Here is a 55,704-nt window from a genome sequence, read left to right as displayed (position 1 = left end):
CCTGCGCCGGTGAGGTCGCGGAGTTCTTTAACCTGTGATGCGGAAATGCTCATAGTGTCGCCTTTCACGAAAGCGAAGGCACACCGAATGGGTGTGCCAACTTTAGCCGGCACAACATGCGCCGGAACGAAACTATCCATCCGCCTTAACGGATGGATGAATTCATAAGCGCTTATTATGCGCCTTCTGCGGGAGTTTCCAAGTTTGGCTCAGCCGGAGTTTCCAAAGCTGGCTCGACCGGAACTTCAGCCTGAGCGCCAATATCAATACCCAGCGCGCCCTGCTGACGAGCAATGCCGTCGATTGCTGCACGGGCCACGAGATCGCAATAAAGAGCGATTGCACGCGCTGCGTCGTCATTGCCTGGAATTGGATAGTCGATCTGGTCTGGATCACAGTTAGAATCAACCACTGCAACGACCGGAATACCAAGACGCTTGGCTTCCTGAATAGCAATCGACTCTTTATTGGTATCAATGATGAACATCAAATCAGGAATCGATCCCATATCCTTGATACCACCCAGAGCACGATCAAGTTTTTCACGCTCGCGCTCAAGATTAAGACGTTCCTTCTTGGTGAACCCTTGCGCTTCACCAGCAAGAAGATCATCAAGCTTACGCAGACGCTGAATGGAGTTTGAAATCGTCTTCCAGTTCGTCATCATACCGCCAAGCCAGCGTGCATTGACGTAATACTGGGCCGAACGGGTGGCTGCATCAGCGATAATGTCTGAAGCCTGTCGCTTTGTACCGACGAACAGAACACGACCACCACGAGCAACCGTATCAGAAACGACCTTCAACGCATTATGAAGAAGCGGAACCGACTGCGACAGATCCATAATGTGGATATTGTTGCGAGCGCCGTAAATGTAAGGCGCCATTTTTGGGTTCCAACGGTGGGTCTGGTGACCAAAGTGAACACCAGCTTCCAACAGCTGACGCATGCTGAATTCAGGCAATGCCATCTTAATTTTCCTTTTCCGGTTTAACCTCCACGGACTGAGGCGATCACTCGCCACCGGAGGCTGAAATCGGATTTCTCCCGACCAAAGCCCAATCCCGTGTGTGGAATAGTCGAGCTGATATTACATCCATTTTAAAAACTCAAGCGCAAATGTCGATATATGCGCGAAGTGGCGTGCCCTGAACGAACGGACAGTGTTCGAGAATTTTCAGCTATATATTCTAAATCTCCCGAACGAGCGGAGATCATTATGCCAACAATTTATTATAACGACATACCCATTGATAAGTGGAACATCGTAACTTGGCCAGCATCACCAGACCGAGAAAAAACCGGCCAAGGCGCACAAGCTTACCTCCCCCTCATTCAGCACATAAACAGTAGATATCGAAAATCGATAAACCTTTCTTTAATTCAAGATAAACTGAACCAATTCAATCCAACTAAAATCAACGGCGTCACTGTATACCAAACTGACCCTGCCCCTTTTATTGTCGGCTTCTTAGGTAAACAACAAGCTTACTTAATCGATGACACATTCCCACCGGATATCTGGAACACCCCTAAAATTACCGATGACGTAACCTCCCACAGAAGAGTTGGAGATTTTGTACCCAATGGCAATATGTATAATCAGTCTCCGAAAATTACGGACATGTATCAGGCTTCACTAGGAGACTACTCATTCGTATCCATGACGGGCGGCACTTGCGAAAGCATAGACACGCATAACATTCAATTCACAAGCATCTATCCGCCAGCGTACAATGGAACTGGTGTATACTCCGTAAGATTTTTTGCGAATGAAAAATATTATTATGTAGTAATAGACGATTTAATTGAAACAGCTTTTTATGTATCAATGGATGACGGAATTTTCTGGTATTATCTTTACGAAAAAGCAATCGCTAAAGTCTGCCAAGGTTACCACAAATTAAACGAAAACTACTGTACTTACACTGTTTTTGAAAACACTTTTCACTGGCTTCAGGATGACAATGATGCTGCGTTTTGTGTTGCTAGCTTAAAGGATATGGCGAATAAAAATAAAGTTGCGTTATTTGCTAATTTTAATTCAAGATATCTTGTAAATAAACACGCCTATGCCATTCTATATTATTGCGAATATAATGACACTAAGTTTATTCGATTACACAATCCTTGGAACATAATCACTTATAAAGGTCCTTATTGCCCAGGGAGCTCGGATTGGGACAATGTCCCTCCAATTATTCAAAAAGATTTATTTCAGCTCAAAAAATTTAAACAAAAATCTTTTTGGATGCCATATGAATTACTACCAAATAAAGATTGTTACATCCGTTTTTTAGATATCCCTGGCTCGACGAAAGAAGTCTTTAACGGGCTATATGGTGGGGTAAATATACAAAATTTGACCCGCGTAACCGAAGCGTACACGCAGGGATACTATCAATCTCGCCACGAGTATCCGACAGTGAAGGGATTGGGCAAAGCTTATGACACAGCAAAATTTCAGATCATCAAAGAAACTGGCGATCGTTGGGATTATTCTGCACCGGTAGATGAAAATGGAAATTGGACGTGGCAGGGACAGCCCGGACAGTTTGGAATAGGCAAATATACAGTCTCATCCAACCCAGAACTATTCTTTCCCACTGCCAGCTTTAGCATTAACCAGCATGTTTAACATCAAAGTTGCGAGCTTAAATTATAATAAAAACAAAACTATACAAATTAATTAGCAATGAAATATATAAAATGGCGGATTATCTTTCGGAAACCGCCATTTTATTTACATAATTTGCACTGACTATTATCGAATATTGATATTCATTACTTACTACAATTTAATCCATCGAACTTACGTTCAAAAACATCAAGACCTACAAGTTTTCCGCGCATAGAAAAATCACCATAATCCATCGTCAGATCACGCGTAATTCCATTCGGGTGTAGCTTGAAATTGATCCGATAGATCGGCAGGCTGTCCTGTTTCTCTTTATCGTCAAAATACGCAATCGTCACTGGCCAGACCTTGTCTTTACTAAACTCGCCTAACAATTGTTTTGCGTCTTTGGTGTCCTGTGCGTGCCCTATTACCACAGTCGTCGCCACGACCCGATCCGCATCCTCTGATCCGTCAAACAAAGTCGTCTGGTAGAATTTTTCGCCCGCCTTTGCCTTCTCGATCAGTTCTTCCATATGTGTTGTCGGAAATTGCGTCAGGCTTAGATCAGTCCGGTTGTTTTTCGGCTTAGATAATTCCACAACCGTTTTATCTCCGGTCAGCTTGGCATCGCCGCGAACTTCCTTGATGAGCTCTTTATCGACAAAAGTCTTATTAACGAACCGAAACTCTTTTCCATCGTCACTTTCGAAAGTCGTCGTCTGTTGATCGGTGATCCGTTGTGGCTGCTCATCCATATCGATCCGGGTCACAAAACGAAAATTCGTCGTGTATCCCTCGCAATCAGAGCCGTTAAACTCGTAAACCATTCGACCGGTCAGGCCAGCAATACCCGATTTTTCATCGGCACGATCGAGACTCAAGTCGTAAACAGCACGATGAGGAACAAGTGTCACCGATGCGGCTGCTGATTTGATCGCAGTGCCGCATATGCAAAATGCAACTCCGCTCGACACAAGCGCCATTCTTAGAAAAAGCATATATGAATCTCCCGATCTGAAGAGCTGCATGATAAAAAAACTCGTGGCGGAAGCGAGGCAAAAAACGCACCATCCACCTATGCTTTAGCGATTCTGTCTAAGGCCAAGCTAAAACCCATTTACAAACAAGGATTAACGATATGACAGATACGATCGAAAACCGCCTTGAAAGACTGGGTATATCTTTGCCGGAAGCGGCTGCACCGGCTGCAAATTACCTCCCTTATGCCCAAAGCGGCACGTTACTGCTAACATCGGGCCAGTTACCGCTTGTAGACGGTAAGTTACTTAGTTCCGGCCAGATTGGCGACAAACTCTCAGTTGCGGATGGTCAAGCCGCAGCACGCGCCTGCGCAATTAACGTGCTTGCACAAGCCAAAGCTGCGTTAGGCGACCTCAATAAAATCAAACGCATTATAAAAATCACAGTATTTGTATCCTCCACAGCCAATTTTATTGAACAACATCTTGTGGCCAATGGAGCTTCGGACATTTTAGTTGATATATTGGGAGAAAGTGGCAAACATGCCCGCTCGGCAGTGGGTGTTGCTAGCCTCCCGCTGAATGCTTCCGTGGAAGTCGAAGCGATTATTGAGGTTGCATAATATGCGGTCGATCGACTGGCTTACTGCACAGCCAATTGCCCATCGGGGCTTGCATGATCTTAACAACAAATGCTGGGAGAACACACTTCCAGCCTTTGAGGCCGCCGCACAAGCGGGCTTTACTATTGAATGTGATGTCCACCTGACACGCGATGGCGGCGTTGTCGTATTTCACGATGATGAGCTTGATCGACTTGCCAACCGAAAAGGCCAGATCAGTGAGCTAACGGTTACGGAAGCCACCGCCTTAACAATTGGCGAAACTCAGGATCGCATCCCGACCCTTCGTCAAATGCTAGATCTGGTTGCCGGAAGGGTCCCGGTCGTCATCGAGCTGAAAGGGGTTGCAGGGCGCGACGACGGATTGGTCGCTGCTGTCGCAGCTCAGCTCGAAACCTATAAAGGCCTCGCAGCCATCATGTCTTTTGACCATCGTCTTATTCGGCGTTTCAGAACTGACGCCGAGGGGATCCCCGCTGGTTTAACGGCCGAAGGTACACGGATGCAGGATCTTGAGGCGCATTTCGCTATGCTCGCCCACGGCATTTCCTTTGTTTCCTACAATGTCCATCATTTGCCAAACCCGTTTATTCGTTTTGTCCGAAATAAACTCCAAATGCCCACCATCAGTTGGACGGTCTTAGACCGGGAAATGAAGAAGCACAGTGATCAGAATGTAGACCAAATCACATTTGAAGGATTTGATCCTAGGACTTTCGCCGCTTGACGGCGACATGTCCAAGCCGCAAAATCATGCATTAAGCGGCAAAGGGATTGCAGTGGGTATCAACCATAGTCAGAGCGAACAGGACTTCGTGCTTCGCATCGTCGAGAGTATCGACGATTTTACCAATGAGGAATGGAACTCTCTTCATGGTACGTCTCGCGGCACTTCTTCTTTTAATCCATTCATCACTCAGGAATTTCTCTCCGCTCTAGAACGATCCGGCTCAGTATCACCCAAAACTGGCTGGCTCCCGCGACATCTGCGCCTTGAAAACGAAGATGGAAATTTAATAGGCGCAGTTCCAAATTATCTGAAAGGACACAGCCAAGGCGAATATGTTTTCGATCACGGCTGGGCTGACGCTTTTGAACGTGCAGGCGGGCAATATTATCCAAAGTTTCAGGCCGCAGTCCCCTTTACGCCAGCCACCGGCCCTCGTCTTTTATATCATCAGGATTACGATGCCGAGGCAGTGCAAATGGCGCTCGCGGCAGGCTTACGGCAACTCACAGACCAAACAGGCATATCATCAGCGCATGTAACTTTCCCCCTGGAGTCAGAAATTGATACGCTAAAAAAGGCTGGTTTTCTTCACAGGACAGACCAACAATTTCACTTTATAAACAAAGGCTTTTTGCAATATTCTGATTTTTTAAACGAACTTTCGTCGAGAAAACGAAAAGCCCTAAAAAAAGAAAGGAAAACAGCGCTTTCAGAAGGGATTGAAGTTGATTGGCTCTCTGGCCGCGATCTCACTGAAACCATCTGGGATCAGTTTTTTGAATTCTATATGGACACGGGAAGTCGCAAATGGGGAACTCCCTATCTCAACCGAAAGTTTTTCTCCCTGATCGGCGAGACAATGGCCGAGGATATCCTGCTCATCATGGCTCGCCGGAATGGACGCTATATCGCGGGTGCCATTAACTTTATTGGTGCGGATAGATTATTCGGTCGGCATTGGGGCTGTATCGAAGATCATCCCTATTTGCATTTTGAAATATGCTATCATCAGGCGATCGACTTTGCGATTGAGCATAAACTCCAAGTCGTCGAAGCAGGCGCGCAGGGCGAGCACAAATTGGCTCGTGGCTATTTGCCCGTAACCACCCACTCCGTGCATTACATTGCACATGAGGGGTTTCGCAAAGCGGTTAGTGATTACCTCCACTATGAACGCAATCAAACTCAAATGGTGCACGAGGCCCTTAAAGATCACTCTCCATATCGCAAAGCATAAGCCCCCACTTGAACCGCCGCGTACGATGCTTTCTCATTGAACTATCGAATACTGGAGAGAATCAGATGCCTGCTACTTATGATAATGACAATATCTTCGCCAAAATTCTCCGTGGCGAGGTACCCTCTACCCGCGTTTTAGAAAACGAACATGTCATCGCATTCATGGATCTTATGCCACAAGGCCCCGGCCATACATTGGTTGTCCCCAAAGCTGCCTCGCGTAATCTTTTGGATGCTGACCCGCAGGTTTTGGCCGAAACCATAAAAGCCGTGCAGCAAATCGCCATTGCCGTTAAAAAAGCATTTTCTGCTGATGGCGTTACCATTATGCAATTTAATGAGCCTGCAGCAGGCCAGACGGTTTACCACCTTCACTTCCATGTTATTCCCCGCTTTGATGGCATTGCATTAAAACCGCATACGGGACAGATGGAAGACGCTGAAACACTTGCAGCAAATGCTGAAAAAATCAAAGCATCTATCTGAAATATAAAGACTTTTATAAAAGCAGAAGCCCTAAAACCAGCAGGGCTTCCGCCACCAAAATACCGACCAATAACCGCTTGCCGGCAATTACGAATGCCGCAAACCCCACTAAAGCTGACCCCACCCGCAACCAGATCGGCGAATTGGCCAACTCGCCATTTGGGTAAAGAATAAGTTGGGCGATCACGCCAGCGACCAGCGCCGTGGCGACGCAACGCACCAGCACCAATAGCTGAGAATCTTCGCTTACACGCCCGCCGATCAAAACGCCCATAAGTCGAAAGAAATAAGTCGGCAGCGCGCCAGCAATCAGGATGAAAATGAATGGCCACCACCATTCTGAATAAGCTGTCCAAGTCACGCCGCTTTACTTCCTCGCCGGAGTTGAGCTCGGTGGAAACCAAAGGCGATCAATCCTCCGACGCAGCCAGTTAACAATAAATCGTATCCGGGAGCAAAATAATGAAAAACCGGAAGCAGGAGAATGCCGCAGATCATTGCTAGCTGCCCCGCCCGTTCTCTGGCCGAGCGCCATAATGAAGTAAGGAAATACATTGGCGTCAACATGAAAAGAGCGGCGAACATTATCGGCGGGAAGGTCGCCGAAATGAGATAGACTGCCACCACGACAAGAGAATTAAAACAGATTAAAATGGTTCCGATGCCAGCAAAATAGCTTGTTCGCATTCTTCGAGGGACATTGCGGAACTCTTCCATGGCCATGACCCAAGCTGTCACAGCCACAAAATGGCTCAATATCGCCAAAGTAAGTTTGCGAGTATTCGGCCCCTTCAATTCTGGCAGCAACGCTACAACCATTGGCGTCAGGCGAACCGACGACAAACCAACCGCAAGAATAATTGCGGGGAGCGCCGCATTGGCGCTGATCGCACCAATAAGCACCACTTTGGCTGGCAATGCCCAAATGGTGATTGTCATGAAGACCGCCTGAGCAAGCGTAATACCGCTTTGAATTGCTAACCCCGCAAAGCCGACAAATGAACTCATCAACAAGATGGACGGAACGCTAAAGATGCGACCCGTGCCACGGAAGAACCACCGAAGCTGGCTGTCTGCTTCCGACTGAAAAGGCAAAAGTGATGGGCGACTCATTGACATAGGGCGACGATAAGCATGTCCTCAAAAACAAGAAACCAGTTTGTAGACCGATCTCACTATTTTTGAGCTCAATTACGAAAAGGCCCCCATATTGGGGGCCAAGATCATGTTTATTTCGAACGCGGAACTTTCGGAACCGAAGATTTTGGCGAAGTGGCGTTGCGTGAGGACTTAGTTTCTTGCGCCGCCAGATCGTCTGTTCCAGCCAGAACCTTATCTTTCTCCGCCTTTTTCACAGCGGTTTTCTTTCGAGGCATCTTCTTTTCCGCAGGGATATCCTTTTTAGGTTTTACCGGCTTATCCGCTACAGCTTCAAGAGACAGACCCGACTTGCCATCGGAGTCTACCTTGACGTCAACACGAACAGTGCCGCCATGTTTCAGGTTTCCAAACAGAACTTCTTCCGCCAGAGGCTTCTTAATATATTCTTGGATGACACGGGCCAACGGACGTGCACCCATTCTTTCGTCATACCCCTTATCTGCCAGCCACGCGATAGCCGCCTCGGTCAATTCAAAAGTTACACCACGCTCCGCAAGCTGGGCTTCAAGTTGAAGCACAAATTTTTGCACCACCTGATGAATTACAGGCACCGGCAATGGACCAAAGGGCACAATTGCATCAAGACGGTTCCTGAATTCCGGCGTAAATAGACGATTGATGGCCTCCATATCGTCACCCTCACGCCGAGTCGAACCAAATCCAATCGCAGCCTTTGCCATGTCCGCTGCGCCAGCATTGGTCGTCATGATCAGAATCACATTGCGGAAGTCTATCTTCTTTCCGTTATGATCTGTCAGCGCACCGTGATCCATGACCTGCAACAAAATATTGAACAAATCTGGATGGGCTTTTTCGATCTCGTCCAGAAGCAACACGCAATGCGGATGCTGATCAACACCATCAGTCAAAAGACCACCCTGATCAAACCCGACATAGCCCGGAGGCGCACCGATCAGCCTCGATACGGTATGACGCTCCATATATTCGGACATATCAAAGCGAAGCAGTTCCACACCGAGTGACGCTGCAAGCTGTTTGGCAACTTCCGTTTTACCAACGCCTGTCGGCCCCGAAAACAGATAGGACCCGATCGGCTTATCTGGCTCACGCAAGCCAGCCCGGGCTAGCTTGATCGAAGCCGATAGTGCTTCAATCGCCAAATCTTGACCATAGACGACCCGTTTGAGCTCCGATTCAAGATGTGCAAGCACCTGCTCGTCATCTTTTGAGACGGATTTAGGCGGAATACGAGCCATCGTAGCAATGGTAGCCTCGATTTCCTTGACGCCAATCGTCTTTTTTCGTTTGCTTTCTGGCAAAAGCATCTGGCTGGCGCCGGTCTCATCAATGACGTCAATTGCTTTATCTGGCAGTTTCCGATCAGAAATATATCGAGCCGAAAGCTCTACCGCCGACTTGATGGCATCGCCCGTATATTTGACCTTATGGAACTCCTCGAAATAGGGTTTAAGCCCCTTCATGATTTCAATCGCATCGGGGATAGACGGCTCATTGACGTCAATTTTCTGGAACCTGCGAACCAGCGCACGATCCTTTTCGAAAAATTGGCGATATTCCTTGTAAGTCGTCGACCCAATGCAACGAATTGCGCCAGAAGACAAAGCAGGCTTAAGCAAGTTCGATGCATCCATCGCGCCACCGGAAGTGGCCCCTGCCCCAATCACCGTATGGATTTCATCAATAAAAAGGACAGCCCCAGGATAATCCTCAAGCTCTTTTACAACTTGTTTCAGCCTCTCTTCAAAATCCCCACGATAACGCGTTCCAGCAAGGAGCGTACCCATATCGAGCGAAAATATCGTCGCATCAGCCAGCGCCTTTGGCACCTGCCCTTCGACGATACGTTTTGCTAGCCCTTCGGCAATCGCGGTTTTACCGACACCAGGATCCCCCACATAGAGCGGGTTGTTTTTGGAGCGTCGGCACAAAACCTGGATAGTTCGGCTGATTTCACTTTCACGACCTATGAGCGGATCAATTCGACCGGCTTTAGCCTTCTCATTAAGATTGACGCAATAGGCAGTGAGCGCATCCTGCTTCTTCTTGGTGGTTTCATCTGCATCAACACTGCTTCGCTCTTCATTCACGTTTTCAGTGCCGCGCGGTGTACGAGGCTCACTGTTTTGCCCGCGTTTTGAAATACCATGTGATATATAATTCACCGCGTCATAACGGGTCATCTGCTGCTCTTGCAGGAAATAGGCAGCATGGCTTTCCCGCTCAGCAAAAATCGCGACCAATACATTAGCACCCGTCACTTCTTCACGATTTGACGACTGCACATGAATTACTGCGCGCTGAATCACTCGTTGGAATGCAGCGGTGGGTTTTGAATCTTCGTCATAGCCCGTGATCAGATTATCAAGTTCACGGTCAATATAATCCGTTACAATGCGCCGTAGATGCTCAAGGTCGACATTGCAGGCTCGCATCACTGCGCTGGCTTCTTGATCATCGATCAGCGCAAGCAATAAATGTTCGAGCGTGGCATATTCATGGTGCCGCTCGTTTGCAATTGTGAGGGCCTGATGCAATGCCCTTTCAAGGCTGGGGGAAAACGATGGCATGTTACCTCACTTTTTCTCCATCACGCATTGTAATGGATGCTGGTTCTGGCGGGCAAAATCCATGACTTGGCTTACTTTGGTCTCAGCGACCTCATAAGTAAAGACACCGCACTCACCGACACCATGATTGTGTACATGCAACATAATGCGGGTGGCGTCTTCAAGGTTCTTTTGAAAGAACCGCTGTAAGACATGTATGACAAATTCCATTGGCGTATAATCGTCATTGAGTAACAGCACCCGATAAAGACTTGGTTTCTTGGTTTTAGGTTGAGTTCGGGTAACAATAACGGTCCCGCTGTCCGCACCGGAACCATTAACGGTCTTACCCTGCATAATTAGATCGAATTGCTTCATCGAACCCTTCACCCGAAATGCCAATCTCTCTGGCCTGTCCATCATTATGTAGGACAGCTTTAGGCGATTTTAAGCCCTTCCACATTACATGCAACCTGACATCTGCATTTGTCGCCTTATTGTTTGCGGCCATGGAGCCACATCACAATATTCTGCGAGAATTTTTGCAGAAATTATGAATAAATTGGTATCCATAAACGGATTGGTAACGCTGATGACATTAAGGTCCCGGAATTAGATTGCTGTGTGCCTTTTGCGCCGCAGTTTAAAAAAACCGGGATACAGGCAGGTTATCATCGTGCTTAATGCATTTAGTAACACCACGAAAGTGTTGAAAAGAGCGGCGCAAGCCGTTCTGCTTCTTGCCGTTGTAACAGGTTGTTCAACGGCCTCCACCACAGTACCGGCGGCGGCGAATGAACGTTATGCAGCAATCGTCGTCGATGCAAACACGGGTAAAACCCTGTTCGCGTCCAAAGCAGATGCAAAACGCTATCCGGCTTCCCTTACCAAGATGATGACTGTCTACATGATGTTTGAAGCCATGAAGGCAGGCCGGATGACCAAAGACACAATGATTCCTGTCTCCGCCTATGCTGCGGCGCGGCCACCGACGAAAATCGGCTTTCGTCCTGGTCAAAAAATTCGTGCCGAAGATGCGATTCTGGCTCTGATCACCAAATCAGCCAATGACGTGGCTGCCGCTGTTGGTGAATATTTGGGTGGGTCTGAAACACGTTTTGCCCAGATGATGACCGACAAAGCCCGTCGTCTAGGGATGCGCAGCACGACTTTCCGCAACGCATCTGGCTTGCCTAATATGCAACAGCAAACGACTGCGCGCGATATGGCTATTCTCAGCCTAGCACTGCGCCAGCATTTTCCGCGTGAATATTCATATTTCTCGCGTAGTAGTTTCGTATTTCGCGGTCAAACAATCCGAGGGCATAACCGGTTGCTTGGCCGTGTCCAAGGTGTAGATGGCATTAAGACCGGTTACACCAATGCTTCTGGCTATAATCTTGCTTCTTCCGTCCAGCTCGATGGCCGCAGCATCGTCGCCGTCGTCATGGGTGGCAATACGGGCGCCAGCCGCGATGCACATATGCGTGAATTGATCCGCAAATATCTGCCAGCAGCCAGCCGCAATCGTAGCTCACAGGCTCTGATCGCCATGCGCAATGACGCTCCACAGCTTGTGGCCTCAGTTGGACTTCCCGCAGCCAAAGATGCGCCTATTCCGGTCGCTCGCCAGATCGTCGCTATTGAAGAGGTTATCAATAATGAAACTGGCGAGGGAGATGTGGAAGAACCAAAGCTTCTTGCCCTTGCAGCGCCTACCCCGCGCCCAGCAGCGCTGGCAGTTGAGGACGTAATCCGTCCAACGCCCAAGGCTCGCATCGCTTCGACGCCGCCTTCCGATGAGATCGATCCAGTAACCACGGCTTCTGCACCGGTTTCGGGCGGTTGGGCAATCCAGGTGGGTTCACTGCCAAGTGAAAAACAAGCCCGCGAAATGCTGGTAAAAGTTTCTGCTTCGGCTGGCAATTCTCTTAGAGCGGTATCGCCTTATACGGAAACCTTCCAGAAAGGTAACTCGACATTCTACCGCGCGCGTTTTGTCGGCTTCAACTCCAAGCAGGCAGCCTGGGACGCGTGTGCTGTGCTCAAGAAAAAGAGCATCGGTTGTTACGCCATCGCCAACTAATCGCTAAAGGAGCTTTCCTTTAGCGACCACTTAAAACCCAGATTTGTACAGCGTTGTGAGGGTTTCGAGATGTTGAATATGAACGAAAAATCGAGCATGCGCCCCTTAGCTTCCGGTTCTCCGTCGCCCGAATGCGACCGGCTAACGCCTGGATCGTTTTTATTCATTCAAACCCTCAAGCAAGCAGCGCTTCGTATATCAGAAATTCGTCGTGGGAAATCACTGCAAACGCGTGAGCTGGTTGGACTACTGGCCTGTCACGCGGCACGTAATCGACGCATGGTGCAACCCCGTGCAATGATGCGTATGTGCCTTCCGGTTAGGTCCGATAAGGTGACGGTAAAGGTCACGATCAAAAACTGAAAACAGCAATATTATTGCAGGATTATTTCAGGTCGATCAGCTCAGCTCATCTGCAATTTTAAATGTGCGGATTTGCGCTATCAAATTTGCAAAAACTCAGCTTCGAACTGCATTCATGCATCTTCAGTTGCATGAATGATCTCTTTCCAAAAATTCAAAAAACCAAAGCGCTTGATCATGGCGATCCTATGCCGATTAAGATCACTCGACTTTTCATACCTTAAAGCAAGCCCAATTCGGCCAGCTCTTGCCGCAACTCCGCTGGCAGCGCCTGCCCCGATTGACCCGATATTTCGTCGGCAGGCGCTTGATCTTCAGCTAAGTAACGCCAACCCTGAAAAGCCCGCCTTGGCTGCCATTGTGTTGGAATAATGCGGGGTTCCAAAACAAAATGGCACCGTCCAATCCCCTGCTCATCGGTAAATGGGCGAATATCCAGCAATTTTTGGCGACACTGCACTTTCCCCTTAATGACCCAATAAAGTGAGCCTCCATCAAGAAGCTCATCTACCCTTTTCGGTACCATACGGGTTGTGTGAAACTGTTCTGGAATAAGGCCAGCTGCTCGCTGTTCGGCGAACCGAAAATCAATCCAAGCTGCGAGATCTTCTATGCTGTCACAGCCGACGCAAAGTTTTACGAGGTGTAGTGCCATGGAACGCATTTAGCCAAGGCTGCGCATTTCATCAAGCCCGCACCTTAATTAAACTAATTGACGGATGGATCAGCACGCGACCACATTGACTGCAAGCCCGCCTTGACTGGTTTCCTTGTAGCGCTCATTCATATCATGGCCAGTCTGGCGCATGGTTTCAATGCACGCATCAAGCGGCACGAAATGTTTCCCATCGCCTTTCATTGCCAGCGACGCGGCAGTGACTGCTTTAACTGCACCAAAAGCATTGCGTTCAATACAAGGAACCTGCACCAGCCCGCCCACTGGATCGCAAGTCATTCCCAAATGATGTTCCAACGCTATCTCGGCAGCATTTTCAATCTGCTCTGCATTGCCACCCAGAACCGCAGCCAGCCCCGCTGCCGCCATAGCAGAGGCTGAACCTACTTCACCCTGACATCCCACTTCTGCTCCGGAGATTGAAGCATTATGCTTGATAATTCCACCAATCGCAGCAGAGGTCAGCAGAAAATCGCGGACGCTTCTTTCATCAGCTTCTTCGTGAAAATGAAGATAATAACGCAAAACCGCGGGCACCACTCCGGCAGCGCCATTGGTTGGCGCTGTGACCACCCGGCCGCCGGAAGCGTTTTCCTCGTTCACAGCCATGGCGTAAACCGATAGCCAATCATTGGCCAATAAAGGATTGGTGCGATTGTTGCGCCAATCTTCTTGCAATTTATTATATAAATCACGTGCGCGACGACGAATATTCAGCCCACCCGGCATGATGCCGTCACAACTAAGCCCGCGCTCAATGCATGAATGCATAGCCCCCCAGATCTGATCAAGCTTTTCATCAAGCTCTGCTTCGCCCATATGACACAGTTCATTCGCCCGCTTCATCTCAGCGATGGAAAGCCCCGAAGCCTGCGCCATCTCTAACATTTCGACAGCGGTGCTAAAGGGATATGGAACGGCCTGAAGCTTATCGTCCTGCTTTTTACCGCTAGAGTGAATGCGGTTTAATTCTTCTTCAGTAACAACAAATCCGCCGCCAATTGAAAAATAGGCCCGGCGCAACAATAATTGGTCGTCCCGATCATAGGCTTCAAACGCCATACCATTTGCGTGACCCGGTAATGGGGTTTTGCGATCTAAAATAAGATCGACCTTGGGATCAAAATGATAGATCGGGTGGCCCGGCGGTTGAAGCTGCTGCGAGTGCGCAACTTTTGCAACTTCATCGTCCATTATGTCTGGATCAATCGAATCTGGTTTAAAGCCACAAAGACCCAGAATGACAGCGCGATCTGTGGCATGGCCGACGCCAGTAAACGCCAGTGAGCCATGTAAGCGAACCCTAAGGCGATGAACTTTGGCATTGGCTGGTTTAGGCCAATCCCCGCGGATCAGTTCCTCAAGAAACATATTGGCAGCCGTCATTGGCCCCATTGTGTGAGAGCTGGAAGGTCCGATACCAATCTTATAAAGATCGAAAACTGACAGAAACATTCAACACCTTCTCCAGCCTATAAAATGAGCACGGTCAAGGTTGCTGAGCTTCGCATGCGCGCTTTAAAGCTGCCATTATGCGCCTTGCTTGCGTAGCTGCACCTATAAAATAGTTTATGCGCACTATAATACAAGCAGAGCGCCCAAACGCGGCATAAATGTTCCGCTTTGCGCAATCGCTATCGCGATTATCTCATGAAAAGATAGGCAAGAACAATAAGGGTAAATAAAGCAATGACTGCGCGGAGTGTGACACCCCAACAAGACTTTTGTACACTATAGTCCATGAAAAATTGATCAACCTAACTGCTATTCTGAAATCGCCACATAGCCAAACCCGACCAGCATATCAATCATTGAAATTTATTTCTAAACATCAAATCAATTTCAAAAATCCTTATAGAGATAAAAACTTGTCTAAAACCAATCACTTATATAGATATCTTCAAAGTTTAATATATGTAGATATAGCAAAATGAGATATCAGGGCTGCGGAAAAAACATATCTGTTTTACCTGTCAACCAATAGGCGAGCAATCCAACCCACTCTCGCATAGCAACGGTTAACCGGGATAGCGCATCATTGGGCGATGACAAATAAAGCGCAAATTTTTCCACGGCAGGTGTTTTATAATCTACCGGCCAAGCAACCACATCAAAACCGGCCCGACGAAAAGACCCGACTGCCCGTGGCATGTGGTAGGCCGAAGTAACAAGCAACCAAATTTCGCCTTGTTGCGGGTCTGCCAAGCGCTGGGAAAAGATGGCATTCTCGGCTGTATTGCGCGATTCATTTTCAAAAATGAATCTCTTCTCCGCAAGCCCGAATTCAGAAATTATTTCTTGTGTGCTCTGAGCGTCAGGTATTGATCGCTCAAAAAATCCGCCATCACCGCCAGAAACGATAATTTTGGCATCAGGATAAAGCCGTGCCAGGCGTATGGTTTCGAATAGTCGATCGGCAGCACTGTTCAATTCAAAGCCCGGCCTCCCTGCATTGATGTCCCCATTGAGATACCCTCCGAGCAATATTATCCCGTTCACACGATCAGATAATAATGGTTGCTTGGGAAACCGCTCCTCTAGCGGAATGAGCAGCAAAGAGCCTGTTGTTGTATAAGCACCAATGAAAAGGATCAGACACGCGCTGCCCAATGCTACCAAGCCAGACTTGCGCTGATTAAACCAAATCAGAACAACCGCGATCAATATGAGCAAAAAAATGACCGATAAAGGCTGAAAGGCGAGCCAGAAAATTTTCGACGAGCTGAAGAACAACCTAAACCTCGAAATAAATTGTGTCGATGATCCGAAGGCGAATCCGGTAGAACCATACACTATAGTCCTACCACTCTCTTGGATAAGAATGCGACGAGTAAGTATGCGGATAGTAAGAGAGCGACGATTAAGAGTACGACCAGCGGATCATTTGTTAACCCTTACAAGGTGATGAGATATTACGCGGATCGGGCAAATAGCTGAATGGGAAACACAATGCAGAATATTGCCGAAACTAAACCGGTGGCATCTCATCGGCAGCGATTGGAGTGGGTCGACATCGCGCGCGGCGTGGCTCTCATTGCGATGGCAATTTATCATTTCGCCTGGGATTTAGAATTTTTCGGCTTTTTAGCGCCCGGAACGACCTCTCATGGCGGGTGGAAACTCTTTGCCCGCGGTATCGCTTCAAGCTTTCTATTCCTTGTCGGATTCAGCCTCGTGCTCGCCCACGGACACGGTATCCGATGGAAGGCCATGGGCAAACGCCTGCTGCAAATCTGCACTGCCGCGGCAGCCATTTCGCTTCTGACGTGGTTCATATCGCCAGAAAGCTTCATCTTTTTTGGCATTTTGCACCAAATTGCCCTGGCCAGTGTCCTCGGCCTTTTGTTTTTGAGGCTTCCCGCTTTTTTGACGCTTATTATTGCGGCACTGGTGATTTGTGCTCCGCTTTACGCTCGCGCCGAGGTTTTCAACCATATATGGCTTGCATGGGTGGGACTATCTACGGTGCCAATCCGTTCAAACGATTATGTGCCGCTGTTTCCATGGTTTGGAGCTGTATTGATCGGCATTGCCACGGCCCAATTGGCCGAGAAATTTAACTGGCTCCCCCTGCTCGTTAGCAAGAAACAAACGAAATTTCCACAAAGGTCGCTGATTTATATTGGACGTCACAGCTTAGCATTTTATCTTATTCATCAACCGGTTCTGCTCGCTCTTCTGTTTGCAGTCTCTCAGCTATGGCCCCCGCAAACACCCCGGCAGTTATTTACGCATTCATGCGTTTCAGCTTGTCTGTCCGATGGCAGCGAAGCACTTTGTCAGAATTTCTGTTCTTGCGTGGTGAGCAAACTCGATAAAGCGCAATTATTTGACGACGTCTTTAGCGGAAAATCAGATGCTAATACCGACGACGAAGTGCAGGGAATAGTTAATTTCTGCTCGCCAACAGCCGAATGATTAGGTGTTAACGCCAAGCTCCGCCAATCGTTCGATACAAGCTTCTTCGACCTGATCTAGCTCAGCAAGCGTTTTATCGATGTCACGAATTTTTTGGCGGAGATCTGCGCGTTTTTCTTCAAGCCGCTTCATCAGAAGCTTCAATTGTCCGCTCTCACCCGGAGGCTCGCGATACATTTGAATAAGTTCACGAATTTCCGCGATGGAGAAGCCAAGCCGCTTGCCCCGCAAAATTTGTTTCAGCAGATGACGATCCGAAGGGCGAAACAGCCGCGTACGCCCCCGCCGGACCGGTGAGATCAGACCTTCATCCTCATAAAAACGCAGCGTCCGGGTCGATATCCCAAATTCCCGCGTTAGCTCGGTGATCGTATAATATTCGCGTACCACGGTAATAGTCTCACAATTCAAGAAGAATGTAATGCGTCTACTATTACGTAAAAGTCAATCCAGCTCGCCAGCCTAGTTCACCAAAAACACCGAGAGTCAGCTCAGCGAAAACACAGGGGTACGAATTTAACACTTGCTTTGAACATGTGGCTTATGCGTTATGAATCGATAACCTAGATAATGATAACGGCCATGCGATCATCTATAAAATTCACTCTCATTGGACTTATTATTATAGCGCTCGCGGGTATTACGCCGTTTTTCTTCGAGCGATTGATCATCAAGCTTGGCGAAAACTCACTGCATAAATTGGCCACAGAAGGCAACTTCTGCACAACGGATGATTGCAAAGAAGGTATTGAATATACCCTTACTTTCCTAGAAACTCATTATGCGCTTTCAACTGAAAATGTGAAATGGTGTATGGGCGTGGACGCTATCGCGCATTATGATCTGGTTTTCGGCAATGGATTGAAAACCAAACTGACTGATTTGATGTATAAACGGTGCGGTGATCCCCGTACTGATAAATCTGAACCCGCCCACCATTCTCACCCCGAATAGAAAGCATTCGCATGACCCGCTTTTTGCGAATTTTTGCCTGGTTTTGTTTGCTGGTCATTCTAGCTGTTACGCTAAGCCCCATTCAATTTCGGCCCAGCGTGGCGAATTCCGCTAATTTAGAACGTTTCCTTGCGTTTTTCGTAGTCGGCGCGGCTTTCTCGCTTGCATATCCGCGCCAGTGGCTAACGGTAATAATTTTGACGGTCGGTTCTGCTGGATTGTTCGAACTTTTACAAAAACTCGCACCCGGTCGACACGGAGAGTTTATCGATTTCGTGGTAAAATCGGTCGGCGCACTCACAGGCGTATTATCAGCCCATGCTGCGCGCACTATCGGATTATTTCGCGATAAAACCAATGCTGAATAGCGGTGGAACAAAATTCATTCCAACGCATTTAGTTTATATCGTATTTTGCATGGAGATAGAATATGGCCGAAAACAAGACCGCCAATGAAATTCAGCGCGCACTCGAACAACAAGTTGCCGATCTGCGCAGCGAACTTCATCGCCTTACCCAATCACTGGCCTCTCATTCGGGTGAATTCCGGCATAATGCGGAAAATATGATTGAAGATGCGCATGGTCGAATTGTAAACGTGGCCCAAACCATGCGTGAGCGAGGACAGGCCGTAGCCGAAACAGTCAAAGAAAACCCTGGTACGGCGACGACCTTATTTGGCACCGCAGGAATTATCGGAATTTTGATCGGAATAGCGATTGGTAGTGCTCTTTCGGACCGTCGTTAAAAAAGAAAAAATTTAGAAAAAATTCGCGCCTATTGGCGCGAGTTTTTATGGCCTTTACCTGCCCAGCTAAGCCTGTTAGTCCGTCAGCCATTGGAAACGACCAGCGGTCGAAATCTATTAAATGGCTGTGACACGACTTTAACAGGGGCATGGTAATGTCTGATAAATCTAAATATTCTGATCTTATTCAACTGGGCAGCAATACCCCTATTCCCTTGTCCCCAGACCAAGCTAAACTTGAGCGGGTCGCAAACTCGCAACTCGACACGCTTTATTGCGTGCGCTTCACTGCTCCAGAATTCACCACCCTGTGCCCGATGACCGGACAGCCGGATTTTGCCCATTTGGTAATCGATTATGTTCCCGCTGAATGGCTCATTGAGAGCAAATCCCTCAAACTTTTTCTGTTTTCTTTCCGCAATCACGGCTCCTTCCATGAAGACTGCACCGTCTCAATTGGAAAAACGCTGGTGAATTTTCTTCAACCTCATTGGCTTCGCATCGGAGGATATTGGTATCCGCGCGGAGGCATTCCAATTGATATATTTTACCAAACAGACGTGGCCCCCCAGGGCGTGTGGATTCCAGATCAAGCTGTGCCAAACTATCGTGGTCGAGGCTAACGCCGGTCACAGCGCTATTGCTGCATTGCCCCTCACCAACTATTGTTCATATGAGCCGTCGCACATGAAAGGGTCCGTATGAAAAAGGGTGCTATACTGATTTCTCTAGCAATCCTCTCTGGATGCGGAGCCGGCAAGGCTGCAATGGATGTCGGCAAAGGTTTTGACCGCTTTGAGTGCATGTCTCGGAATTTAAAAGGCGAAGCTCCCTGCCCGCCTCCCGTCCATGAAGAACAGCAACCGTGATCGGAGAGTCCAAATGGCCATCCAACCAAAAGACGTGCTCGATTTCTGGTTTTCCGCTCCGATGAGAGCGAACTGGTTTGAAAAAAATGAAGCGATTGACACGCAAATAAGAGAAAAATTCCTCTTAGCCTATGAAGACGCGCGCAACGACAAAATGGAACGCTGGAAGCAGCAAGCGGAAAGCGCCCTCGCTCTAACGATCATATTTGACCAGTTTCCACGTAATATGTTTCGTAGATCGCCGCGTGCATTTGAAAGCGACGGATTAGCGCGGGACATAGCTATTCAAGCACTTGATCACGATTTTGACCAACAGTTAACGGCGGAGCAAAGGCAGTTTCTCTATCTTCCACTCATGCACAGCGAAAACCTCGCTGATCAAAGGCGGAGCGTCGAACTCTATGAGAAACTTGCAGACCCGCTCTCATTGGATTTTGCCCGCCAGCACCTTGAAATAATCGAACGTTTCAACCGCTTTCCGCACCGCAATCAAGTTTTAGGCAGAGAATCAACGCCCGAAGAAATTGAGTTTTTAAAACATCATGCGGGTTTCTGAGCAAGCCCGAACGCCTATAAAATCTGATAAGGCAGAATTCCGCGGCGGTCATGGTTGACTGCAAGCCTGCTTTTAAGCGGAGGAACCGCGCGTTGAACACAATCGGCTCTTTCGCAAATGCGACAAGACACGCCGATAGGCTCAAATGCTGAACGAGACGTGATATCAAGCCCATCCGCGTAAACAAAATCTTTTGCATAAGCGATTTCACATCCCAGCGAAATTGCATAGCGTCGAGAAAGCGCATTAAAGCCGCCTTCGCTTTTGGTCAGTTCGGTCGCCACACAAAGATAACGCGCACCATCAGGCGTTTCAGCCAATTGTCTGATGATACGATTTGGCGTCTCAAATGCTTGATGCACGTTCCACAACGGACAAGCTGCACCAAACCGTGCAAACTGTAACTTAGCCGCGCTATGTCGCTTGGTAATATTCCCTGCACGATCAATGCGGGCAAAAAATACCGGCACGCCGCGATGTCCGGAACGTTGCAAAGTACTCAACCGATGCGCCACCTGCTCAAGACTGGCTCCAAAACGCGAGACTAGCAATTCCAGATCATGGCGTAATTCTTTGGCTGCCATGAGAAACAGCTGATAAGGCATAATGAGAGCGCCAGCAAAATAGTTTCGCAAACCTATTTTGCAGATTTCGACCGCCTCTATTGAGCGAAAATCGGCCCGTTTAACCAGAGAATCAACCACATCCTCCATTTCAAGCTCGGCAATTTGAAAAGCGATCTGAAAATTACGCGTAGAAGCTGATGAATATGGATTGACGTATAGGACACGCGTTTCTGGATCAAACCGTCTCAGGATCGCTTCGTCCGGTGCCGCACGTGCAACCCGCACATGATGTTCTTCCTCTATATATTGCACCAATGCCTGTCCGGTATCTCGGCTGGGAATATCGAGAAAATGGGCAAGCTTTTCAGCAGCAATATCAAGCTCATGCACATAATTATCTATGAAATGAAAAAAGTCCCGCACTTCCTCATAAGGCGATGGGTCCGTAACCGTTGACACCCTACCAAGTTGCTGATCAAGGCTCGCAAGCTGTTCGCTATTGCGTCTATATGCTTGGTGACAAGCGACCAGCGCATGCGCAAGCCCCGGCGCATTTTGGGTAATGAGCTTCAATTCTTGCAAACTTGGCTTGTAATTATCAAAAACCGGGTCAGCCAAAGCTTCCGTTACTGCCGATAACAGCCGGCTATCGTCACCCAACGAAATCGACCCAATATCAATTTGATAGTTTTCCGCCAGCGCAAGAAGAACAGCAGCGGAAACCGGACGCTGGTTGTTCTCAATCTGATTGAGATAACTGTTTGAAATACCTAGCCGATCTGCAAAGGCCGCCTGGGTTGCCCCGTGCTGTTCGCGTAATTCTCGAATTTTTCGACCAATATAGAGTTTTCTCGGGGCCATATTTGCAACTTTGCATTTAACAGTTTGCAACTTTATAAATTACCCTTTTACACCTTTTCAAGTCTTTCGAATGCGGCATACTGGCTCTAACAAGAACTACCTGTCATTTAATTCTCCCAGAGGCGTAGAATGCAACATCTAGAACAGCTTGAAACCCGTCGTGCGGAAGCGCGTCTAGGGGGTGGTCAGCGCCGGATTGATACCCAGCACAAAAAGGGCAAGCTTACCGCCCGCGAGAGACTGGAAGTGCTTCTCGACGAGAACTCATTTGAAGAGTTCGATATGTATGTGACGCATCGCTGTACCGATTTCGGCATGGAGAATCAAAAAGTAGCGGGCGATGGCGTCGTGACTGGCTGGGGCACGATCAACGGTCGTCAAGTCTATGTCTTTAGTCAGGATTTCACAGTTCTTGGCGGTTCTCTTTCTGAAACTCATGCCCAAAAGATCTGCAAGATCATGGACATGGCGATGAAAAATGGCGCTCCCGTTATCGGGCTTAACGACTCTGGCGGCGCACGCATTCAGGAAGGCGTTGCTTCTCTTGCAGGCTATGCCGAGGTGTTCAAACGCAATGTCGACGCCTCTGGTGTCGTGCCACAAATTTCGGTCATCATGGGGCCCTGCGCGGGCGGTGCGGTCTATTCGCCTGCTATGACCGACTTCATTTTTATGGTGCGCGACAGTTCCTACATGTTCGTGACCGGACCTGATGTTGTAAAAACCGTCACCAATGAAATTGTCACTGCGGAAGAACTGGGCGGCGCCCGCACCCACACGCAAAAATCCTCTGTTGCTGATGGCGCTTATGAAAACGACATCGAAGCACTCGAGCAAGTTCGGATTCTTTTTGACTTCCTTCCGCTGAACAATCGCGAAAAACCGCCTTTACGCCCGGTTTTCGATGACCCATCACGCCTTGAAATGCGGCTTGATACGCTGATTCCTGACAGTGCCACGACACCTTATGACATGAAGGAACTTATCGTAGCTCTGGCCGATGAAGGTGATTTCTTTGAAATTCAAGAAGCATTCGCCAAAAATATTATCACCGGCTTCATCCGCATGGATGGCCAGACGATAGGCGTCGTTGCCAACCAGCCAATGGTGTTAGCCGGTTGCTTAGACATCGATTCCTCGCGTAAAGCGGCCCGTTTTGTTCGCTTCTGCGATGCATTCAATATACCGATACTGACACTTGTGGACGTGCCCGGCTTCCTCCCCGGCACGGTACAGGAATATGGTGGTGTCATTAAACACGGCGCGAAATTGCTCTTTGCTTATTCCCAAGCGACGGTACCGATGGTCACGCTGATCACGCGTAAGGCCTATGGCGGAGCCTATGACGTGATGGCTTCAAAACATATTGGTGCCGACATCAACTATGCTTGGCCCACTGCCGAGATTGCCGTGATGGGCGCCAAAGGCGCAACCGAAATTCTCTATCGTTCGGAACTTGACGATCCTGATAAAATCGCCGCCCGTACCAAGGAATATGAGGAACGGTTCGCAAATCCATTCGTCGCGGCCGAGCGGGGCTTTATCGATGAAGTGATCATACCGCATTCGTCGCGGCGGCGTATTGCCCGAGCTTTTGCCAGCCTGCGCAACAAGCAACTGGCGACCCCCTGGAAGAAACACGACACCATTCCCTTGTGATCCGAGACTGCGAGTAGCCATCCATGATTAAGAAAATTCTTATCGCCAATCGCGGCGAAATTGCCTGCCGGATCATCAAAACGGCAAAGAAAATGGGCATTGCAACCGTAGCCGTCTATTCCGACGCCGATCGTAATGCGCTTCACGTTAAAATGGCCGACGAGGCTGTCCATATCGGACCAGCACCATCGAACCAATCCTATATCGTCATCGAAAAAATAATAGACGCCATCAAAAAAACCGGAGCAGATGCGGTTCATCCCGGTTATGGTTTCTTGTCAGAGAACCCGCTATTTTCTGAAGCGCTTCAAGCAGCCAATGTTACTTTCATCGGCCCGCCTGCCAACGCTATCCAAGCAATGGGCGATAAGATTACCTCCAAGAAACTCGCGGCAGAAGCTGGTGTGTCCACGGTCCCCGGCCATATGGGGCTGATTAAGGACGCAGAAGAGGCCGTAAAAATTTCAAATTCCATCGGCTATCCGGTCATGATCAAAGCGTCTGCCGGTGGCGGCGGTAAGGGTATGCGGATTGCTTGGAACGACGAGGAAGCTCGCGAAGGTTTCCAATTATCGCGTAGTGAAGCTAAATCTTCTTTCGGCGACGATCGGATTTTCATTGAGAAATTTGTTACGCAGCCACGACATATTGAAATTCAGGTTCTAGGCGATCAGCACGGTAACGTCGTTTACCTTGGCGAACGTGAATGCTCCATCCAACGCCGAAATCAGAAAGTGATCGAAGAGGCACCATCGCCCTTTCTCAACGAAGAAACTCGCGAAGCGATGGGGCCTCAGGCTGTAGCTCTAGCAAAAGCTGTCGGATATTTTTCTGCCGGAACAGTCGAATTCATCGTCGATGGAAATCGCAATTTCTATTTCCTCGAAATGAATACGCGTTTACAAGTCGAACATCCGGTGACCGAGCTTATTACCGGGATTGATGTGGTTGAGGAGATGATCCGCGTAGCAGCTGGCGAAAAGCTCCGCTTCGCGCAAACCGATATTAAGCTCAACGGCTGGGCCATTGAAAGCCGCCTATATGCGGAAGACCCCTATCGCAATTTCCTACCTTCCATTGGTCGTCTGACACGCTATCGTCCACCGGTCGAAGATCATCGCGATAATGGCACCATCGTTCGTAACGACACTGGCGTGTTCGAAGGCGGTGAAATTTCGATGTATTATGATCCCATGATTGCAAAGCTCTGCACATGGGGAGAAGACCGCACCAGCGCGATTAATGCGATGGCTGACGCCCTAGACGCTTTTGAAGTTGAAGGCATTAGCCATAACCTGCCATTTCTTTCGGCTGTGATTGACCACCCGCGTTTCCGGTCTGGCGAAATCACGACAGCATTCATTGAGGAAGAATATCCCAAAGGATTTTCTGGGGTTACCGTATCCGAAGAGGATGCCCATGTGCTGGCGGCAGTTTCAGCGCAAATTAATCACATAGTGCAGCGGCGTAACGTTCAGATCTCTGGTCAGCTTTTACCCCAGCCGCCTGCTGTGCCCAATGACTGGGTCGTCAGTTTGGCAGATTACAGCTTGCCCCTAAAAATAAAGGAAGGTGAAGGCGGTACTATTATCAATTTCGCCTCAGATCGCGCGCTACCTATCGCAAGCGATTGGCATCCGGGCCGCCAGCTTGCATCATTCACCGTGGACGGCAAGCCGATAACGGTAAAAATAGCGCCCGCTGGTACGGGCTGGCGGCTTCGGTGGCGGGGATTAGACGTCATAGCGCATGTGCGTAAACCTCGCATCGCCGAGCTTGCGAAGCTAATGCCTAAGAAATTACCGCCAGACACGTCTAATATGCTGCTTTGCCCTATGCCGGGCGTTATTACATCTATTTTGGTCAAAGATGGTGATACTGTCGAGATGGGCCAACCTTTGGCAACTGTCGAAGCCATGAAAATGGAAAATGTATTGCGCGCCGAGCGCCGAGCAACCATCAAACGCGTTGTCGCCAAATCTGGGGCAAGTCTCGCGGTCGATGAACTCATCATGGAATTTGAGTGAGGTCCTAAATGAGCGAACGTCCCACAAAGCAAGACTGGTTAAAACTCGCAGAGAAAGAGCTCAAACGCTCCGCAGATAACCTTGTCTGGCATACGCCAGAGGGTATTGATGTGAAGCCGCTCTATACAGCTGATGATCTCAAGGATATTGACCACCTTGATAGTTTGCCAGGCTTTGAACCCTATGTACGTGGACCCCGTGCCACCATGTATGCGGGTCGACCATGGACAATCCGGCAATATGCTGGCTTTTCGACAGCAGAAGAGTCCAATGCGTTTTATCGTAAGGCGCTAGCAGCAGGCCAACAAGGCATTTCAGTAGCATTCGATCTTGCCACACATCGTGGCTATGACAGCGATCATCCCCGCGTTGAAGGTGACGTCGGTAAAGCAGGTGTCGCTATTGATTCCGTCGAAGATATGAAAATCTTATTCGACGGAATCCCCTTAGATAAAGTCTCTGTTTCCATGACGATGAATGGCGCTGTGATCCCGATCCTCGCTAGTTTCATCGTCGCTGGTGAAGAACAAGGCGTATCTCGCCACCTTCTTTCAGGAACCATTCAGAACGATATCCTAAAAGAATTTATGGTCCGCAACACCTATATTTATCCGCCGGAACCATCCATGCGGATTATTGCAGACATCATCGCCTATACCGCGAGTGATATGCCGAAATTCAATTCTATTTCGATTTCCGGTTATCATATGCAAGAAGCCGGGGCGACGCTCGTACAAGAGCTGGCTTTTACGCTCGCCGACGGACGTGAATATGTTCGCGCTGCGCTGCAAAAAGGCTTAAATGTCGATGACTTTGCCGGGCGTCTTTCCTTTTTCTTCGCCATTGGCATGAATTTTTTCATGGAAATAGCCAAGCTGCGTGCTGCGCGCTTGCTTTGGTCGCGCATCATGAAAGAATTCAATCCCGAAAATCCCCGTTCATTAATGCTTCGTACCCATTGCCAGACATCTGGGGTGTCGTTGCAGGAACAAGATCCTTATAACAATATCGTACGGACGGCGTTTGAAGCCATGTCAGCCGCGCTTGGCGGAACCCAATCGCTTCATACAAACTCGTTTGACGAAGCCATTGCTTTACCAACCGAGTTTTCGGCCCGTATAGCGCGTAACACGCAACTTATACTTCAAAACGAAACCGGGGTGACCAAAGTCGTCGATCCTTTGGCTGGCTCCTATTATATTGAGAGCCTGACTAAGGATCTGGCAGAAAAAGCTTGGGCACTTATCGAAGAAGTCGAAACTCTCGGTGGCATGACCAAAGCCGTCGAAAGCGGATTGCCGAAGCGGCTGATCGAAGAAGCCGCCACGAGACGCCAAGCGGCCGTTGACAAAGGTGAAGAAGTCATAGTTGGGGTGAATAAGTTCCGCTTGGAGCAAGAAGACGAAATCGAGATTCTCGAAATCGACAATACTTCCGTTCGGAATTCACAAGTTGCCCGTATCAACCAGCTCAAAAAGACACGCGATAACGCTAAAGTGGAAGCCACTCTCGCCGAGCTTGAAAGAGTTGCCACCACTGGCGAAGGCAATCTTTTGGCTGCTGCTGTGGAAGCATCGCGTGCACGCGCAACGGTCGGTGAGATTTCTGACGCTATGCGACGCGCCTTCGGTGATCACGCGGCGGCACCGAAAGTCGTCAAAAAGGTTTATGGGGCTGCATATCAGGATGAGCCTGAATATCAGACCCTGGTTTCACGACTTGAAGAGTTCTCACAGAAATCAGGCGAAAAGCCTAAAGTCATGGTGGCCAAGCTCGGTCAGGATGGTCATGATCGTGGCTCTAAGATCATTGCTTCCGCCTTCGGTGATATTGGTTTTGAGGTCCTCGCTGGTCCGCTATTTCAGACGCCCGAAGAAGCAGCCGATATGGCCATCAAAGCCAATGTCCATGTTTTAGGTGTATCTTCACTCGCTGCCGGTCACAAAACCTTACTGCCCCAGCTGGTGGAAACTCTGAAAAAACGTGGTGCAGAAAATATCATCGTGGTATGCGGTGGTGTGGTTCCTCGACAGGATTACCAATACCTGTTTGACCATGGCGTGGCAGCGGTTTTCGGGCCTGGAACGAATGTTCTTGATTGTGCTCGTGCGGTTCTCGACTTGGTTGAAGGGCGACGCCGTAATATATAATTTACTTTAAAATTATATACTTAACTCAAACATTCTAAAATGTTAATTTAAAAGCCGGGCGCATGTACCGGCTTTTTATCTGCTGCGCCATATTCAAGATTTTGGATTTGCGGATGCTGGGATTGCTGAACTTGTCACCGAAACGGGATCGCTAGCAGGAAAAGTGTCATCCAACCCTTCCTCTAATTGCCGTTCCAGCTCTTGAGTATCTCCACGATCTCGCGCACTTGGCTTCGTCATCACAATGTCTGGCGTCATCCCGCACTCAACACAAGCAATACTGAATGCATGACCTAATCGATTTGCTGCGCGTCGAAGAACTTCGTCTCGGCTAAGCTCCTCATCAATGTCATTTTCGACTTTAACGCTAACTCGTTCGTTCCCCTCTGTCACGAACTCAACGAGATATAACTTGAAACCACCAATCGAGCTGACGCGGGTTTCTACAATATCCATTTCAAAACCTCCGGATCCAGATTCTTGAATTAACGGATAATCTGTCCGAAAGTTCCCCTTTTCTTCAGCCGGTTTACCGAAGGGAGATAGCCAAATTACTCTGTTTCCGAGCCGTCGAAACCATGAACTGGCAATACACATTGAAGCCCCACGCCTTGCATCAAACGACGAATAGCATAATCAGGGTTCTGGGAGGTGAAGATTGCAATGTCGTCACTATGCTGTAGCTCGGCAGTACCTGCACGGGTGGGAAGTAAAGAAACCATCCGACGAGCAATTGCCTCAGCTGGATCAAGCCAATCAACGGGCCATGGCGCTAGTCGGCGAAAAATATTGACTAAAAACGGATAATGCGTACAGGCAAGTACAACAATATCCGTTCGCCTTCCCCCTTTCTCAATAAAGCAAGGCATAATCTGCTTTAGCACCAAATCTTGGTCGATTTTCTCGCCCCTAATATGGGCTTCTGCGACACTTGCTAAACGATCCGCACCTACCAGCCGGACATGACATTGCTTAGCAAATGATTGAATAAGCTCTCGCGTATAAGCACGTTTGACTGTACCCGGTGTGGCTAATACCGAAACGAGGCCTGAAGAGGTTCGCTCTGCCGCTGGCTTTATCGCAGGCACAGTACCAACGAAAGGCAGCGATGGATAAGCGCGGCGCAAATCACTCAACACCAAGGTAGAAGCCGTATTGCACGCTATAACCGCAATAGCCGGATTATACGCAGCTATAAACCGGCCAAAAAGCGCAACAATTCGGCTGCGCAATGCGTCTTCTTCCCAGTCGCCGTAGGGAAAACCCGCATCATCTGCAATATAAATATATTGGCGGTCAGGCATCATAAGCCGGGCTTCCCGCAATACGGTCAACCCGCCGATTCCGCTATCAAAGACCAAAATTGGCCTCAAATCCTCAGCTAAACGCTCTGTGAGATCAGTTGAGGCCGGTATGTTCTTCATTCCGGTTTTTTCCTTATTTCCGGTTTTCGGGCACGCCCGTCGGGCGCTCCTGATCCACGGGGTTTTTTGGGTGAAAACAGATCAAGCGAAGTAATCACACCCCGTAAAAGTTTAAGCTCTGCCGAAGCAAATTTCGCCCGTGTCAGAACTGCGCGCAGATGTTCGACCATGGAGTCCTTACGGGATTCTGGCCTGAAATATCCTCTTACATCAAGAGCTTCCTCTAAATGGTTAAACAGCCCTATCAATTCCTTCTTCGGAGCGACTTCCATCTCCGGCCCTCGAAACACCGTGTCAGTTTCGGTTTCCAGCCCCGTTTTCATCCATTCATAGGACATGAGCAAAACAGCCTGCGCTATATTGAGCGAAGCGAAGGCCGGGTTAACCGGAAAGGTTACCAGCTCATCCGCAAAACTGACTTCCTCATTGCTTAAGCCAAATCGCTCCCGTCCAAAAAGAATGCCTGTTTTTTCGCCTGAGCTAAAACGTCGACGTAATTCACCGCTCGCTTCGACCGCGCTGCGTACCTGCTTAAACCCGTCTCGTTCCCGAGCTGTCGTTGCATAAACAAAATTGAGATCTGCAATCGCCGACGGCAAATCTTCATAAACTTTCGTATTATCAATGATGTGATCTGCTTTGCTGGCCGCAGCTATTGCTTTCTCGCTGGGAAATTCCTCACGTGGATTAACGAGCCGCAATTCAGCCAGTCCGAAATTCGCCATGGCGCGCGCCACCATGCCTATATTTTCTGGCAGTTGCGGATTGACCAAAATAATCGCCGGGCCTTCCGCTATGATTGGGCGCTGTTTGTCTGTTCCTGCCATGATAAATTTCCGTTACGCTTGGGGATTCACGGCTCGTCCCTGACATAATTGACGAAAAATCTCAAAGAGATTGTTACTTTTCCTCCCACCGACCAACGAAATACCGCCCCGCCTTCTTATGCCCTGACGTCAGCCCTCTTTGATGTCGAATACAGCTTGTTCAGTGCTGGTCGTTCGCTCAATGCTATTCGACGTCTCACCGACACTCTTAGACAATGGCGGCCCCGCGAACAGCACTCAACTGCTAGCGTGAGCATTGACAACTTGCAGTTGCTTATAGGCTTCAATATGGCCGGACGCCTTGTTTCGCTCATCCGCAAACCACAATATTTCTGCCAATTTTATTGAAGAAACCGCTATTTGCATAAAGAAAAAGCGTCTGACGCTTTGCCTTATCGCGCCTCGATGCTATACGAACCCGACGCATTCAATGAGAGGCTTTATTATGGCGAAAATCAAGGTTGCTAACCCGGTCGTTGAACTAGACGGCGATGAGATGACCCGCATCATCTGGCAGTTTATCAAAGACAAATTGATCCACCCCTACCTCGATATTGATCTAAAATATTACGATCTTTCTGTCCAAAATCGTGACGCAACTGACGATCAGGTCACCATCGATGCCGCTAATGCCATCAAGCAATATGGCGTCGGCGTGAAGTGCGCCACCATCACTCCCGACGAAGGTCGTGTCGAAGAATTCAAGCTTAAGAAAATGTGGAAGTCGCCGAACGGCACCATCCGCAATATTCTGGGCGGCGTGATCTTCCGCGAACCGATCATTGCAAAGAACGTACCCCGTTTGGTTCCAGGCTGGACGCAGCCAATCATTGTTGGCCGTCATGCTTTCGGTGACCAATATCGCGCGACTGACTTCAAATTCCCTGGAAAAGGCAAGCTAACAATTAAATTTGTTGGCGAAGATGGCGAAACCATTGAACATGAAGTTTTCGATGCTCCATCATCGGGCGTCGCAATGGCCATGTACAATCTTGACGAATCGATCCGTGATTTTGCTCGCGCTTCCTTCAATTATGGCTTGCAGCGCGGCTATCCAGTCTATCTTTCGACCAAGAACACCATTCTGAAAGCCTATGATGGCCGCTTCAAAGATATCTTCCAAGAAATCTTTGACACCGAATTCGCTGAAAAGTTCAAAGAAGCCAAAATCTGGTACGAACATCGCCTGATTGACGATATGGTTGCCTCCGCGCTCAAATGGTCCGGCGGCTATGTTTGGGCCTGTAAAAACTACGACGGTGACGTTCAATCCGATATCGTTGCGCAGGGCTTCGGTTCGCTCGGCCTGATGACCTCCGTATTGATGACGCCAGATGGCAAGACGGTTGAAGCAGAAGCCGCGCACGGCACCGTGACCCGCCACTATCGTCAGCATCAGAAGGGTGAAGAAACTTCAACCAACTCGATCGCTTCGATATTTGCATGGACGCGTGGCCTCGCCCATCGCGCCAAACTCGACGACAATGCCGAGCTTAAGCGCTTTGCCGAAACATTGGAAAAAGTCTGCATCGACACTGTAGAATCAGGCTTTATGACCAAAGACTTGGCGCTTCTCATCGGTCCGGATCAGCCTTGGCTTTCGACCACCGGGTTCCTCGACAAAATCGACGAGAACCTGCAAAAAGCTATGGCAGCCTAAGTGCTTCAAAAACGGCGGGTTTATCCCGCCGTTTTCTTTGGTCTCAAACAAAATTAAATAACATCTTACCGGGAACATCATGCAAAATATCCGCCGTCTAGTTCCACAGGACCGGGCGCAGTGGGAACCACTCTGGAAAGCTTACCAAGCCTTTTATGAAGTCGATATCCCCGCACAAACGACCGAACTTACCTGGAGAGCCAATGCATGCACTCGGCGCCTTTGATGGCGAGCGGTTGGCAGGTTTCGCGCATGCGATTTTCCATCGCTCGTGCTGGTTAACCGATCATACCTGTTACCTACAGGACCTTTATGTTGAAAATAGCCAGCGAGGAAAAGGCACCGGCAAAGCACTAATCGACGCGGTTGCCGATTTGACGCGCAACCACGGCGCCTGCCGCCTCTATTGGCTCACGCATGAAAGTAACAAAAATGCCCGGCGCCTTTATGATAAAATCGCCGAGCAGTCCGGTTTCATTCAGTATCGCAAAGCACTTTGATGCATCTGTTTGCTTTATCTAGCTAGCAAGCACTTAAACAAAAGGCCGGGTTTTTCCCGGCCTTTTTGCAACAATTATCTTGTCAAACGATCATGGCTTTTACAGCAGCGATGGCATCATCTGCCTTAGAACCGTCGGGACCGCCAGCCTGGGCCATGTCCGCTCGTCCACCGCCTCCGGAGCCGCCCAGTGCCGCAGAAGCAGCCCGTACGAGATCAACCGCGCTAAAGCGAGCAACGAGATCATCGGTTACACCGACGACCGCACTTGCTTTTTGGTCTTCGCCCACACCGATGAAAAGCACAACGCCAGATTTAACTTGCTTCTTGCCTTCATCAGCCAGCGGCTTGAGATCACGCGGCGAAACGCCGGTTACAATCTTGCCGAGGAAATTGACGCCATTCAATGTTTCCATAGCGTCGTTAGCATTTGTTGCGGAGCCGCCAAGCGCAAGCTTTTTCCGGGCTTCGGTCAACTCTCGCTCAAGCTTTTTGCGCTCGTCTATGAGAGCATTGACGCGATCCAACACCTCAGCCGGTGTTGTTTTAAGCGCTCCGGCGATAGCCTTAACCCGCTCGTCCTGCTCTTCGAGATAGCGACGGGCTGCTTCACCAGTCAATGCTTCGAGACGACGGACGCCCGCAGCAACAGCACCTTCCGCAACAATGCGCACCAAGCCAATATCACCTGTCTGCCGCACATGAGTGCCACCGCATAGTTCAACTGAATATGCTTTCCCGGCATTGGGACCGTGCTTGGCAGTCCCCATGGAGACAACGCGCACTTCATCGCCATATTTCTCGCCAAATAACGCCATTGCACCTTCGGCAATTGCGTCATCCACGGCCATCAACCGTGTAGCAACGGGTGCGTTCTGCAATACGATTTCATTGGCCAGATTTTCAACCTCGGCTAACTCCGCGGTAGAAATCGGCTTTGGATGAGAAAAATCGAAGCGCAATCGATCCGGCGATACCAGCGACCCTTTTTGCGCCACATGCGTTCCCAAAGTCTCTCTGAGCGCCTCATGCAACAAATGCGTGGCAGAGTGATTGGACCGAATTCGCGTGCGACGCTCAGAGTCAACTTTTAGTTCGACCGGATCGCCTAACTTGACCGATCCTGCGCGAACTTCACCGATATGAACAAAGACACCCTCGCCCCGCTTCTGAGTGTCTTTGATTTCAATGGAGAATCCTTCACCAGTAATCACGCCAGTGTCGCCTTGCTGGCCACCTGATTCCGCATAAAAGGGCGTCTGATTAACGACAACGAGTAGAGAATCCCCCTCAGAGGCAGATTCTACCTCAACACCGTCGCGCACCAGAGCAGTAACGACACCTTCTGCATTTTCAGTTTCATATCCTAGAAATTCTGTCGCACCTACCCGGTCATTGATCCCAAACCAGATCATTTCGGTCGCAGCTTCGCCCGAACCGGACCAATTTGCACGTGCTTCCGCTTTTTGCCGTTCCATAGCTGCATTGAAACCGTCAACATCGACAGTAATGCCACGCTGACGTAATGCGTCCTGCGTCAAATCAAGCGGGAATCCGTAGGTATCATAAAGCTTGAAAGCAGTATCACCGTCCAGCCGATCACCTTCGACGAGTGCTGACGACGATTCTGAAAGAAGTCCCAAACCACGTTCTAGAGTTTTGCGGAAACGGGTTTCTTCGAGCTTCAATGTCTCCGAAATAAGCGATTCCGCACGCAGCAATTCAGGATAGGCCTGGCCCATTTCTCGAATAAGGGCAGGAAGGAGCTTCCACATAAGTGGTTCTTTAGCTCCCAATAACTGCGCATGGCGCATCGCACGCCGCATTATGCGACGCAACACATAACCCCGCCCTTCATTCGACGGTAAAACGCCGTCAGCGATCAGGAAACTCGCAGCGCGCAAATGGTCGGCGATTACGCGATGGCTCGCACGGAACTCGCCTTCTGCTTTGACGCCAGTCGCATCTTCCGATGCTCTGATTAAAGCTTTGAACAGATCAATGTCATAATTGTCATGAACACCTTGCAAAACTGCAGCAATGCGTTCCAGCCCCATTCCCGTGTCTATGGACGGCCGCGGCAGATCAACCCGTTGTTCAGGCGTCACCTGTTCAAATTGCATGAAAACGAGATTCCAGATCTCGATAAAGCGATCGCCGTCTTCTTCCGGCGATCCGGGAGGACCACCCCAGATATGATCGCCGTGATCATAAAAAATTTCCGAACATGGCCCACAAGGACCAGTATCCCCCATTGCCCAAAAATTATCACTGGTCGGGATTCGGATAATCTTATCATCCGTTAATCCGGCAATTTTCTTCCAATAATTCGCAGCGTCATCGTCTGTGTGGTAAACGGTAACCAGCAATTTATCCTTGGAAAGGCCAAATTCTTTTGTGATTAGGTTCCAAGCAAAACTTATGGCTTCTTCTTTGAAATAATCGCCGAAGGAGAAATTCCCTAACATCTCAAAAAATGTATGATGTCGCGCCGTGTAACCAACATTGTCGAGGTCATTGTGCTTACCACCGGCCCGAACACATTTTTGCGACGTTACCGCACGATTGTAAGGTCGATGCTCAAGGCCCGTGAATACATTTTTAAATTGCACCATACCTGCACTGGTGAACATCAATGTCGGGTCGTTACGAGGCACCAACGGACTTGATGCAACAACCTCGTGTCCGTTCTTACGGTAATAATCGAGAAACGTAGATCTGATCTCGTTGACGCCAGCCATAACTCACCCTTGGGTTTCATCACCCCTGCATGGATGCGCCCTATGAACGCACCGATTATTTTGCCACCGTGCACAGCCGCATTCATACATGCTGTAGTGCCTGTTCTGTCCACTGGGCAGAACGTGCGGTAGTGTTTCGTTGAACGCTTTTAACGATACTCCGCTTTTCTGTCTAGATAAGCAGAATGTTCTATAGAGGCATTTTCATCGTTCTTTGCAAACACCTTCAAACATAGAAACCCCCAAGCTAGTCTTAGCTTGGGGGTTTCCACGGAACAATTTTGATCCTAAGCTTCGGCGGCTTCCGGTCCATCATCCAAATCGGGACCACTTTCCTCAAGGAATTGCTCTGCAATCAGCCCCGCATTCTGCCGTAAGGTAGTCTCAATCTCACGGGCAACCTCAGGATTATCGATCAAAAACTGCTTAGCGTTTTCGCGCCCCTGCCCCAATCGCTGAGAATTATAGGAAAACCAAGAGCCCGATTTCTCAACAACGCCAGCTTTAACCCCAAGGTCAACCAATTCGCCAACTTTGGAAACGCCCGCGCCGTACATAATGTCGAATTCAACCTGCTTGAATGGAGGCGCAAGTTTGTTTTTCACCACCTTCACGCGAGTCTGGTTACCCACCACTTCATCGCGTTCCTTGATCGACCCAATGCGGCGAATATCCAGACGAACAGAAGAATAGAACTTGAGTGCGTTACCGCCGGTTGTTGTTTCCGGCGAGCCAAACATCACACCAATTTTCATACGAATCTGGTTGATGAAAATGACCATGCAATTTGATCGCGAAATCGAGCCCGTGAGCTTGCGAAGCGCCTGGCTCATCAAACGCGCCTGAAGGCCTGGCAACGAATCGCCCATTTCACCCTCAATTTCTGCACGGGGTGTCAAAGCTGCAACGGAATCAACCACCAGAACATCAATGGCACCGGAGCGTACCAGCGTATCGGTAATTTCAAGCGCTTGCTCGCCAGTATCGGGCTGTGAAATCAGCAGATTTTCCAAGTCTACACCAAGCTTCCGGGCGTAAACAGGGTCAAGAGCGTGCTCTGCATCTACAAAAGCGCAAATGCCGCCTTTTTTCTGCGCTTCAGCTATCGTGTGCAATGCCAACGTCGTTTTACCCGAGCTTTCAGGCCCGTAAATCTCTACAACGCGCCCCTTAGGTAAGCCGCCTACCCCCAACGCAATGTCCAGAGAAAGCGAACCCGTTGGCACGGTTTCAATTTCGACTACCTGCTCGTTCTGACCCAGGCGCATGATCGAGCCTTTGCCGAACGCTCGTTCGATCTGCGACAGAGCCGCGTCTAGAGCCTTTGTCTTGTCCACTGAATTTTCCTCAACAAGTCGCAATGTTTTCTGAGACATCTTATACCATCCCTTTGTCTCGCTAAAAGCCCGGCCAGCTCCTATTTATAATCTATATGTATCTGTTTTGTTCCATTTTGGCAATAGCGCTAAGTGATTGTTTTAATTCAATATACAAATTTTGTTCGCACATTGTTCAAATTTTTCAATCTTTTTAATAATATATTTTTCCACGTTTAATTATTAACGGCATGCAATATCGTGCCCGATTCGCGGCAAATTAAAAGGCAGCCTCTTACGAGAGGCTGCCTGAAACTGCACATATTTTTGATGACTAATTAAGCACCGCGCAAAGGCGATATTTGTATTTCTACACGCCTGTTCTGTGCGCGGCCTTCCGGCGTATCATTGGAAGCGATGGGCTGGCTTGCACCAAAACCAACAATCTCAAATCGCCGCGGATCAATGCCTTGAGAACCCAGATAGCTTGCAACCGATGCTGCGCGTCGTTGCGACAGGCCCTGATTATAGCTGGCGCTACCCGTGGAATCGGTAAAGCCGTAAACGTCGACAAGCGTTTTATTAAACTTTCTCAATACGATTGCAACGGAATTCAAAGTCGGATAAAATTGACTTTTCACTTGATCCTGATCGGTATCAAAAGTGATATTTGATGGCATATTAAGAATAATATGATCACCATTACGGGTTACGGAAACGCCAGTTCCTTGCAACTGTGCACGGAGTTCTGCTTCCTGACGATCCATGTAACTTCCGATTGCACCGCCACCGAGCGCGCCAATACCGGCACCAATCAGAACTGCGTTACGCTGCGCACGGCTGGACCCACCCACCATCAAGCCACCCAAAGCGCCTACGGCCGCACCAATGGCAGCACCACCCGCAGTATTCGATACTTTTTGCTCGCCCGTATAAGGATCGGTAGTACAACCCGCTAAAAACGTTGCACCGACTAAAAACACCCCGATTTTCTTCAGCATTAAACGATCATCCTTAAATTTGCGATTCGACGCGGAATTACCTTAATAATAGCCAGATGGCGTCTTTACGGCGATTCCTACTATTTTATCTAGCCCGATTACATGAGCGCAATTGCGCAGCATATCGATTTGCCATGGTTTGGGCTCTTCGAGCCCCTTTCAGCGCGGTGGAATTATTACGCCAGCTTCCCCGAGCATATCCGGCATGGCCTGCATAATAAGCCAGATAGAGATGATAGGGATCGTTCCGGCTTATACCATTTTTCCGATGGCTTTGATGGTGATACCAACCGATAAAATGAACCGCGTCGGAAAAATTGCTACGTGATGCAGTCCAGCGCCCGGTTTCCCGCTTATACTGAGCCCATGTTCCATCAAGAGCCTGGGAATAACCATAAGCGCTTGATTGCCTCTTCCACGGGATAAAGCCCAAAAGCTTGGTACGCGGAGGTTTTGCATAAGGTCGAAAGCCAGACTCTGTATATATTGTGGCCATCAAAATATGCACAGGAACCCCAAATTCGCGGGAAGCGCGCGAAGCCGCCGACTGCCAGTTATTTATCCATCCGTCACGTTGATCAAAGACCGCACAAACATTGGTCGTTTGTCGGGGAGCCGTCGCACACCCCCCGAGAATGACAAGCGCGACGAGAAACAAAACGCGCATCATAGAAAACCTCTTCGTTCAGAATTATTGATAAATTCTAAAGGTGAACGAGAAGTTAAATTTGCCTGTACTCAGTCGCTACACGAGACTAAAGCTGAATCAATGATAAGAAAAAGAAGAAAAACAGTGCTCTGTCGATTGATATTACTCAACGTTGTTTTTGGCGTTCTTGCCTCAAACGTGACCAGTAATCGAGTCTTTTACGAATTTCTCTTTCAAAACCACGCTCTGGCGGATTGTAATAGACCTGCCTTCCCATAGAATCTGGGAAATAATCTTGGCCAGAAAATGCGTCTGGCTGATCATGATCATAGGCATACCCGCTACCATAGCCTTCGTTCTTCATTAGTTTCGTCGGCGCGTTAAGAATGTGCTTAGGGGGCAGCAGAGAGCCATGTTCTTTTGCCGAACGCATCGCAGATTTATAGGCCATATAAACGGCATTGGATTTAGGCGCGGTAGCAAGATAGACGCAAGCCTGAGCCAGCGCTAGCTCCCCTTCTGGCGAGCCCAAATAGTCGTAAGCGTCCTTAGCAGCATTGCAGACGACAAGAGCCTGCGGATCAGCCAACCCAATGTCTTCCACCGCCATCCGCACTAAACGGCGCCCGAGATAAAGCGGATCTTCACCTGCATCCAACATACGACTCAAATAATAAAGTGCCGCATCCGGGTCTGACCCGCGTACGGATTTATGTAGCGCTGAAATCAGATTATAATGGCCATCCTGTCCCTTATCATAGATTGGGGCACGGCGTTGGACGATATCTTGCAGTTTTTCCGCGGTAAACGTCTCGTCCTGCCTTGCAGCACGCCACACCTCCTCGGCAAGCGTCAAAGCAGCTCGGCCATCGCCATCTGCCATTCGAACAAGGCTTGACCGTGCTTCCTCGTCCAATGGCAGTTGCCGACCTTCTTGGTCCTCCGCTCGTGCCAGAAGCGTTGCGATACTTTCCTCATCATGCGGAAGAAATGTCAGCACCCTCGCCCGCGATAAAAGTGCCGCATTTAGCTCGAAAGATGGATTTTCCGTAGTGGCACCGATGAGAATAACCGTGCCATCTTCCATGACCGGTAAAAAAGAATCCTGCTGCGCACGGTTAAAGCGGTGAATTTCGTCCACAAACAACAATGTTTGCCGACCGGACATTCGGCGCGCTCGTGCAGCTTCAAAAACTTTCTTTAAATCAGCCACCCCTGAAAAAATTGCCGAAATCTGCTCGAAAGCAAGATCAGTTTCACCAGCTAACAGACGGGCCACCGTCGTTTTGCCCGTTCCCGGCGGTCCCCAGAAAACCATCGAACCCAGAGAGCGGGAGGCAATCATGCGCGTCAATACGCCTTCAGGACCGGTCAAATGCAGCTGACCGGTGACATCTGATAATTTCCGCGGCCGCAGCCGATCCGCTAGCGGCCTATTATGGTCGGCTCTGCCATCTGCTGTGGTTGAAAAAAGATCACTCATCCGTTTGCTCAATAATCAGGTGTAATGTTTGGCATAGCCCTGCATCGCCGGACTTGCAACAGTCGCCCTATTTCGCGAAATCCTCTTTTACGTGACCTAACGATCCTATCGAACAAATTGGCGGATCAACGCGCCATTACGCTCTACCTCTAAACGCCACGCAAAGCCCCGACCTGCATCCAGAGCAGCGCTAAGTTCTGCAATATTGCGGATGGGATTTGCATTAATGCCGCGCACAATATCCCCCGGTCGCAATCCCATACGCGCCGCCGGCGAGCCGGCCACAATATCGACAACCATAACCCCACGCAGATTTGCCCTCATCCGCATGTGCGAAATCAATGCCGGTGTAATTTCTTCAACAGTAGCACCGGCAAATGGATTGTCTCCCTTAATCAAAAGCCGCTGTTCGGGTTTGGCTTCTGGCTCTTTTGCCAGCAAGATAGAAATATCCCGCTGCTTTCCGTTACGCATAATTCTCAATGAGACCGTCTGGCCAATACCCGCGGTAGACAGCCGATAACCCAGCACATCAAGATTATCCACCCGAACCCCTTGCACTGATAAAATAACATCTCCGACCTTCAGTCCTGCCTTCGCGGCCGGTCCGTCCTTGGCGATGGCTGTTGCCAAGACACCAAAGGATTTATCCATGCCGAGACTTTCGGCAACATCAGGAGTGATATTCTGGAAAGTTGCGCCAATATACGGACGCTTGAAACTGCTACTGCCGCTCAACGCAGCATTAACGACCGCTCGAACCATATTTGAAGGAATTGCAAAGCCGATTCCCACCGACCCGCCGGAACGCGAAAAAATGGCCGTATTAATCCCGATGAGTTGACCGCGCATATCAATCAATCCGCCGCCGGAATTGCCTGGATTAATCGCAGCATCTGTCTGAATAAAAAAATCAAAGTCCGATACACCAACCTGTGTTCGCGCTTGAGCGGACACAATCCCGCTGGTCACTGTTTGCCCCACGCCAAAAGGGTTGCCAATCGCCAGAACTAGATCCCCGACCTCGACTTCATCGGATTCTCCTAGCGGAACCACGGGGAATTTTTCCTTCGCATCGATTTTCAGGATGGCAAGATCCGTCGTTTCATCCCGCAATAAAACTTCACTATCAAACTGCCTGCCATCGGCAAGAGCGATTTTGATCTCGTCAGCATCTTTAATGACATGATTATTGGTGACCACAATTCCCGATGCATCAACGATTACGCCCGAGCCTAACGATTGCTCAACCCGTGATCTCGGAGTTCCAAACCGATTTCCAAAAAATTGCTCAAAGAATGGATCGCCAGCAAAAGGCGGACGCACCTGCACCTGCCGTGCGGCGTAAACATTCACCACCGCGGGAGCCGTAGCTTTAACAAGCGGCGAAAATGATTGCTGAATCTGAGCTCGACTAAGCGGAATTTCTTTAGTTGTCGGCAGGTCATTCGGCTGATTTTGTGCTCTAGCGCCTAGAGCCGCCAGGCTCAGCGCTCCGAAAACCAGTGTAGCAATCCAAACACTACGCCAATTCATCCGCACACTCCGTTCACAATTAATCAATATTAGTCCCGGTCTCGGCTCTTAAACAGACACCTTAAATTATCCATCCGGCCAAAATCTCTTGGCCAAGAGATAACATCTATCTCACTTCTGCCTATCAGTCTGCCAATGAAAGGATCAATTGATTTGCCAATCCTTATCAGCCGAATTTGTGGCAGCTATTATGTAAATTTCAACTTAGGACAAGACCAAATAAAAAGGGCCGCCGAAGCGACCCTTTTTAAAATATAAAAGCGAAAATTATGCTGCGTTAGCTTCCGCCGCCTGTTCCGCTTCTACACGTTCGCGATCAGCTTTCCCCTTGGCGTCGACATCGCGCTCAACGAACTCGACAACAGCCATCGGAGCGTTGTCACCCGTACGGAAGCCAGCCTTCATAATACGAAGGTAACCGCCATTACGCGTAGCATAACGCGTTGCGATCGTGTCAAACAGCTTAGCAACGATCTTTGGATCGCGCACTGCTGAAATGGCCTGACGACGTGCGTGCAGATCGCCGCGCTTGCCAAGTGTAACAAGCTTTTCAACGATCGGACGAATTTCTTTCGCCTTTGGAAGCGTAGTAACAATCTGCTCGTGTTCGATGAGCGAAGCCGCCATATTGGCAAACATCGCCTTGCGGTGCGAGGCAGTGCGGTTCAGCTTACGGTGTGCGTTACCGTGGCGCATGAGCCTTCTCCTTTAATTCGTATCTTACCGGATTTGCCGATATTAATATTGGTCTTCGTAACGCTTTGCGAGTTCTTCAATGTTTTCCGGCGGCCAGGCTGGAATTTCCATACCAAGATGGAGACCCATCGACGCGAGAACTTCTTTGATCTCGTTAAGCGACTTGCGGCCGAAATTCGGAGTCCGCAGCATCTCGGCTTCCGTTTTCTGGATTAGATCGCCGATATAGACGATATTGTCATTCTTCAGGCAGTTGGCCGAACGAACTGATAGTTCGAGTTCGTCAACCTTCTTAAGTAGAGCCGGGTTGAAGGCAAGTTCAGCAACCTGCTCTTCCTGAGCCTCTTTCTCTGGTTCTTCGAAGTTGACAAAGATGGCTAGCTGGTCCTGGAGAATACGTGCCGCAAAAGCAACAGCGTCCTCACCGGAAACAGAACCATTGGTCTCGACGTTTAGCGTCAGCTTATCATAGTCAAGAACCTGCCCTTCACGGGTGTTCTCGATCTTGTAAGAGACTTTGCGCACCGGAGAATAAAGACTATCGATCGGAATGAGCCCAATAGGCGCGTCTTCCGCGCGATTGCGATCAGCCGGTACATAACCTTTACCGTTATTAACGGTCAGTTCCATACGGATCTCAGCGCCTTCGTCCAAAGTGCAAATGACATGCTCTGGATTGAGCACTTCAACATCGCCCACGGTCTGAATATCACCAGCCGTTACCACGCCAGGGCCTTCCTTACGGACAACCATGCGCTTGGGGCCTTCGCCTTCCATACGGATCGCGATTTCCTTGACGTTCAGAACGATGTCGGTGACATCTTCCCGAACACCCGGAATCGACGAGAACTCGTGCAATACGCCGTCAATCTGAATTGCGGTTACCGCAGCGCCCCGCAGGGAGGAGAGCAGCACACGGCGCAAAGCATTGCCAAGCGTCAAACCATAACCGCGCTCCAAAGGCTCAGCAACAATGCTAACCTCATTACCGGAACCGCGAGTACTGAATTCGACTTTGTTTGGCTTGATTAATTCTTGCCAGTTTTTCTGGATCATTTGGATTTCCTCTTTCAACCGTCGCCACCATCCAATCGTAGCGATCTAGTGAAGAAACCGTAGAGGAGCCCCGGAAGCATTCCGAGGCTCATACGATATGCGAATGAAAATCAGACCCGGCGCTTTTTGCGCGGACGGCAACCATTGTGCGGAATCGGCGTCACATCACGGATAGACGTAATAACAAAGCCTGCAGCCTGCAGAGCACGCAACGCAGATTCGCGGCCAGAGCCCGGTCCGCAAACCTCGACTTCGAGGGAGCGCATGCCATGTTCTTGAGCCTTCTTGGCGCAATCTTCAGCAGCGATCTGTGCAGCGAACGGGGTCGACTTACGCGAACCTTTAAAACCCTGAGCACCCGCAGACGACCAGGCAATCGCATTGCCCTGCGCATCTGAAATGGTGATCATGGTGTTGTTAAATGTCGAATTTACATGGGCTACGCCCGATGAAATATTTTTACGTTCGCGACGGCGAACGCGTGTGGCTTCCTTGGCCATGTCAGTCCTTTCAAATCGATCTCTACACCGCCGTAATTCCAGCGGCTACACCGGCCCTTTGAAAAGGACCAGTCACAAACCCAACCAAAACTGGCTGGACCTGATAGAAATTATTTCTTCTTACCTGCAATCGCCTTTGCGGGACCCTTACGGGTGCGAGCATTGGTATGCGTACGCTGACCACGAACTGGCAGCGAACGGCGGTGACGCAGACCGCGATAGCAACCCAGATCCATCAAACGCTTAATATTCATCGATACTTCACGACGAAGATCACCTTCGACCTGATATTCAGCATCAATGGCTTCACGAATCTGAAGAACTTCAGCATCGGTAAGCTGATTTACGCGACGATCGTCAGCGATGCCGACCTTCGTTACGATTTCACGGGCAAATTTAGGTCCAATCCCATGGATGTACTGAAGCGCAATGATGACGCGCTTGTTCGTCGGGATGTTGACGCCAGCGATACGTGCCACGTCTTTTCTCCTTGAGTTATGTTGTCTCCATCCAGAGTTTTTTCCCCGGACGGCATGAATAGCCGTTCTGGCATATTGTATTCCACCAGCACTGCCCATTCAAAACCTGATGAAGTGGCGCAGTCTTTGACGGAATCATTGAAAAAAGTCAACTATTAACTGTAGGTAAACCCGCAAAACCCAAATGCGTGCTTCCACAAAGTGACTTTTAATATCTTATAGGCAAACCAGCTTGATGCTGATTTGCCTATAAGATGAGCTGATTGTATCACGCTGGGATAAGCGTTCTCTCAATCTCTGCGGCGACATCTTGAACCGGAGCCATACCATTAATGACCCGCAATTCACCTGTGCCAGCATAGTAGCTTGAAAGCGGGGCAGTCTTTTCCCGATATTCAATAAGACGCTTACGGAATGCCTCAGGATTATCGTCTGAGCGAGCCTGCCCGCCATTAGCGAGCGTTTCCGCTACGCGCGTTTCCATCCGCTTTACCAATGCGTTCTCATCAACCTTAAGCTCAATCACAGCGTTAAGTTTGAGACCTTTTTCTGCAAGCATCGCACCGAGAGCTTCTGCTTGCGGGACAGTACGCGGATAGCCATCAAGGATAAAACCATTCGCACAATCAGGCGCATCAATACGCTCTGAAACAATCTGGTTTACCACATCATCGGAAACAAGTTGCCCTGCATCCATGATGGCTTTTGCGCGCTTACCTATTTCGCTTTGTTCGGCGACCGCTGCCCGCAGCATGTCGCCAGTCGAAAGCTGTGGTATTCCATGCTTCTTGGTAAGAAGTCCAGCCTGCGTCCCCTTACCTGCTCCGGGCGGCCCAAGAAGTATCAATCTCATCTGTTACGTTTCCCACCTCTGAGTTTGGACTTCTTGATCAGCCCTTCATATTGATGAGCAACAAGATGTCCTTGAACTTGCGCAACCGTATCCAATGTCACGCTGACCACAATCAACAACGACGTACCGCCAAGATAGAAAGGCACACCGGTCGCGGAAATCAAAAACTCCGGCAGGAGACAGACAAGCACGATGTAGATGGCACCGATCACGGTGATACGTGTCAAAACATAGTCGATATATTCAGCCGTGCGCTCTCCCGGACGAATGCCTGGGATAAATCCTGAGTGCTTTTTAAGCTGATCGGCAGTGTCTCTTGGATTGAAAACAATGGCTGTGTAGAAAAAACAGAAGAATGCAATCAACGCAGCATAAAGCAGCATATAAAGCGGCTGGCCATGGCCAAGTGCATTCAGAATTGTGGTTGCCCAACCAGGCATTTCAGCTGAATTGGCAAATCCGGCAACCGTTGCTGGCAGCAGCAACAGCGACGATGCGAAGATCGGCGGAATTACACCAGCTGTGTTCAGCTTGAGCGGAAGGTGCGAAGTATCGCCCTGGAACATACGATTGCCAACCTGGCGCTTCGGATATTGGATCAGAAGACGGCGCTGCGCACGTTCTACAAATACGATAATACCGATCAATGCAATCGCCAAAACGATCACACCCAGGATAAGCCCGGTCGATAATGCTCCTGTTCGACCCAGCTCTAATGTACCGGAAATAGCTGATGGGAGATTGGCTACAATCCCGGCAAAAATTATCAGTGAAATACCGTTACCAATGCCGCGTGCAGTAATCTGTTCACCAAGCCACATCAAGAACATCGTTCCGCCAACAAGCGTGATAACCGATGAAATGATAAAGAACGGCCCTGGATTGGACACGATTCCAGTGCCCGATTGCAGCCCTACCGAAATCGCATAGGCCTGAACCATTGCGAGCAGAACGGTACCGTAGCGGGTATATTGATTGATGATCTTGCGACCAGATTCGCCTTCCTTTTTGAGAGCTTCAAGCGTCGGAACAACCGACGTCATAAGCTGCACAATAATGGAAGCGGAAATATAAGGCATAATGCCGAGCGCGAATATGGCCATACGACCAACTGCACCACCGGCAAACATATTAAAAAGCCCCAGCACGCCTTGACTGTGCTGCGAAAATGCCTGCGCCAGCGCTTCTGGATTGATACCTGGAAGTGGTATGTAAGTACCAAAACGATAAACGAGCAATGCGCCCAGTGTGAACCAGATACGCTTCTTGAGTTCTTCAGCTTTCGAAAAAGCTGAAAAATTTAAATTGGAAACTAGCTGTTCAGCAGCCGACGCCATTAAATTTCTCCGGTAAAAAGCTCCTGTCTTCAAAACGCATGTCGAACATCATCCGACTCGCACCCGCATAAAAGAAGACTCTGCCCAGATATGCGCATTGGCATAGAGATGCAAGCGGCGGCCCAGTTTAAATCGCAATTCTAAAGGGAATTCTTCCCCTTTAACGAATTTGCACTGGGCCGCCGCTCAATTTTTTAATCGTTTTATTTCGCTGCAGCTTCTGGAAGCTTAATGCTGCCACCAGCTTTTTCGATTTTTTCAATCGCCTGCTTGGAAGCACCTGCTACTTCAAAAGCAACTTTGGTCTTAAGATCACCATCCGCAAGAATACGAACACCGTCTTTCGCACGACGAATGACGCCCGCAGCTTTCAGCGTTTCAATGTTCACAACTTCTTTCGCATCAAGCTTACCAGCATCGATCGCGATCTGGATACGACCAAGCGATAAAATGTTAAAGTCTTTTGCAAAAATGTTGGTGAAACCACGCTTCGGCAGACGGCGGTAGATTGGCATCTGGCCGCCTTCAAAACCGTTAATCGCTACGCCTGAACGAGACTTTTGTCCCTTGACGCCACGACCGCCGGTCTTACCGGTACCAGAACCAATACCGCGACCAACGCGTTTTGGTGCCTGGACCGAACCTGGCCTATTACGCAGATCGTTGAGTTTCATTTCTCTGTCTCCCTGCGCTCTCAGCCTTCGTCCACAACGCGGACAAGGTGCTGAACCCTGGCGATCATACCGCGTACGGAAGGTGTATCTTCCAGCGTACGGCGGCGGTGCATTTTGTTAAGTCCAAGACCGATCAGCGTTGCGCGCTGTACGGCTGGACGGCGGATAGGGCTGCCGATCTGTTCGACCGTAACCGTCTTACCCTTCTTATCAGCCATCACTAAAATCCTTGTCTATGGCGTATCCGGTGATTACCGGACTGGCACAAACTATTGGCTATTCTTCGGATCCGACTACTTCTTGGCGGCGAGCCTGAAGGGTCGAGTACTTAATACCACGCTGTGCAGCAATATCCTTTGGATGCATCTGATGCTTCAGAGCGTCAAAGGTTGCACGAACCATGTTGTAAGGGTTCGATGAGCCCAGCGATTTGGCAACTACGTCCTGAACGCCAAGAGTCTCGAACACCGCACGCATCGGACCACCAGCAATGATACCAGTACCAGCCGGAGCTGCGCGAAGCAGAACCTTGCCAGCGCCGTGACGGCCATTCACATCGTGATGAAGGGTACGACCCGAACGAAGTGGAACAAAGATCAAATCACGCTTGGCAGCTTCAGTTGCCTTACGGATTGCCTCAGGTACTTCGCGCGCCTTACCATGACCAAAGCCAACGCGGCCCTTCTGATCGCCCACTACTACCAGTGCGGCAAAACCAAAACGACGGCCACCCTTGACCACTTTGGCAACACGGTTGATGTGAACAAGCTTGTCAACGAATTCGCTATCACGCTCTTCGCGACCGCGATCTTCACGGTTACGATCTCTCTGTGCCATATCCTATTCCTTTATTCTTTTCCGGAAGCACAAGTTTTAATTAGAAGCTCAACCCGCCTTCACGAGCTGCTTCTGCAAGAGCCTTGACTCGACCATGGTAAATATATGCACCACGATCAAACACGACTTCTTTGATACCAGCCTTTACCGCACGCTCAGCAACCAGTTTACCAACGGCTTTAGCCGCCGCCTGATCGGCACCAGTGCTGAGTTTGCCCTTCAAATCACCATCCAGAGTCGAGGCTGACGCAATAGTTACACCGCGTACATCATCGATAACCTGAACATAAATGTTCTTTGATGAGCGATAAACACTGAGGCGCGGACGGCCGTTCGCGACCGCCTTGATCTGACGACGAACGCGAGCAGCGCGACGCTGCAAAGTTTGTTTTGGCGATGCCATGACGCGCTTCCCTTACTTCTTCTTGCCTTCTTTGCGAACGATAACTTCATTCGCATATTTAACGCCCTTGCCTTTATAAGGCTCTGGCGCGCGATATTCACGGATTTCCGCCGCTACCTGGCCGACTTGCTGCTTATCAATACCAGAGACAACGATTTCCGTCGGCTTCGGCACAGATACGGTGATGCCAGCAGGCACATTGTAGACAACGTCATGGCTAAAACCGAGCGAAAGCTGAAGGTTTTTGCCCTGCATTGCGGCACGATAACCGACACCGTTGATTTCCAATTTTTTCTCGAAACCGTCTTTTACACCAGTCAAGATGTTAGAAATCATTGTGCGGGCCATGCCCCACTTCGAACGAGCGTTCTTAGACTGGTCACGTGGATCAACGGAAATGCCGTTTTCATCCATTTTGACCAGAACTTCATCGTGCACGACGAACGACAATTCGCCTTTTGCGCCCTTAGCTTTGACGATCTGCCCTTCAACACTGGCGGTCACGCCCGCCGGGACCGGCACGGGTTTTTTACCGATACGAGACATTTTTATACCTGTCCGTTTATCTGTTCACTGCCAACCGCATCAGAAGATGCGGCAAAGCAGCTCACCACCAACGTTTTGTTCACGGGCTTCATGATCCGCCATAACACCTTTCGGTGTGGAAAGGATCGAGATGCCAAGGCCATTCGCAACCTGCGGGATCGACTTAACCGACACGTAAACGCGACGGCCAGGTTTCGATACGCGCGTAAGTTCGCGAATAACTGGAACACCTTCATAATATTTCAGCTCGATTTCGATCTCGGCCTTGCCGTTAACGAACTCGCTTTGCGTGTATCCGCGGATATAACCTTCTGCTTGAAGGACATCCAGCACCCGCGCACGCAGCTTAGAAGCCGGGGTCGAAACCTTGGTCTTCTTGCGGCCAATCGCGTTGCGGATACGGGTCAGCATATCGCCGATAGGATCTGACACAGACATATGCTACTCCTTACCAGCTCGACTTTACCACGCCCGGAACCTGTCCAAGCGAACCATACTGACGAAGTGCAATACGCGACATCTTCAGTTTACGGTAATAAGCACGCGGCCGGCCTGTAATTTCGCAACGATTGCGAACACGAACCTTGGCTGAATTACGCGGCAATTCGGCGAGCTGAATAGTAGCGCGAAAACGCTCATCCAGCGGAAGGCTCTGATCCATTACGATCGCCTTCAGACGTGCACGCTTTTCAGCGTAACGCTTAACCAACTTTTCGCGGCGCTTGTTTTTTTCGACTGCGCTAGTCTTGGCCATATTAATATACCTCGCTACGCTTGCCGTTACTGGCGGAACGGGAAGTTGAAGCCACGCAGCAATGCGCGCGCCTCATCATCCGTTTTTGCAGTCGTGCAAACGATGATGTCCATGCCCCAGATCTGATCAACTTTATCGTAGTTGATTTCCGGAAACACGATGTGTTCCTTGATACCCATAGCAAAATTGCCACGACCATCAAAGCTCTTCGGATTCAGACCACGGAAGTCGCGAACGCGTGGAAGCGCGATCGTGATCAGGCGATCAAGGAATTCGTACATGCGATCCTGACGAAGAGTAACCTTCGTACCGATTGGCATGTCTTCGCGCAACCGGAAAGTTGCGATCGAATTGCGTGCACGAGTAATAACTGCCTTCTGACCGGCGATCAGGCCGAGATCTTCCGCAGCAATCGCAGGCTTTTTGGAGTCGCCAGTAGCTTCGCCAACGCCCATATTGAGTACAACTTTATCGAGACGCGGAATTTGCATCTCATTGCTGTACTTGAATTCTTCAAGCATAGCTTTCCGGATCTTATCCCGATAAAGTTGCTTGAAGCGAGGAAGTGCCTTTTGCTCAGCCATCGATCAGCGCTCCAGAACGTTTTGCTACACGAACCTTCTTGCCGTCCTCAATACGGAAACCGACGCGGGTCGGCTTGCCATCCTTAGGATCGACGATAGCCAGGTTGGACAGATGGATCGGCGCTTCTTTAGAGATAATGCCGGCTTCCTGAGTCTGTGTCTGGCGCTGATGACGCTTCACAACATTTATACCACGGACGAGTGCTTTATCATCCTTTGGCATTACTTTGAGAACTTCGCCTTTACGGCCCTTGTCCTTACCGGACAACACGACAACGCTGTCGCCTTTGCGAATCTTTTGCATCGTCTTGCTTCCTTACAGAACTTCCGGAGCCAGCGAGATGATCTTCATGTGGCTCTTAGCGCGAAGTTCACGCGGAACCGGTCCGAAGATACGCGTACCAATAGGCTCTTTCTTGTTATCAATGAGGACGGCTGCATTGTTATCAAAACGGATAACACTACCGTCCGGACGACGAATGTCCTTGGCGGTACGTACAACTACCGCCTTCATTACGTCACCTTTTTTGACGCGGCCGCGCGGGATAGCTTCCTTGACCGACACCACAATGATGTCGCCAACGGAAGCGTAACGCCGCTTGGAACCGCCCAGCACCTTGATGCACATGACACGACGTGCGCCGGAGTTATCCGCCACGTCGAGGTTTGTTTGCATCTGAATCATGACTGGCCGCCTTCTTTTCCTTCAGCTGGTTAAGGGCTCCTGCCCTACCTAAGCTGCGTGTTTGTAATTTAGCCCGCTGATTCGTTCGTCAGAACGACCCAGCGTTTGTCCTTCGAGATTGGTGCTGATTCCTGAATGGAAACACTATCACCAACCTTGAATTGGTTGTTCTCGTCGTGCGCTTTGTACTTTTTTGACTGACGAATTGTCTTCTGGAGGAGCGGATGCGAATAGCGGCGCTCAACCTTCACTACAACAGTCTTATCGTTCTTGTCGCTGACGACAACGCCCTGCAGAACGCGTTTAGGCATGCTAATTCTTCCTTATGCCTTGCTTTCGGCCGCCTTCTGGCGGGCAATAGTCTTAATACGCGCAATGTTGCGGCGAACCTGCTTCACGCGCGCGGTTTTCTCAAGTTGGCCAGTCGCTTTCTGAAAGCGCAGATTAAACTGTTCTTTCTTCAGTGCGACCAACTCTTCATTGATCTGATCGAGGCTTTTTGCCCGAATATCAGCGGCTTTCATGGCTGCCTCTCTTATTCAGCTATGCGCTGGATAAAGCGCGTCTTGACCGGCAACTTCGCAGCACCGAGTCTGAGTGCTTCGCGTGCCACATCTTCGGGTACGCCGTCAAGCTCAAACATCACGCGACCTGGTGCCACACGGCATGCCCAGTAGTCAACCGATCCCTTACCTTTACCCATACGGACTTCAGTAGGTTTACCCGTTACGGGCAGATCAGGGAAAATGCGGATCCATACACGACCGGCACGTTTCATGTGACGGGTGATCGCGCGGCGAGCCGCTTCGATCTGACGTGCTGTGACGCGTTCAGGCTCAAGTGCTTTGATACCGAATGCACCGAAATTGAGTTCCGTTCCGCCTTTCGAGTTGCCGCGAATGCGGCCCTTGAACTGCTTACGGAACTTGGTGCGCCTTGGCTGCATCATTGTTCTTTACTCCAATTTTCTCGCCCGCGGCCCGCTTTATCAAGCGTTTTCGCGGCGGCGGTTCTGCTGGGAACCCTGATTGTCACCCTCAACCGCACGGCGCTCAGATGCCATTGGGTCATGCTCAAGGATTTCGCCCTTGAATACCCAGACCTTCACACCGCAGATACCGTAAGCGGTTTGCGCTTCTGCTGTACCGTAGTCGATATCAGCACGCAGCGTGTGAAGCGGAACGCGACCTTCACGATACCATTCCATACGCGCGATTTCGGCGCCGCCCAGACGACCAGAACAGTTGATACGAATTCCTTCGGCACCAAGACGCATTGCTGACTGGACAGCACGCTTCATAGCGCGACGGAATGCCACACGGCGTTCAAGCTGCTGAGCGATGGATTGAGCAACCAGAGTTGCATCAATTTCAGGCTTACGAACTTCAACAATGTTGAGTGACGTATCGGAATTTGTCATCTCGGAAAGCTTCTTGCGAAGCTTTTCGATATCTGCACCCTTTTTTCCGATAATAATGCCAGGGCGAGCGGAATGGATCGTCACGCGGCACTTTTTGTGCGGACGTTCGATTACAATCTTTGAGATCGCAGCCTGCTTGAGTTCCTTCGTAAGATACTCACGGATCTTAACGTCTTCATGCAGGAGTTTTCCGTACTCGCCGGTATTAGCATACCAACGGGAATCCCAGGTGCGGTTGATACCGAGACGAAAACCGATCGGATTAATCTTCTGGCCCATTATGCGGCCTCCCCTTTTTCCGCAACTTCGCGGACAACTATGGTGAGATGCGAAAACGGCTTTTCGATACGGCTTGCCTTACCACGTCCGCGTACGCGGAACCGCTTCATGACAATAGATTTGCCGACATAAGCTTCAGCAACGATCAGCGCGTCAACATCGAGATCATGATTATTCTCTGCGTTGGCGATAGCCGATTCGAGCGTCTTCTTCACCGTTCCTGCGATCCGCTTGCGCGAGAACGTCAGATCGGCGAGCGCCGCATTAACTTTCTTGCCGCGAATCATCGTCGCTACAAGATTGAGCTTCTGCGGGCTGACGCGAAGCGTACGGGCGACGGCTTTCGCCTCGTTATCCTTAAGCTGGCGGGGAGCCTTGGCCTTGCCCATCGTTACTTCCTCTTTGCCTTCTTGTCCGCACCGTGACCGTAATAGGTACGTGTCGGCGCGAATTCACCGAACTTGTGACCGACCATCTCTTCGGAGATTAGCACCGGCACATGCTTGTTGCCGTTATAAACACCGAATGTCAGGCCGACAAACTGCGGCAAGATCGTGGAGCGACGGCTCCACATCTTGATAACTTCATTCCGACCGCTTTCGCGTACCTTCTCAGCTTTTTTGAGAAGATAGCCATCAACGAACGGACCTTTCCAAACTGAACGAGCCACTTCCGACTACCTCTCTTATTTCTTGCGCTGATGACGCGAGCGCATGATGAATTTGTCGGTCGCCTTATTCGAACGGGTCTTCTTGCCCTTCGTTGGCTTACCCCAAGGTGTTACCGGATGACGGCCACCTGAAGTACGACCTTCACCACCACCATGCGGGTGATCGACAGGGTTCATGGCAACGCCGCGAACACCAGGGCGTTTACCACGCCATATAGCACGTCCTGCCTTACCATCGTTGATGTTGCTATGCTCAGGATTGGACACAGCGCCAACCGTTGCAAAACATCCACCAGGAACAAGACGCTGTTCACCAGAATTCAGACGTAGAATAACCATGCCTTGGTCACGGCCAACTACCTGTGCATAGGCACCGGCCGAACGCGCGATCTGACCACCCTTGCCCGGCTTCATCTCCACATTGTGGACGATAGTGCCAACAGGCATAGCCGAAAGCGGCATAGCATTTCCTGGCTTAACGTCGACGGATGCACCTGCCACAACCTGATCACCAGCAGCAAGACGCTGGGGAGCGAGAATGTAGCTAAGCTCACCATCTTCGTAGCGGATCAATGCGATAAACGCAGTCCGGTTTGGATCGTATTCCAGACGTTCTACCGTTGCGACTACATCGTGTTTACGACGTTTGAAGTCAACCAAACGATAGTTACGCTTGTGACCACCACCCTGATAACGGACGGTAATACGACCAGTATTGTTACGGCCACCCTTCTTGGACAAACCTTCCGTCAATGACTTGACCGGTTTACCCTTGTAGAGTTCCGAGCGATCAACGATGACCAGCTGACGCTGACCCGGCGTGATCGGATTATAGTGCTTGAGTGCCATTGTCTTTACTCCACGGCCTCTCAGAGACCAGTCGAAACGTCGATGCTCTGACCTTCAGCCAAAGTAACGATCGCTTTTTTGACATCGCTCTGGCGCCCGACAATGCCGCGGAACCGCTTCACCTTGCCTTTGCGCACAGTGGTATTAACGGCTCTAACCTTGACGCCAAAAAGCGCCTCGATTGCAGCCTTGATTTCCGGCTTCGTCGCCTTGCGAGCTACGTTGAAGACAACCTGATTGTTTTCGGAAACCAAGGTCGACTTCTCAGTAATAACAGGGCTGACGATCACGTCGTAGTGGCGAAGATCTGTCATTTGAAACGCTCCTCGAGGGCTTCGACAGCCGCCTTGGAAAGTACCAGCTTGCCACGACGAAGAATGTCGTAAACATTGATACCCTGCACCGGCAGAACGTCGATGTTCGGAATATTCGCTGCCGCCCGCTGGAAGTTCGCATCAATCTCGGCTCCGCCGATCAACAGCGCGTTTTCGAGACCGAGCTTAGCAAACTTTGCAACCAGCTGTTTCGTTTTTGCTTCCGAAGCGGCCAGATCATCAATAATGATCAGGTCTGAACCTTTTGCCTTTGCCGAAAGCGCATGACGCAAGCCCAGTGCACGAACCTTTTTAGGCAGATCATGATCATGAGACCGAATTACCGGACCATGAGCCTTACCACCGCCGCGGAACTGTGGCGCACGTGCCGAATGGTGACGAGCGCGGCCCGTACCCTTCTGCTTGTACATCTTAGCTCCGGTACGAGCAACCTCACCGCGCGTAAGCGTGGAGTGACCGCCCTGCTGGCGACGCGCCAGTTGCCAGCGCACTACGCGCTGAAGAATGTCGTCACGAGGTTCAAGACCGAAAATTTCTTCGTTCAACTTGACCTTGCCGGCATCCTTGCCTTCAAGAGTTGTAATTGTGAGATCCATTATTCGGCTCCCTCAGTCGCGACAGCATCCGCTGCTGCATCATTTGCGCTTTTACGCAGACCAGCCGGCTTGGGTGCATTCTCTGGCAGAGAAACCTTGACTGCATCACGAACCAGAATCCAAGCTCCCTTGGAGCCAGGAACTGCGCCGCGAACCAGAATAAGGCCACGATCACTGTCAGTAGAGACGACTTCGATGTTCTGTGTGGTCACGCGGGTCTGCCCCATATGACCGGCCATCTTTTTGCCTTTAAACACCTTACCTGGATCTTGGCGCTGACCAGTAGAACCATGTGCACGGTGAGAAATAGAGTTACCGTGTGTCGCGCGACCACCACCAAAGTTGTGGCGCTTCATCACACCGGCAAAACCTTTACCGATTGAGGTTCCGGTAACGTCAACTTTCTGACCCGGGACAAAATGCTCTGCAGTAATTTCTGCGCCAACTTCCAGAAGATTTTCTTCTGAAACGCGGAATTCTGCCAGCTTAGCTTTAGGCTCTACTTGAGCTTTCGCGAAATGACCGCGCATAGCTTTGCTTGTATTTTTAACCTTGGCAAGTCCAACGCCAAGCTGAACAGCTGTGTAACCGTTCTTTTCAACTGTACGCTGAGCGACCACGTGGCAGCTCTCCATCCGAAGAACTGTCACTGGAACATGTTCGCCAGCGTCGTTATAGACGCGGGTCATGCCCAGCTTTTGTGCGATAACACCTGAACGCATCGGGTTCGTTCCTTCCGTCCTCAAGCCGATTAAAGCTTGATCTCGACATCAACACCTGCTGACAGGTCCAGCTTCATCAGAGCGTCAACTGTCTGCGGGGTCGGGTCAACGATATCGAGAAGACGCTTGTGCGTGCGCATCTCGAACTGCTCGCGGCTCTTTTTGTCGACGTGCGGCGACCGGTTAACTGTGAACTTTTCGATCCGTGTTGGCAGTGGGATCGGTCCGCGCACATTTGCACCGGTACGCTTGGCAGTCGACACGATTTCCCGCGTCGAAGCGTCAAGGATCCGATGATCAAACGCCTTAAGGCGAATGCGGATGTTTTGACCGTTCATTTCATCTGTTCCTTGTTACGCGGGACGCCTCCAAAGAAGCGCCCCTGCACAAATCTAATTATTCGATGATCGAAGCTACGATGCCTGCACCAACGGTGCGGCCACCTTCACGGATAGCGAAGCGAAGCTTCTCTTCCATAGCAATCGGCACGATG

General features: G+C 49.7%; 66 protein-coding genes and 1 pseudogene (1 of these 67 cut by a window edge). 18 read left to right on the top strand and 49 right to left on the bottom strand.

Annotated elements, in window-relative coordinates:
* Positions 1-53 carry the 5' end (the start) of a translation elongation factor Ts gene (gene tsf, locus C7374_RS05345; RefSeq protein WP_111574653.1) on the bottom strand. The gene continues 865 nt to the left of window position 1, outside the view, so 53 of the gene's 918 nt are visible here — the first part of the coding sequence; its start codon is at positions 51-53; its stop codon lies beyond the left edge, outside the window.
* Between the two features lie 122 nt (positions 54-175).
* Positions 176-970 carry a 30S ribosomal protein S2 gene (gene rpsB, locus C7374_RS05340; protein WP_111574564.1) on the bottom strand — a complete coding sequence of 265 codons (795 nt, stop codon included), beginning with the start codon at positions 968-970 and terminating at the stop codon, positions 176-178.
* A 249-nt stretch (positions 971-1,219) separates the two neighbouring features.
* On the opposite strand from rpsB, the gene C7374_RS05335 reads away from it, so the two are divergent.
* Entirely contained in the window at positions 1,220-2,638 is a 1,419-nt protein-coding gene (locus tag C7374_RS05335; protein ID WP_210205070.1) for a C2 family cysteine protease, read from the top strand.
* 146 nt (positions 2,639-2,784) lie between these two features.
* Here the strand turns inward: C7374_RS05335 and C7374_RS05330 are convergent, their stop codons facing one another.
* Positions 2,785-3,618, bottom strand: a complete 834-nt coding sequence (locus C7374_RS05330; protein ID WP_111574562.1) for a cell envelope integrity EipB family protein — start codon at positions 3,616-3,618, stop codon at positions 2,785-2,787.
* 140 nt (positions 3,619-3,758) lie between these two features.
* On the opposite strand from C7374_RS05330, the gene C7374_RS05325 reads away from it, so the two are divergent.
* The 4 genes from C7374_RS05325 (at position 3,759) to C7374_RS05310 (ending at position 6,678) form a co-directional block, all read left to right on the top strand.
* Positions 3,759-4,223: a RidA family protein gene (locus tag C7374_RS05325; protein WP_111574561.1), complete on the top strand. Its 465-nt coding sequence runs from the start codon at positions 3,759-3,761 to the stop codon at positions 4,221-4,223.
* Between the two features lies 1 nt (position 4,224).
* Positions 4,225-4,950 (top strand): glycerophosphodiester phosphodiesterase, encoded by a 726-nt coding sequence (locus C7374_RS05320; RefSeq protein ID WP_111574560.1) that lies wholly within the window; start codon positions 4,225-4,227, stop codon positions 4,948-4,950.
* Between the two features lie 7 nt (positions 4,951-4,957).
* Positions 4,958-6,190 carry a GNAT family N-acetyltransferase gene (locus C7374_RS05315; protein WP_111574559.1) on the top strand — a complete coding sequence of 411 codons (1,233 nt, stop codon included), beginning with the start codon at positions 4,958-4,960 and terminating at the stop codon, positions 6,188-6,190.
* A 65-nt stretch (positions 6,191-6,255) separates the two neighbouring features.
* Entirely contained in the window at positions 6,256-6,678 is a 423-nt protein-coding gene (locus C7374_RS05310; RefSeq protein ID WP_111574558.1) for an HIT family protein, read from the top strand.
* 13 nt (positions 6,679-6,691) lie between these two features.
* Here the strand turns inward: C7374_RS05310 and C7374_RS05305 are convergent, their stop codons facing one another.
* From C7374_RS05305 to clpS, 4 genes are all read right to left on the bottom strand, one after another.
* Entirely contained in the window at positions 6,692-7,039 is a 348-nt protein-coding gene (locus tag C7374_RS05305) for an AzlD domain-containing protein (protein ID WP_111574557.1), read from the bottom strand.
* The gene (locus C7374_RS05300) at positions 7,036-7,791 is read right to left on the bottom strand and encodes an AzlC family ABC transporter permease (RefSeq protein WP_245412585.1); all 756 of its coding nucleotides are present in this window, start codon (positions 7,789-7,791) and stop codon (positions 7,036-7,038) included. The genes C7374_RS05305 and C7374_RS05300 overlap by 4 nt, the downstream gene beginning before the upstream one ends.
* A gap of 116 nt (positions 7,792-7,907) precedes the next feature.
* Entirely contained in the window at positions 7,908-10,388 is a 2,481-nt protein-coding gene (gene clpA / locus C7374_RS05295; RefSeq protein ID WP_111574556.1) for an ATP-dependent Clp protease ATP-binding subunit ClpA, read from the bottom strand.
* 6 nt (positions 10,389-10,394) lie between these two features.
* The gene (gene clpS / locus C7374_RS05290; protein WP_111574651.1) at positions 10,395-10,745 is read right to left on the bottom strand and encodes an ATP-dependent Clp protease adapter ClpS; all 351 of its coding nucleotides are present in this window, start codon (positions 10,743-10,745) and stop codon (positions 10,395-10,397) included.
* A gap of 298 nt (positions 10,746-11,043) precedes the next feature.
* Here clpS and C7374_RS05285 point away from each other — a divergent pair, with 298 nt between their 5' ends.
* A complete protein-coding gene (locus tag C7374_RS05285; RefSeq protein WP_245412584.1) occupies positions 11,044-12,453 on the top strand; it encodes a D-alanyl-D-alanine carboxypeptidase in 1,410 nt (469 codons plus the stop codon).
* Between the two features lie 78 nt (positions 12,454-12,531).
* Positions 12,532-12,816: a hypothetical protein gene (locus C7374_RS05280; protein ID WP_374850171.1), complete on the top strand. Its 285-nt coding sequence runs from the start codon at positions 12,532-12,534 to the stop codon at positions 12,814-12,816.
* Positions 12,817-13,036: 220 nt separating this feature from the next.
* On the opposite strand, the gene C7374_RS05275 is transcribed toward C7374_RS05280, so the two are convergent.
* The 3 genes from C7374_RS05275 to C7374_RS05265 form a co-directional block, all read right to left on the bottom strand.
* The gene (locus C7374_RS05275; protein WP_111574554.1) at positions 13,037-13,471 is read right to left on the bottom strand and encodes a DUF1489 family protein; all 435 of its coding nucleotides are present in this window, start codon (positions 13,469-13,471) and stop codon (positions 13,037-13,039) included.
* Between the two features lie 69 nt (positions 13,472-13,540).
* The gene (locus tag C7374_RS05270; protein ID WP_111574553.1) at positions 13,541-14,947 is read right to left on the bottom strand and encodes an L-serine ammonia-lyase; all 1,407 of its coding nucleotides are present in this window, start codon (positions 14,945-14,947) and stop codon (positions 13,541-13,543) included.
* 483 nt (positions 14,948-15,430) lie between these two features.
* Positions 15,431-16,225, bottom strand: coding sequence for a YdcF family protein (locus C7374_RS05265; RefSeq protein WP_111574552.1), 795 nt, complete (start codon positions 16,223-16,225; stop codon positions 15,431-15,433).
* Positions 16,226-16,441: 216 nt separating this feature from the next.
* Here C7374_RS05265 and C7374_RS05260 point away from each other — a divergent pair, with 216 nt between their 5' ends.
* On the top strand, positions 16,442-17,410 hold the full coding sequence (locus tag C7374_RS05260) for a heparan-alpha-glucosaminide N-acetyltransferase (RefSeq protein ID WP_111574649.1): 969 nt from the start codon (positions 16,442-16,444) through the stop codon (positions 17,408-17,410).
* Here C7374_RS05260 and C7374_RS05255 read toward each other — a convergent pair whose 3' ends face one another.
* Positions 17,411-17,800 carry a MerR family transcriptional regulator gene (locus C7374_RS05255; RefSeq protein ID WP_111574551.1) on the bottom strand — a complete coding sequence of 130 codons (390 nt, stop codon included), beginning with the start codon at positions 17,798-17,800 and terminating at the stop codon, positions 17,411-17,413.
* 192 nt (positions 17,801-17,992) lie between these two features.
* Between C7374_RS05255 and C7374_RS05250 the strand changes: the two genes are divergently transcribed.
* The 5 genes from C7374_RS05250 (at position 17,993) to C7374_RS05230 (ending at position 20,537) form a co-directional block, all read left to right on the top strand.
* Positions 17,993-18,364 (top strand): hypothetical protein, encoded by a 372-nt coding sequence (locus C7374_RS05250; RefSeq protein ID WP_111574550.1) that lies wholly within the window; start codon positions 17,993-17,995, stop codon positions 18,362-18,364.
* A gap of 11 nt (positions 18,365-18,375) precedes the next feature.
* Positions 18,376-18,732 carry a VanZ family protein gene (locus C7374_RS05245; RefSeq protein WP_111574549.1) on the top strand — a complete coding sequence of 119 codons (357 nt, stop codon included), beginning with the start codon at positions 18,376-18,378 and terminating at the stop codon, positions 18,730-18,732.
* 62 nt (positions 18,733-18,794) lie between these two features.
* Positions 18,795-19,112: a hypothetical protein gene (locus C7374_RS05240; RefSeq protein WP_111574548.1), complete on the top strand. Its 318-nt coding sequence runs from the start codon at positions 18,795-18,797 to the stop codon at positions 19,110-19,112.
* Positions 19,113-19,267: 155 nt separating this feature from the next.
* Positions 19,268-19,735 (top strand): preQ(1) synthase, encoded by a 468-nt coding sequence (gene queF / locus C7374_RS05235; protein WP_111574547.1) that lies wholly within the window; start codon positions 19,268-19,270, stop codon positions 19,733-19,735.
* A 259-nt stretch (positions 19,736-19,994) separates the two neighbouring features.
* A complete protein-coding gene (locus tag C7374_RS05230) occupies positions 19,995-20,537 on the top strand; it encodes a DUF924 family protein (protein WP_111574546.1) in 543 nt (180 codons plus the stop codon).
* Between the two features lie 14 nt (positions 20,538-20,551).
* Here C7374_RS05230 and C7374_RS05225 read toward each other — a convergent pair whose 3' ends face one another.
* Complete coding sequence (locus C7374_RS05225) at positions 20,552-21,964, bottom strand: helix-turn-helix domain-containing protein (protein ID WP_111574545.1); 1,413 nt, start codon at positions 21,962-21,964, stop codon at positions 20,552-20,554.
* Positions 21,965-22,093: 129 nt separating this feature from the next.
* Here C7374_RS05225 and C7374_RS05220 point away from each other — a divergent pair, with 129 nt between their 5' ends.
* From C7374_RS05220 to scpA, 3 genes are read left to right on the top strand one after another with little or no spacing between them, the layout of a single operon-like run.
* A complete protein-coding gene (locus C7374_RS05220; protein ID WP_111574544.1) occupies positions 22,094-23,623 on the top strand; it encodes an acyl-CoA carboxylase subunit beta in 1,530 nt (509 codons plus the stop codon).
* A 23-nt stretch (positions 23,624-23,646) separates the two neighbouring features.
* Positions 23,647-25,650: an acetyl-CoA carboxylase biotin carboxylase subunit gene (gene accC, locus C7374_RS05215; protein ID WP_111574543.1), complete on the top strand. Its 2,004-nt coding sequence runs from the start codon at positions 23,647-23,649 to the stop codon at positions 25,648-25,650.
* Between the two features lie 8 nt (positions 25,651-25,658).
* Positions 25,659-27,800 carry a methylmalonyl-CoA mutase gene (gene scpA / locus C7374_RS05210; protein ID WP_111574542.1) on the top strand — a complete coding sequence of 714 codons (2,142 nt, stop codon included), beginning with the start codon at positions 25,659-25,661 and terminating at the stop codon, positions 27,798-27,800.
* A gap of 93 nt (positions 27,801-27,893) precedes the next feature.
* Here the strand turns inward: scpA and C7374_RS05205 are convergent, their stop codons facing one another.
* From C7374_RS05205 to C7374_RS05195, 3 genes are all read right to left on the bottom strand, one after another.
* Positions 27,894-28,256, bottom strand: coding sequence for a hypothetical protein (locus C7374_RS05205; RefSeq protein WP_111574541.1), 363 nt, complete (start codon positions 28,254-28,256; stop codon positions 27,894-27,896).
* 95 nt (positions 28,257-28,351) lie between these two features.
* Complete coding sequence (gene murI, locus C7374_RS05200; RefSeq protein WP_111574540.1) at positions 28,352-29,224, bottom strand: glutamate racemase; 873 nt, start codon at positions 29,222-29,224, stop codon at positions 28,352-28,354.
* Complete coding sequence (locus C7374_RS05195) at positions 29,221-30,051, bottom strand: RNA methyltransferase (RefSeq protein WP_111574539.1); 831 nt, start codon at positions 30,049-30,051, stop codon at positions 29,221-29,223. The genes murI and C7374_RS05195 overlap by 4 nt, the downstream gene beginning before the upstream one ends.
* A 445-nt stretch (positions 30,052-30,496) precedes the next feature.
* Between C7374_RS05195 and C7374_RS05190 the strand changes: the two genes are divergently transcribed.
* Entirely contained in the window at positions 30,497-31,711 is a 1,215-nt protein-coding gene (locus C7374_RS05190; protein WP_111574538.1) for an NADP-dependent isocitrate dehydrogenase, read from the top strand.
* Between the two features lie 79 nt (positions 31,712-31,790).
* Positions 31,791-32,211, top strand: a pseudogene (locus C7374_RS05185) (N-acetyltransferase family protein).
* An 82-nt stretch (positions 32,212-32,293) separates the two neighbouring features.
* Here the strand turns inward: C7374_RS05185 and alaS are convergent.
* The 34 genes from alaS to C7374_RS16135 form a co-directional block, all read right to left on the bottom strand.
* Positions 32,294-34,951: an alanine--tRNA ligase gene (alaS, locus tag C7374_RS05180; protein ID WP_111574537.1), complete on the bottom strand. Its 2,658-nt coding sequence runs from the start codon at positions 34,949-34,951 to the stop codon at positions 32,294-32,296.
* Positions 34,952-35,238: 287 nt separating this feature from the next.
* On the bottom strand, positions 35,239-36,327 hold the full coding sequence (recA, locus tag C7374_RS05175; RefSeq protein WP_111574536.1) for a recombinase RecA: 1,089 nt from the start codon (positions 36,325-36,327) through the stop codon (positions 35,239-35,241).
* A gap of 278 nt (positions 36,328-36,605) precedes the next feature.
* On the bottom strand, positions 36,606-37,268 hold the full coding sequence (locus tag C7374_RS05170) for a YiaD family glycine zipper/OmpA-like lipoprotein (protein WP_111574535.1): 663 nt from the start codon (positions 37,266-37,268) through the stop codon (positions 36,606-36,608).
* Positions 37,269-37,353: 85 nt separating this feature from the next.
* Positions 37,354-37,938 carry a transglycosylase SLT domain-containing protein gene (locus C7374_RS05165; RefSeq protein WP_111574534.1) on the bottom strand — a complete coding sequence of 195 codons (585 nt, stop codon included), beginning with the start codon at positions 37,936-37,938 and terminating at the stop codon, positions 37,354-37,356.
* A gap of 145 nt (positions 37,939-38,083) precedes the next feature.
* The gene (locus C7374_RS05160) at positions 38,084-39,400 is read right to left on the bottom strand and encodes a replication-associated recombination protein A (protein WP_111574533.1); all 1,317 of its coding nucleotides are present in this window, start codon (positions 39,398-39,400) and stop codon (positions 38,084-38,086) included.
* Positions 39,401-39,505: 105 nt separating this feature from the next.
* A complete protein-coding gene (locus C7374_RS05155; RefSeq protein ID WP_111574532.1) occupies positions 39,506-40,936 on the bottom strand; it encodes a DegQ family serine endoprotease in 1,431 nt (476 codons plus the stop codon).
* 267 nt (positions 40,937-41,203) lie between these two features.
* Positions 41,204-41,632: a 50S ribosomal protein L17 gene (rplQ, locus tag C7374_RS05150; protein WP_111574531.1), complete on the bottom strand. Its 429-nt coding sequence runs from the start codon at positions 41,630-41,632 to the stop codon at positions 41,204-41,206.
* A gap of 42 nt (positions 41,633-41,674) precedes the next feature.
* Positions 41,675-42,688, bottom strand: a complete 1,014-nt coding sequence (locus C7374_RS05145) for a DNA-directed RNA polymerase subunit alpha (protein ID WP_111574530.1) — start codon at positions 42,686-42,688, stop codon at positions 41,675-41,677.
* A 110-nt stretch (positions 42,689-42,798) separates the two neighbouring features.
* On the bottom strand, positions 42,799-43,188 hold the full coding sequence (gene rpsK / locus C7374_RS05140; RefSeq protein ID WP_111574529.1) for a 30S ribosomal protein S11: 390 nt from the start codon (positions 43,186-43,188) through the stop codon (positions 42,799-42,801).
* 110 nt (positions 43,189-43,298) lie between these two features.
* Positions 43,299-43,667, bottom strand: coding sequence for a 30S ribosomal protein S13 (gene rpsM, locus C7374_RS05135; protein ID WP_111574528.1), 369 nt, complete (start codon positions 43,665-43,667; stop codon positions 43,299-43,301).
* Positions 43,668-43,935: 268 nt separating this feature from the next.
* Positions 43,936-44,520, bottom strand: a complete 585-nt coding sequence (locus tag C7374_RS05130; RefSeq protein WP_111574527.1) for an adenylate kinase — start codon at positions 44,518-44,520, stop codon at positions 43,936-43,938.
* Positions 44,517-45,857: a preprotein translocase subunit SecY gene (gene secY, locus C7374_RS05125; protein WP_111574526.1), complete on the bottom strand. Its 1,341-nt coding sequence runs from the start codon at positions 45,855-45,857 to the stop codon at positions 44,517-44,519. Before secY ends, C7374_RS05130 begins: the two co-directional genes overlap by 4 nt.
* A gap of 203 nt (positions 45,858-46,060) precedes the next feature.
* Positions 46,061-46,531, bottom strand: a complete 471-nt coding sequence (gene rplO, locus C7374_RS05120; protein WP_111574525.1) for a 50S ribosomal protein L15 — start codon at positions 46,529-46,531, stop codon at positions 46,061-46,063.
* Positions 46,532-46,551: 20 nt separating this feature from the next.
* On the bottom strand, positions 46,552-46,749 hold the full coding sequence (gene rpmD, locus C7374_RS05115) for a 50S ribosomal protein L30 (protein WP_111574524.1): 198 nt from the start codon (positions 46,747-46,749) through the stop codon (positions 46,552-46,554).
* A gap of 58 nt (positions 46,750-46,807) precedes the next feature.
* Positions 46,808-47,368 carry a 30S ribosomal protein S5 gene (gene rpsE / locus C7374_RS05110; RefSeq protein WP_111574523.1) on the bottom strand — a complete coding sequence of 187 codons (561 nt, stop codon included), beginning with the start codon at positions 47,366-47,368 and terminating at the stop codon, positions 46,808-46,810.
* A 40-nt stretch (positions 47,369-47,408) separates the two neighbouring features.
* A complete protein-coding gene (rplR, locus tag C7374_RS05105) occupies positions 47,409-47,771 on the bottom strand; it encodes a 50S ribosomal protein L18 (RefSeq protein WP_111574522.1) in 363 nt (120 codons plus the stop codon).
* Between the two features lie 12 nt (positions 47,772-47,783).
* Complete coding sequence (gene rplF, locus C7374_RS05100; RefSeq protein WP_111574521.1) at positions 47,784-48,317, bottom strand: 50S ribosomal protein L6; 534 nt, start codon at positions 48,315-48,317, stop codon at positions 47,784-47,786.
* Positions 48,318-48,356: 39 nt separating this feature from the next.
* Complete coding sequence (rpsH, locus tag C7374_RS05095) at positions 48,357-48,755, bottom strand: 30S ribosomal protein S8 (RefSeq protein WP_111574520.1); 399 nt, start codon at positions 48,753-48,755, stop codon at positions 48,357-48,359.
* Positions 48,756-48,765: 10 nt separating this feature from the next.
* A complete protein-coding gene (gene rpsN, locus C7374_RS05090) occupies positions 48,766-49,071 on the bottom strand; it encodes a 30S ribosomal protein S14 (protein ID WP_111574519.1) in 306 nt (101 codons plus the stop codon).
* 26 nt (positions 49,072-49,097) lie between these two features.
* Complete coding sequence (rplE, locus tag C7374_RS05085; protein ID WP_111574518.1) at positions 49,098-49,655, bottom strand: 50S ribosomal protein L5; 558 nt, start codon at positions 49,653-49,655, stop codon at positions 49,098-49,100.
* On the bottom strand, positions 49,648-49,959 hold the full coding sequence (rplX, locus tag C7374_RS05080) for a 50S ribosomal protein L24 (protein WP_111574517.1): 312 nt from the start codon (positions 49,957-49,959) through the stop codon (positions 49,648-49,650). Before rplX ends, rplE begins: the two co-directional genes overlap by 8 nt.
* 12 nt (positions 49,960-49,971) lie before the next feature.
* On the bottom strand, positions 49,972-50,340 hold the full coding sequence (gene rplN / locus C7374_RS05075; RefSeq protein WP_109705997.1) for a 50S ribosomal protein L14: 369 nt from the start codon (positions 50,338-50,340) through the stop codon (positions 49,972-49,974).
* Between the two features lie 68 nt (positions 50,341-50,408).
* The gene (gene rpsQ, locus C7374_RS05070) at positions 50,409-50,651 is read right to left on the bottom strand and encodes a 30S ribosomal protein S17 (RefSeq protein ID WP_111574516.1); all 243 of its coding nucleotides are present in this window, start codon (positions 50,649-50,651) and stop codon (positions 50,409-50,411) included.
* A 12-nt stretch (positions 50,652-50,663) separates the two neighbouring features.
* The gene (gene rpmC, locus C7374_RS05065; protein ID WP_111574515.1) at positions 50,664-50,864 is read right to left on the bottom strand and encodes a 50S ribosomal protein L29; all 201 of its coding nucleotides are present in this window, start codon (positions 50,862-50,864) and stop codon (positions 50,664-50,666) included.
* Positions 50,865-50,875: 11 nt separating this feature from the next.
* Positions 50,876-51,289: a 50S ribosomal protein L16 gene (gene rplP, locus C7374_RS05060; protein WP_111574514.1), complete on the bottom strand. Its 414-nt coding sequence runs from the start codon at positions 51,287-51,289 to the stop codon at positions 50,876-50,878.
* A gap of 39 nt (positions 51,290-51,328) precedes the next feature.
* Positions 51,329-52,039 (bottom strand): 30S ribosomal protein S3, encoded by a 711-nt coding sequence (rpsC, locus tag C7374_RS05055; RefSeq protein WP_111574513.1) that lies wholly within the window; start codon positions 52,037-52,039, stop codon positions 51,329-51,331.
* Positions 52,039-52,428: a 50S ribosomal protein L22 gene (rplV, locus tag C7374_RS05050; protein WP_111574512.1), complete on the bottom strand. Its 390-nt coding sequence runs from the start codon at positions 52,426-52,428 to the stop codon at positions 52,039-52,041. Before rplV ends, rpsC begins: the two co-directional genes overlap by 1 nt.
* A gap of 2 nt (positions 52,429-52,430) precedes the next feature.
* Entirely contained in the window at positions 52,431-52,709 is a 279-nt protein-coding gene (gene rpsS, locus C7374_RS05045) for a 30S ribosomal protein S19 (RefSeq protein ID WP_111574511.1), read from the bottom strand.
* 15 nt (positions 52,710-52,724) lie between these two features.
* On the bottom strand, positions 52,725-53,558 hold the full coding sequence (gene rplB / locus C7374_RS05040; protein WP_111574510.1) for a 50S ribosomal protein L2: 834 nt from the start codon (positions 53,556-53,558) through the stop codon (positions 52,725-52,727).
* Positions 53,559-53,578: 20 nt separating this feature from the next.
* Positions 53,579-53,872 carry a 50S ribosomal protein L23 gene (locus tag C7374_RS05035; protein WP_111574509.1) on the bottom strand — a complete coding sequence of 98 codons (294 nt, stop codon included), beginning with the start codon at positions 53,870-53,872 and terminating at the stop codon, positions 53,579-53,581.
* The gene (gene rplD / locus C7374_RS05030) at positions 53,869-54,489 is read right to left on the bottom strand and encodes a 50S ribosomal protein L4 (RefSeq protein ID WP_111574508.1); all 621 of its coding nucleotides are present in this window, start codon (positions 54,487-54,489) and stop codon (positions 53,869-53,871) included. The genes C7374_RS05035 and rplD overlap by 4 nt, the downstream gene beginning before the upstream one ends.
* Entirely contained in the window at positions 54,489-55,211 is a 723-nt protein-coding gene (gene rplC, locus C7374_RS05025; RefSeq protein WP_111574507.1) for a 50S ribosomal protein L3, read from the bottom strand. Before rplC ends, rplD begins: the two co-directional genes overlap by 1 nt.
* Positions 55,212-55,240: 29 nt before the next feature.
* Complete coding sequence (gene rpsJ / locus C7374_RS05020) at positions 55,241-55,549, bottom strand: 30S ribosomal protein S10 (RefSeq protein ID WP_111574506.1); 309 nt, start codon at positions 55,547-55,549, stop codon at positions 55,241-55,243.
* Between the two features lie 58 nt (positions 55,550-55,607).
* The coding region (locus tag C7374_RS16135; RefSeq protein ID WP_146086625.1) for an EF-Tu C-terminal domain-related protein at positions 55,608-55,704 on the bottom strand (97 nt) is incomplete at its 5' end.

The sequence above is a fragment of the Falsochrobactrum ovis genome, assembly GCF_003259955.1.
Taxonomy (GTDB): domain Bacteria; phylum Pseudomonadota; class Alphaproteobacteria; order Rhizobiales; family Rhizobiaceae; genus Brucella; species Brucella ovis_A.
Note: the sequence above shows the minus strand (reverse complement) of the source record. Positions and strands in the feature narration are given on the sequence as shown.

Bases quoted from the DNA above. Each gene is read 5' to 3' on its own strand.
- rpsH (WP_111574520.1), bottom strand. From the start codon at position 48,755: ATGTCTGTGTCAGATCCTATCGGCGATATGCTGACCCGTATCCGCAAC.
- C7374_RS05145 (WP_111574530.1), bottom strand. From the start codon at position 42,688: ATGATCCAGAAAAACTGGCAAGAATTAATCAAGCCAAACAAAGTCGAA.
- rplR (WP_111574522.1), bottom strand. From the start codon at position 47,771: ATGGCATCGCCAAAACAAACTTTGCAGCGTCGCGCTGCTCGCGTTCGT.
- C7374_RS05315 (WP_111574559.1), top strand. From the start codon at position 4,958: ATGTCCAAGCCGCAAAATCATGCATTAAGCGGCAAAGGGATTGCAGTG.
- rpmC (WP_111574515.1), bottom strand. From the start codon at position 50,864: ATGAAAGCCGCTGATATTCGGGCAAAAAGCCTCGATCAGATCAATGAA.
- clpA (WP_111574556.1), bottom strand. From the start codon at position 10,388: ATGCCATCGTTTTCCCCCAGCCTTGAAAGGGCATTGCATCAGGCCCTC.
- secY (WP_111574526.1), bottom strand. From the start codon at position 45,857: ATGGCGTCGGCTGCTGAACAGCTAGTTTCCAATTTAAATTTTTCAGCT.
- rpsB (WP_111574564.1), bottom strand. From the start codon at position 970: ATGGCATTGCCTGAATTCAGCATGCGTCAGCTGTTGGAAGCTGGTGTT.
- rplB (WP_111574510.1), bottom strand. From the start codon at position 53,558: ATGGCACTCAAGCACTATAATCCGATCACGCCGGGTCAGCGTCAGCTG.
- C7374_RS05165 (WP_111574534.1), bottom strand. From the start codon at position 37,938: ATGATGCGCGTTTTGTTTCTCGTCGCGCTTGTCATTCTCGGGGGGTGT.
- C7374_RS05035 (WP_111574509.1), bottom strand. From the start codon at position 53,872: ATGACAGATCTTCGCCACTACGACGTGATCGTCAGCCCTGTTATTACT.
- C7374_RS05170 (WP_111574535.1), bottom strand. From the start codon at position 37,268: ATGCTGAAGAAAATCGGGGTGTTTTTAGTCGGTGCAACGTTTTTAGCG.
- C7374_RS05245 (WP_111574549.1), top strand. From the start codon at position 18,376: ATGACCCGCTTTTTGCGAATTTTTGCCTGGTTTTGTTTGCTGGTCATT.
- C7374_RS05320 (WP_111574560.1), top strand. From the start codon at position 4,225: ATGCGGTCGATCGACTGGCTTACTGCACAGCCAATTGCCCATCGGGGC.
- rplE (WP_111574518.1), bottom strand. From the start codon at position 49,655: ATGGCTGAGCAAAAGGCACTTCCTCGCTTCAAGCAACTTTATCGGGAT.
- rplQ (WP_111574531.1), bottom strand. From the start codon at position 41,632: ATGCGCCACGGTAACGCACACCGTAAGCTGAACCGCACTGCCTCGCAC.
- murI (WP_111574540.1), bottom strand. From the start codon at position 29,224: ATGAAGAACATACCGGCCTCAACTGATCTCACAGAGCGTTTAGCTGAG.
- C7374_RS05240 (WP_111574548.1), top strand. From the start codon at position 18,795: ATGGCCGAAAACAAGACCGCCAATGAAATTCAGCGCGCACTCGAACAA.
- C7374_RS05190 (WP_111574538.1), top strand. From the start codon at position 30,497: ATGGCGAAAATCAAGGTTGCTAACCCGGTCGTTGAACTAGACGGCGAT.
- rplC (WP_111574507.1), bottom strand. From the start codon at position 55,211: ATGCGTTCAGGTGTTATCGCACAAAAGCTGGGCATGACCCGCGTCTAT.
- C7374_RS05230 (WP_111574546.1), top strand. From the start codon at position 19,995: ATGGCCATCCAACCAAAAGACGTGCTCGATTTCTGGTTTTCCGCTCCG.
- queF (WP_111574547.1), top strand. From the start codon at position 19,268: ATGTCTGATAAATCTAAATATTCTGATCTTATTCAACTGGGCAGCAAT.
- C7374_RS05205 (WP_111574541.1), bottom strand. From the start codon at position 28,256: ATGGATATTGTAGAAACCCGCGTCAGCTCGATTGGTGGTTTCAAGTTA.
- C7374_RS05325 (WP_111574561.1), top strand. From the start codon at position 3,759: ATGACAGATACGATCGAAAACCGCCTTGAAAGACTGGGTATATCTTTG.
- rplV (WP_111574512.1), bottom strand. From the start codon at position 52,428: ATGGGCAAGGCCAAGGCTCCCCGCCAGCTTAAGGATAACGAGGCGAAA.
- C7374_RS05195 (WP_111574539.1), bottom strand. From the start codon at position 30,051: ATGGCAGGAACAGACAAACAGCGCCCAATCATAGCGGAAGGCCCGGCG.
- C7374_RS05330 (WP_111574562.1), bottom strand. From the start codon at position 3,618: ATGCTTTTTCTAAGAATGGCGCTTGTGTCGAGCGGAGTTGCATTTTGC.
- rplN (WP_109705997.1), bottom strand. From the start codon at position 50,340: ATGATTCAGATGCAAACAAACCTCGACGTGGCGGATAACTCCGGCGCA.
- rplX (WP_111574517.1), bottom strand. From the start codon at position 49,959: ATGCAAAAGATTCGCAAAGGCGACAGCGTTGTCGTGTTGTCCGGTAAG.
- rplD (WP_111574508.1), bottom strand. From the start codon at position 54,489: ATGGATCTCACAATTACAACTCTTGAAGGCAAGGATGCCGGCAAGGTC.
- rplO (WP_111574525.1), bottom strand. From the start codon at position 46,531: ATGAAACTCAACGATCTGCGTAATAGGCCAGGTTCGGTCCAGGCACCA.
- C7374_RS05310 (WP_111574558.1), top strand. From the start codon at position 6,256: ATGCCTGCTACTTATGATAATGACAATATCTTCGCCAAAATTCTCCGT.
- C7374_RS05250 (WP_111574550.1), top strand. From the start codon at position 17,993: ATGCGATCATCTATAAAATTCACTCTCATTGGACTTATTATTATAGCG.
- alaS (WP_111574537.1), bottom strand. From the start codon at position 34,951: ATGGCTGGCGTCAACGAGATCAGATCTACGTTTCTCGATTATTACCGT.
- C7374_RS05220 (WP_111574544.1), top strand. From the start codon at position 22,094: ATGCAACATCTAGAACAGCTTGAAACCCGTCGTGCGGAAGCGCGTCTA.
- C7374_RS05270 (WP_111574553.1), bottom strand. From the start codon at position 14,947: ATGTTTCTGTCAGTTTTCGATCTTTATAAGATTGGTATCGGACCTTCC.
- rpsE (WP_111574523.1), bottom strand. From the start codon at position 47,368: ATGGCACAGAGAGATCGTAACCGTGAAGATCGCGGTCGCGAAGAGCGT.
- rpsQ (WP_111574516.1), bottom strand. From the start codon at position 50,651: ATGCCTAAACGCGTTCTGCAGGGCGTTGTCGTCAGCGACAAGAACGAT.
- C7374_RS05260 (WP_111574649.1), top strand. From the start codon at position 16,442: ATGCAGAATATTGCCGAAACTAAACCGGTGGCATCTCATCGGCAGCGA.
- rpsN (WP_111574519.1), bottom strand. From the start codon at position 49,071: ATGGCCAAGACTAGCGCAGTCGAAAAAAACAAGCGCCGCGAAAAGTTG.
- rpsK (WP_111574529.1), bottom strand. From the start codon at position 43,188: ATGGCCAAGGAAGCCACACGCGTTCGCCGTCGCGAACGTAAAAATATT.
- rplF (WP_111574521.1), bottom strand. From the start codon at position 48,317: ATGTCTCGTATCGGTAAAAAACCCGTGCCGGTCCCGGCGGGCGTGACC.
- scpA (WP_111574542.1), top strand. From the start codon at position 25,659: ATGAGCGAACGTCCCACAAAGCAAGACTGGTTAAAACTCGCAGAGAAA.
- C7374_RS05335 (WP_210205070.1), top strand. From the start codon at position 1,220: ATGCCAACAATTTATTATAACGACATACCCATTGATAAGTGGAACATC.
- C7374_RS05160 (WP_111574533.1), bottom strand. From the start codon at position 39,400: ATGAGTGATCTTTTTTCAACCACAGCAGATGGCAGAGCCGACCATAAT.
- C7374_RS05300 (WP_245412585.1), bottom strand. From the start codon at position 7,791: ATGAGTCGCCCATCACTTTTGCCTTTTCAGTCGGAAGCAGACAGCCAG.
- accC (WP_111574543.1), top strand. From the start codon at position 23,647: ATGATTAAGAAAATTCTTATCGCCAATCGCGGCGAAATTGCCTGCCGG.
- recA (WP_111574536.1), bottom strand. From the start codon at position 36,327: ATGTCTCAGAAAACATTGCGACTTGTTGAGGAAAATTCAGTGGACAAG.
- C7374_RS05130 (WP_111574527.1), bottom strand. From the start codon at position 44,520: ATGAGATTGATACTTCTTGGGCCGCCCGGAGCAGGTAAGGGGACGCAG.
- rpmD (WP_111574524.1), bottom strand. From the start codon at position 46,749: ATGGCTGATAAGAAGGGTAAGACGGTTACGGTCGAACAGATCGGCAGC.
- rpsC (WP_111574513.1), bottom strand. From the start codon at position 52,039: ATGGGCCAGAAGATTAATCCGATCGGTTTTCGTCTCGGTATCAACCGC.
- C7374_RS05280 (WP_374850171.1), top strand. From the start codon at position 12,532: ATGAACGAAAAATCGAGCATGCGCCCCTTAGCTTCCGGTTCTCCGTCG.
- clpS (WP_111574651.1), bottom strand. From the start codon at position 10,745: ATGAAGCAATTCGATCTAATTATGCAGGGTAAGACCGTTAATGGTTCC.
- rpsJ (WP_111574506.1), bottom strand. From the start codon at position 55,549: ATGAACGGTCAAAACATCCGCATTCGCCTTAAGGCGTTTGATCATCGG.
- rplP (WP_111574514.1), bottom strand. From the start codon at position 51,289: ATGATGCAGCCAAGGCGCACCAAGTTCCGTAAGCAGTTCAAGGGCCGC.
- C7374_RS05225 (WP_111574545.1), bottom strand. From the start codon at position 21,964: ATGGCCCCGAGAAAACTCTATATTGGTCGAAAAATTCGAGAATTACGC.
- C7374_RS05155 (WP_111574532.1), bottom strand. From the start codon at position 40,936: ATGAATTGGCGTAGTGTTTGGATTGCTACACTGGTTTTCGGAGCGCTG.
- C7374_RS05275 (WP_111574554.1), bottom strand. From the start codon at position 13,471: ATGGCACTACACCTCGTAAAACTTTGCGTCGGCTGTGACAGCATAGAA.